A 54,443-nucleotide genomic window follows, 5' to 3' on the forward strand; every position below is an offset into this window, starting at 1 on the left:
CCATTCGCGCTCTTATGAAACATCCGAAAGCAGTATTAACAGTAGTCGGCCTAACATTAGGAGGCACTGTTGCATTTTATACGTACACAACATATTTACAAAAGTTCATGGTAAACACAGTCGGCCTTCCGAAAGAAGTTGTAAGCTGGATTAACTTTGTCGCACTACTTATATTCGTCGTACTTCAGCCAATTGCAGGGCTATTATCCGATAAAATTGGACGCCGCCCACTATTAATGGCATTCGGTATTCTCGGAACATTACTAACAGCACCGATCTTCTTCTTCATGGAAAAAACGACAGAACCAATCGTAGCATTTTTACTCATGATGGTCGGCCTCATTATCGTTACTGGCTACACATCAATTAACGCAATTGTAAAAGCAGAACTCTTCCCAACTGAAATTCGCGCACTAGGCGTAGGTTTACCATATGCTCTAACAGTTGCGATATTCGGCGGAACTGCAGAGTTCATCGCTTTATGGCTAAAGAGCATCGGAATGGAATCACTATTCTACTTCTACGTAGCTGGATGTATCGCAATCAGCTTTATTACGTATTGGCGTATGGATGAGTCATCGAAGACTTCGCAGATTGAGGCGGAGCTTGGTGGTGGGGATACACTAGCCAATAATAAGTCTAGTTAAAATTATGTATTCTAGTATCTTCGTTTATTTGAAAAAGCATAATTCACTAATATGCAATTTAAAAACCTCTACTTATATGTAGAGGTTTTTGTATGACGAAAAAACACGTAGTTCCATTGTTATTTTACAAACCCAGCTTCTATTCGATATAGTGACAGCACATAATTTGAAGTTTAAATAACGATGTCTTGATAACCAACTTCTACAACTTGCTCATTTTCAAATTTCACCCCGACACCGTCCTCTTCCCAGGTACAATTGAATATTAATCCAACTCTTCTAATTCCATCTTCAAAATCTGGTAATATAATTAACCCAACAGGTTCCACCAATTTTCCTAGTTCTTGAATGGTTGTTATAATCGGCGCTATTTTATCAGCAGATTCATCACCTACCATATCTCTATATTCCATATATTCTTCTTTATAATACTCGAATATCGCTTGTTCAGCTTCTTTTGTAAGTTTGTTTATATCAGTAATGAACTTCCTATATGCTTCTTCTTGAACTTTAGGAATTAAATCATCTTCTTCTCCATCAATAGTTAAAGAAACTATTTTTTCCTGCCCAAAAATAGTTATCTTTTGTTGTCCGCTCCAATATAAATCGTGCACAATTTCACCAAATAATTCATGGTTTATTTTTTTCATAATTTTATTCTCCTGAATTTTTTCTCGATAACCAATTACGCCCATATTCCCCGAATAAAAAAAATAAACTCATGTTAAACTTTTCTTATTCTTTAGGAACACAGCTATTACATTTCCATTCTTATCAATAACTACTCTCAAATTGTTAATACGCCTTCAATTAGCTGTAGCACCAATAGATTCTTTGAAGGTTTGTCCGTAATAAATAACATGATTATAAATTTTAAAAATAAATGTTATAGTCACCCGAAATAAAAAGCGTGAGCTATTGGACCCACGCTTAAGAAGCATTTTAGTTTAAATGTTTTTATAAAAGTTAATTTTTTAGTTATTATTTTTATACATTTTTTGTGCTTGTCCCCAAACCTCAATTAAATCTCTAAGTTCATAAGAAGCAAATAAATTATTAAAAGATTGTAACCCCTACTATAAGAAATACTATTATTACTAAAGGAAGAATGATAATCATAAAGGATATTATTATTGTTAATAATGCTTTCCATGCTGAAAATTGGTGTGCTTCTCCTAAACATTTTAAGGAAATAATGATTGTCCAAATTGCAATAACTATATCAATTATGGCAAAAATAATAAACAAAATCGTTAAAGTTATGCTACTATCCATTTTCGGTGTCTCACTCGTAAAGTTTTCTATCCCAAACAAGAAAAATGAAGGCAACCAAACTAATATAAGAGAATAAACGTAAGGGATATAAGAATAGGCAACTGAGTAACGTGTTTTTTCAAAGGTACCTTGTCCACCAAGTTTTTTTGCTACCCAATTAAATAACGCTGGTAGCAAAAAATAATAAATTAAGAAAGCAACGAAGGTACCGAATATAACTATTGAGATTATTGAAAATGGACTACTTATTGAATCCGCCACATTTTTAGAAGATGCTCGATCTAAAGTCTGTACGAATGAGCCTAATAAAATGAGTAAAAACACATTCTTAGGTTTGGATATAAAAATTTCTTTCATTGTATCACGTGGTTTTGTCCAAATGGAGAACCAAGGATTAAGTGCACGCTTAAATTGATTTTCTGGAGTTTCCATATAAAAAAACATTCCCCTTTCTTAAAACATATTAAATACAATTTCCTAATCATTCCAGTTGTGTACATAGAAATATTAAAGCATAAATAGACGGTTATTTAAATATAAATATTCAATCATTTAATTTCATCTGAAACTTAGGAGGAGTGCTTCTTAGCAATTACCTCTATATTGTCTTGTATTTTTAACTATGGGCTGAGTAGTTACTTTCATTTTGAGTACCTCACATTCTTTAATACATTGGATAAACAGTTATAATTTTATCATCCTATTAAAGAAGGGTTATTTTTAACGCTTCCTCAAGCATTGTATTAAAATCATTATATGTGTTCATTACCGTACCAGATGGTTTATCAAGTTCTAAATAAGTACCTTCAGATATGTTTTTACAAAACTATGCTATATTTGAATCTCCAAGGAAAAGATACTCTTTTTGAAATTCATTTTCATACCAAATCTCATTGGTTTCTATAAGCCCGCAAATTGATTCGTCCCTTTCTGTATCTAACAAATAAGAGTCAACTCCATAAAGTACTAGCCCGTTAAAATCTAATCCATTTACAGTTTTAAAAAACTCCTCATATTCACTCGGTAGGCCAACATTAAAACTCTCTTTCATGCGTTCTCTTAATTTCTGAACTTCACTATCCGTTGCGGGTGTATTCAGTTTATCATTAAAACTTTTCTCTATTTTTTCAATTTCTAAAATTAGATTTTTCCACATATAAAAAACTTCTTTCTAAGAGTATTCATTCTCCTTTAGGATAGGTACTATATTTGGGTATAGACCAAGTTATATCTGCACTATCTCCATCTTGTAAGTGTCTAGTTAATGTAAACCATTGCTTCAACTTCTATCAGTTATTTTAGGACTTTCTTTTACATGTTTGCTTCTGAATCCCATACCTCTATAAATTCAAAACCTTTTAAATCACTTTCTAACACTGTATTTCTAAATTCATCTGATACAAAAACGGAAGGAATATGTAATATTTCATTTAAGTAAACTTTAAATATTGTTTGGTTCTTAACCATATTAGGTAAGAAGGCGTATTTTTTGAAATCTATTACTAAGCCAGAACGTAATTTCTTTAGTATAGCTTTCTCATAGTCAATGGCATCTATTGCATTTAGAACGTTAATTATATAGTACACTTCTCCCGTCACATCATGAATTAGGGGAAGAAATTCTACATTATCACCAAGCATAGACTCTAAGAATTTTTTAGCTTCCCCACTAACCATTGGTGTACCAACTTCTCCCCAAAAATGAGGAAAATTACTTTGATTTCCTTCTTCTACACATTTAATACGTATTTCTCCCCATGAATCAGATGCTTTTACTGCCGAGTCAATTTTTCCTTCAAAATACTTTTTAGAATCTTCTTCTAAATTCAATAGTTGAAAGGATTCATAGTCATCAAATGAACTCTTTAATTCCCAAATCTTCATTTTTACTCTCCTTTGTTATTTTTCTATCCTTCCTTTATCTAAATGTAATTCTATATTCATGATGTTGCTTCTCTCTTTTCTTTTCCATAGTCTTTACTGACTATAGGAGAACCGCGATTATATACTTAATATTCAATACAGACTCTTTAAAAGGTTTCCTGTGTTCTACCTCAACCTTCAAATAAAGAATATATGTATGATTAAAACTAATTATATTTTTTTACCTTTAAAGGAATAGATATAAAATACAAATCTATAGCATAAATAGTAATCAAAATACCTTTACCTTCATCAGCAAACTTTGATTGATGAAACTGTTCTGAAACTTTTCTTTTTCCCCATTTTTTAGGAAACCATTGAAATCCTGAAAACATATAATTAATCTACCTTTTCATTAAAATTTTGCTAGTTTATTTCTTAACTCTAGCTCTTCAACTGTTTCAAAACCTTTAAAAAATAAACTATCGATTTAATTATGATTAAAAAATACATTGTATTCTTTAGATGCTTTTTTCAATCAAAAAACTATTTTTCTTTTTTCCATGATATTCGAAATTCCCCACCATGTTCTTCCGTTTTAATTTTAACCTTATATGTATCATCCTTAGGCACTTTAATATTTTTTTCGCCTTCGCCACTATTAAACTCTAGTATTGTATTATCATTTGAATCCACAACATAAGCAATTATAGTTCCTTGTTTAGTTTTATCATCAAAAGAAAAAATCCAATTCTCACCTTTTTTAACTTTCCTATCTTGAGTTGCAGATCCAGTAAATTTTCTATAATCTCCAGATATACTACCTGATACACTATCTGAAGAACCATGAACTTTACCACCAACAATAGTTCCCTCTCTTGTAAAACAACCACTAAGAATTATTAAACACAAAACAAATAAAATTGTATTTTTAAAAATTTTTACCATCATTACCCCTCCTATTCCCAATAAAATTTTCACCATTAAACTTATAAAAATAACTATAATAAAAAATTATATCCAATAAGATATATATATTTTATTATAGTTATAAATTCCGAATTATTATTTCAAATCTTCACACAACTTAATTTCATCCTCATTTATGTAACCAGTAAAAATAACTTCTGATATGTATTCATGGTTAAAAAACATATTATATTCAGTTGAAACATTTCCAATAGGATAATAACAAGCCACATAATCCCAAGTTTCCTTAGTTTTTGAATCTTCCTGTTTTCTACCATATATCATCAAAGGTTGCTCCCATGTTTTAAATTACTCCAGTCTTATATTAATCCCGTTTTTTTGTAAATTTATCATAAAATTTCTCTTGCGCCCACCGTCCGAATTTTAAAAAACATATTAAACCTGCTCCCAAAAGAATGAGAACGATAGTTCCTAACAATTTTTCCCACAAATTGTTAGATGGAGTAATCATTAATCCTATAATAGATACAGATATTACGACATAAACTAAAATATATAATGGTTTATAAGATGGAGTTTTCATATCATTTTTTCTCCTCAGGTTTTTCAAATTTCAAACTACTTCCCACAGTAAAACCCTCTAAAGCAGGAACCGTTATACCAGTTTCTTTTCCAAAGCTACCTTTCAAACCTATTGCGCCTAATCCCAAATCACCTTTAATTTTTAGGTCTTCATCTCCAATAATTGGAAACTTTTTTGGAAAATGTAGCATACTTACTTCTACTTCATACTTAAGTGTAGAAGCTTCCGATGCTGCCTTTAAGGAGTAATCGTCAATACCCGCTATAACTTCTCCTGAAAAAATTTTTTGAGTAACTGTAACCTCTCTATCTTTTAATTGTATGATACCTAAAGGTGTCATTAAAGAAATTGTGGATTTAAATTTATATGAGTTATCTCAAATACCTGCTGCCCCTTTTACGCCAATAACTTTACTAACAAATACATCTTCTTTTAAACTCTTCCAATCATAGGGTATATTCACATCCAATTTCCCAGCTATAGCCTTTGTTGAAAGCTCATCACCATTAGAGAAGCTGCTCTTTTTTTCCATTTAAAAGCCTATACGTATTTTCCCTCCATCTTCTATATGCTTCCGTAAATAATAATACTTATGGAGTTCTATAATCATATAAAACAAACCAAACGAAAACACTGTGCATGCACACATAAATACAATCGCACCCATCTGTTGTGTTGCAATGCTAAGAATTATATTAGCAATTAACTGCCCCGATCCCGCTGCAATAGCTGCTACTTTTACACCACCAGTTCCTTTCGATGATTTTGATTTTTTTCTTGGTTCCTGAAGTTTTTCAATATGATTTTTATAAAAATAATACAAAGCAAAACCATACAAACCAAATGAAAGAATAAAATAGATGGGAGTTTGTAATTGTAACACTTCATAAGCATATTTTTGAGTTATAACCAATAATCCGACTGAACATATGGCGCCATATACTCCTCGAAATAGAGTGTATTGTAACTGTCGTTTCCGAGGATTGATAGCAATCCATATCGCCCACAAATTTAAAAAAATAACTGGAGGAGTTACTATATATACATAGAGTAATCGAAAAGGATTCGCAAACGCAGGCAAAAGAACAAACACGTCTGCCCCCAAAAGGACAAGACCAATTACGTGGACCCTTATTTCATTTACAGGATAAAGAGCCATATAATGTGCAAAAGCTTTCTTATTAAAATCTATACTTTTTTTCATGTTAATTAAACCACCCCGCTACTGTTCCAATCAGTAAAAGTTTCATAACTATTCATTCTCTCCCCCTAAATTTATCCATAATATTATGAGCAACTATATTCCATAGTAAAGAAAGTACGGTAACAAAAAGTACAGCTAAAGAAAAATAAATCCTATCCTTCCATGTATCATATACAATCATGCCTAGTATAATCATTATTAAGGCACCAACACATATAACTATTTTTGAAAATTTTTGCATTCTATTATCTCGCTTCCTTCTCAAACTTAAATGAAACTCCTGTGGAATCTATAACTATACCCACCTATTACAATCTCACCTTTGGAACTTATATCACAATAACCTAATACATGTATATAATTAGGTATCTTAATTTTAGTAATTTCCGCTTCATATGTTTGCAACACTATCAACGTTTCAAATGTCCTTTATAAATTCCTGACTTAACCCCAAAACATTAAAATATGAATATTATAAAAATTAACTATCTACTTCCCATCAAAATTACGGTAATCCTATTAAGCCTGGGGTTACTCCTTCTACCTTCGCCCATTCAAACGAGCACTCAACTAACATTTGATTCTTACACTTAATTTTTAATAAACCTTCTTCTTCTATCTTATTTATTTCAAAATAATCAATTATATTTTCTATCCCTAAACCTTTTATTGTTAAATTATAAATAGTAAAGAAAGATATCTCTACATAAATTACATCCCACTTATTCCATCGTTTTGGCTTATTTTCAACATTTTCCTTTGTCATCAATTGAATAACTAAAGTAGGACCATCTCTTTTAAGACGCACATCTACTAACTCTGATTCTTCAAACTTTGGTATTTTCCCAAAAATACCAATTAACGCTTGTGGATTTAAAAATTTAAATTGATCAATCATTTTTTACTCCCTATTTATTATTTCTCTTCTCAAAATAATAATAATCCTCCATACCATCTACCTGTCCTATTCGTGTATTGTATTCAGGTCTTACATTATGATGCGGTGGATGATCTCCAACTCCACCTTCTCCAAACTTATGACCCTCTGAATGATCTTGATTGACCTTTTACTTCATATGTAAATTCTCGAGTCATAATAGGCTGTTTATTATCATTCAATATCCTTTTACCATTGCTATCTGTTAATGGTACCATCTTTTGACTAATCGGGTGTTGAAATCTAGGTATATTTAATTGTCTTTTAATTTCTTTTAAACTAGCTCCCCTAGATTCATGAGAATTTTCCCCCTCAATCTTCTTAACTTGGGGATAATATTAAAAAGACTTATGCGTAATTTACATAAGTCTTACTTTTGTTACTCATAATTAATTATTCGTCCTCGTCTTCAAACTCATATAAGCTATCAAGTAATTCTGCAAAAGATGAACAAACAGGATAGATGGATTCTTCCATTTCTTCTTCCTCATGGTCCCAAAATACGACTGTTGGTGACTGAGGATTATTTCGGTAATCAAAGCATAGAAGGTTACCAAACGGGTCTCTAGCAAAAGGATATACTTTATCTACCAATCTATCTTTTATACTATTATATGTTTGCAGCATAGAAATTTTTCTCTCAGAGTCTAAGGTTAAAAGGTTATTAAGTGAATCTTCATCCTGATTAGGAATATTGAATGTATCTGGAGTAGGATAGCCACCATCATATTTCTTTACACACTCAATAAAATCATTAGGAAATTTAATACCAAAGTACTCTTCTAATTGTTCAATTTGTTCATCTGTAACTTTTTTCTCACTTACATTAATCCATGTAATGTTGTTCATAATTATAAACCGCCCTATCTTTTCCTCAAATTTTATATCCACCTGTATGACCAGTATCGTGATGTATCTGATAATCTACAAGTTGTATTCGACCAGGTTCCTGATTATGAAAGATTTAAAATTAATTCTGCTAAACTATCACAGATTACTTCGAAGCTTCCGCTTTCATAAGCTTCTAATTTTACTTGTCCATTTTCATTATCTACAACTACCAAGAGACCATTGAATCCCATACCAATAGGAATATTATTCAGTTGATTATCATGTGCGCCTTGGTACCCTTGTAAAGATACATAAAAATCATGCAGTTCAATTCCTGGTATAACAGAATTTAATTCAAAATCATAACCTAAATAATTACCTCCTAAGTCTAAAAACCAATAAGAATTATAATATTCTTTAATTGAATTATATAATTGTATCCCCAAATCTTTTTCTATATTAGAAAAATCATGAATTATATTTTTTTCTAACGGTTTCCAGAATACGTATCCCTCTATATCTGGTTCTCCTTCATAGATAAAAGCCTCTGCTTCTTCTATCCATAAAGATTTTGGCAATGAATTATTACAATCTTGCCACTCTCTAATTATTTTATCAAAACAATTTTTCATTTCATTTTTCATTTTTTTATTTACCGCCTAATGTATGATGTTCAATAAATTTCTGAAGCATTTCTACATATCCTGCATCTTTTCCCCCATGCTCCAATCGATTTTTCTGCGTTATGAATCCCTCCAAAACCAGGATGTAGTGGCAGCGGAACACCAACAGCTTGACCACCACCAATATGGTGATGGACTAATTTAGTTCCACGTAATCCAGTAAAATCATATTGTAGAAATTCCCCTCTAAATCATTAAGGATTTAGAGGGGAATTTCTTTATCACATAAGTAATATCATTTCTTATTAAATTTACTGTGTATCAGTTCAAAGAATTTATTTGTACCAAGTGAAATTGCGCCAATAATAAGAACACCAATAATAAAATAAATCTTTTTAAATAAGTTGTAAGGAGATAAAATAGCAACTACAAGAAGTATTATAATTGCAACGAATGTGACTAATTTCCCAACTTTAAATGCTTGCATATTAGCTTTCCTCCTTCTGGATAAAAACAGCCAATATAGTCATACATCACAGGTTCTTTAACCATAAGTTTTTGTTTCCTTCCATAAATCACAATACTTAAAATTCAATAAACCTCTTTAAAAGGTTTCATGTGTTCTACCCCCATCTTCTATATGCTTCCTTAAATAATAGTACCTATGGAGTTCCATAATGAAATGAAACAACATAAACGAAAGCATGGAGTATACACACATTAATACAATTGCTACCATCTTTTGTGTTGCAAAACCAAGACTGATATTAGCAATGAGTTGACCCAATCCTACAAAAGCCACTACTCCGAAACTAGAGTTTTTTTTCGATGATTTTGATTTTTTGATTGATTCCTGAAGTTTTTTAATATGATTTTTATAATAATAATACAAAGCAAAAATATACAAACCAACCGAAAAAATAAAATAGATAGGAGTTTGTAATCCTAACATTCCATATGCAAACTTTTGGGTTATAACTAATAATCCTACTGAACATACGATGCCAAATACCCCACGAAATAGAGTGTATTGTAATTGCCGCTTCCTAGGATTTATAACAATCCATATTGCCCATACATTTAAAAAAGCAACTGGTGGAACTATTATGTACATATATATCGGTTGAACAGGATTCGCAAAAGCAGGCAAAAGCACAAATATATCTGCTATCCCAATCACAAGAGTAATTATAGTCGATCTTATATCATTTACAGCATAAAGAGCCATATAATATTCAAAAGCTTTTTTATTAAAATCTGTATTTTTTTTCATGTTAATTAAACCACCCCGCTACTGTTGACCAAGCTTTTTTCGAACCCGTTTTCACCCTATCCTTAATACTATTATCTTCACCATCACCATCTAAATCAACATCCCATTTTACACCTTCTGTGAAATATTATTCCCTTCTCGAAAAGAAGATCAACCCATTAATAAAATCTAGGCTTATCAAAAATTTCAAAAAGCCAAAGATTTTGCTGGGATCGAATCTATTGGGACTCACACCATGTGCAAAACCTTCGGCTATTGGTTCTATAAACAAACAAAAGATTTCGCTATGTTGTAAGAAATACTCAATCATAGCACCTCATAAATTACACTTAAAATATATTGGTATCAATAAGGAAGAAAAAGATAATATCTGAGCTACATTTCAAATTTAAAAAATAAAAAGGGCATATCCCTTTCAGAATTGCCCTTTACCTTAAAAGTATATGTCAGCTTATTATTTATTTCTTTTCACAAAATGATGAATCCCTTCAAAGATTACTTCTTTTAGAGCTTCTGCATAATCCGAATAACCTTGTTTCCCTGCAATTATTTCCAATAATCCCCTTACATTCCCATCAAGTATTATAGTAACTCCTGGCGTCAGTTCACCAGTTCCTTCATTCTTAAATGTTTCTTTTATCATAATTAATTTATTTTCTTCAATGACCTAATCCTCTCTAACTAAATAGCTTTTATTCTTATCTTCCCAGTATCTATATTCATAGGGTACTTGTTCATCAAATCGCTGTAAATAACCTCTCCAGTTATTCGGAATATATTCTTCAAAAGATATTGATTCCGGATAATTAGAATAAAAAATTAAACGCTCAAAATCTATTAGGAAACATGGATTATAATCATAATAGGCTTCTTCTCTATTAGTTCTTAGTTCTCTTAAAAATTCTAACCTAATATCTTCTGTAAATCTTTTATATTTTTCTATTCTTTCTAAAAAGTTAGCTATTGTAGTCTCATTTAAAATACTAATGCCTTTTCTTTCCTCTGGATATTCACTAGGAGAATATCCAGCTTGATTATAATCTAAATACCATAAATCCGATTCAGTTATATACCAATTGAGCTTATTTTTATATTTTACACCTACTATAATATTTTCGGCGTATAAAGGCTTAATCATTTAACACGCTCTCCTCTCTTACTTAATAAGTTTAGCATTCCGTCCGTATTCTACCAACCACCGACTAGTGGGGTCAGGTAATTCGTATGCAATACCTTCAAATCCATATTTATCAAAAGTACCCTTGTCAACAATCTTAGGAGCTGTTCTACCTTCGTTAAGTGGATTAGTTTTATAATCCTTCTGAATAAAAACAGCCTATGTAGTTATACAGGTTCTTCAACCATAAGCAGTTGTTTTCTTCCGTAAATTACAACCTTTTTTGTCCCTCCTTTTAAGAGAACAATAGAACCATTTGGTAAAAACTTTTCTTTAGAAAATTGCATAATTCCCCATCCTTGCTTTATCCAAATGTAATTCTATATTCATGATGTTGCTTCTCCCTTTTCTTTTCCGCATTCTTTACTGACTATAGGAGAACCACGATTATATACTTAAAATTCAATACAGACTCTTTAAATGGTTTCATGTGTTCTACCCCCATCTTCTATATGCTTCCTTAAATAATAGTACCTATGGAGTTCCATAATGAAATGAAACAACATAAACGAAAGCATGGAATATACACACATTAATACAATTGCTACCATCTTTTGTGTTGCAAAACCAAGACTGATATTAGCAATGAGTTGACCCAATCCTACAAAAGCCAATACTCCGAAACCAGAGTTTTTTTTCGATGACTTTGATTTTTTGATTGATCCCTGAAGTTTTTTAATATGATTTTTATAATAATAATACAAAGCAAAAATATACAAACCAACCGAAAAAATAAAATAGATAGGAGTTTGTAATCCTAACATTCCATATGCAAACTTTTGGGTTATAACTAATAATCCTACTGAACATACGATGCCAAATACCCCACGAAATAGAGTGTATTGTAATTGCCGCTTCCTAGGATTTATAACAATCTATATCGCCCACAATTTACACTTAAATACATTGGTATCAATAAAGAAGAAAAGGATAATATCCTTGATACATTTCTCCTTTAATTTCTTTAAAATATATATCAACCTATTAAAAAGCAAATATTAGTCTTCTTTTTTAATTAAAATATTAAAAGCAAAAAAACTTTAATACAAATTCAAACCCATAAATAAAATTTAATTATTTTTCTTACATTATTCTTTTAACATACTTAAAAACTCACTAAAATTATCTGCAACTTCACTAGTTACCGGATTCAACTCTTCTGATTCTTCATGATACCATACCACAACAGATGGTATTTCCTTTTCTCTAAAATCTAAACAAAGAAAATCACCTGCGAATAAAACAGCAAATGGAATAATATTTATCCCTGTTAAATCTTCATCATCCGTTAAACGAGTATCGATATCAGATAATACAACCTCTATATCATACCAACCATTTTCATCATCATCTTCTGGGTCCTCCAACAAACATAAGAAACGTTCAATTAAAAGTTCGTTTTTTTCATGTGAAAAAACATTAGTAATTGGAATAGAGCCATTATATTTTTTCAAAAAATCTATAAAATCATTTGGTAATTTTATCTCACAATATTCCTCAAATGATTCAATTAATTCATCATTTGGTGATTGAAGTTCACTACCATTTTTAATCTTCATTTTAATTCCTCCATTTCTTTACCTACCTTTAGATCTATAAGACCAATGTCCTTCACTCCGCCCACCTTTATGAAATATGCTATTATGTATTCCAAATGGTACTAATTCCATTTTACCTGGCATCTAACCATTTAAATTGTTGTTTGTCACTTGCCAACCACATTTCCTCTGGTAACTCATCCGATTTAATAATTAAACCAGCTTTCTTAAAATCAGGATATTGTGTACCTAATTTCATAGGAACATCAGGTATTAAACCTTTCTCAATAGCAACCTGCTTAATAATAGCTTTTTGGGGAGCTGTTAATTTTTCTCCACCACTAATCTACCTCCATTTCCACGGACTATTAGAATTTACTACTGCAGCATTATATTCTAATTCAAAATCGAGATATTTCCCTTCTACAGCATCGTCTAAAATCTTTATATATTCATCCACTTCATATAAATTTTCTATAAAATCAGATACAATAGCAATCTCTTCCTGTAAACGAATTCTTAATCCACTAAATGGATCACACCAAAATTCATGCGAACTATCTCTCCACCCATCATCATATCTAAATACCTTTAGATTCTTTTGCAATGACTATTGCTGATAATTATTTAGGAAAAAAGACTTTAAAACCTGAGATAATGGAGAAATATGAAATAATAGATAGAGCTGACCTCTATAAGAAGTCAGCTCTATCTATTATTTCAATTCTTTATTTTTTCCTTTTTTAAATTCTTTTTGTTTATCTTGCCAAATATGAATTAAATCTACTAATTCAATCGTTTCTATCTCACAAAAATCTCCCTTACCATCTTCAGCCAAATTGTCTAGGACAGTAGTTGTATCTTTCCGAATTTCTAAACCACAAATGTTTCCATTTACTACTACGTAATTTTCTTTCCCATTTAAAACACTATGTATTTCTTCTAAAATCCAATCTCCAAACGCAGAAACTTCAACGCCTAAAAAAGTCTCCATAAGTTTAATTTCTTGAGGAAGCCTCATAACTAGTTTTCCATTGGTAAGTACTTCAAAGCTATATGGATATTTCATTACTATTGTACTCCTTTATACTAAAGATAAAATTTATTCCGCTGGGAAAGCAGAGATAATTTTCCCATTCCCATCTATATACATGCTAATCCTTATACCCTCTGAACCTATTCCAGAATATGTGTTACCAAATTCATACGTTCTATTATTATATGCTTCATTTATATTATCTACAATCTTTTGCGGGCTCCAATCTTTAGGGAAAAATGTAGAAAATCCTCTATTTCCAGTTTTAGGGGTTCCATTCACTTCTACCCTAGCTTTATAAATGCCTTGATCATTTAATATCTCTTCTGTTCCGCTAATTATTTTTCCAGGTGTATTCTCCAATACTTCAGTATGATAACCCATTGCGTCACCACGCCAATTTATTTCACCCTCTAGGATATGTTTGAGTGTATTTGGTCTAAATTTTTCTGTATGTTGTAAATTAGATATAATTTCCCTATTAGAAAGTGAAGATCTATGATTTTCATTAACAAAATTACTCCCACCAGAATTACTTTCACCTCTAGCAAACTGATAGGTCGACAGCTTTTCTTCAGCTTTTTTAAAATCAGGCGTATCAAATCTAAATCGCAAACTATTTCCACCAGCAAAAGCAAAGCGATCTCCCATTTGTAAATTACTTGTAATATGTGAAACAGCTTGCGGAATCTTATTTTTTGCTAGTTTGGTCACTTTACCTGCTTGACCTAATTTACTTGCTTTACTTAATCCTTTATCACCAATAAGTCCTAATCCAACTTGTGTTAAAGCATAACTTCCCCATTTAGCACGACTTTCAGCATCTCCATTTATTACATCATTAATAAATGAATCTGACAATGTATTATACATGGTACTAAGGGTATCAATAGGGTGCAAAGCAGCGTTCCCCATGTTTTCCCACGTTTCCCAATCTCCTAAAGCTTTTATTCCGTCTATTGTATCGCTAACTGCTTGTCCCGTACCCTCTACAATACCGTCCCAAATTTTTTCACCAGTAGATTTTTCAGGTAGCTTACCACACATTTCACCTTCTTCAATTAAATTGGCAGCTTGTCGTGCCCTCTCTTCTGTAATCGCCTGAATAGAAGTTGTCCATTCCATATTCAACCCTTGCGTACTAAATGTACCACTTGCAGGACTAAAGCCTTTTCCACTTTGAACTTCCGCAAGACCTGCAGCAATACTAGCTGCTAATTGAAGTGCTGTACTATAATTATTACTAGCGGTCTGATTGAATTGATACAAATGATCCAGCTTTTCTTGCAGTTTTTTCCTCATCACAGTAAAAAGATTCGCCATAGCGTCCATACCTGGGATTGGCATAGCTTGACTGATGGCTTCCATACTTGCTTTCATTCGGTCAATTTCTCGAATTTGTTCTAATATTTCTTGTTCAATTACATCTGTGGAAGCGACTTGTGATTGAAATTGACTTGGAAAAGCATCGTTCTGGCGAATTAACTCTTCACACAGATAAATGATTCCTTGCGCTAAAGGACGAAAGGTTTGTACAAAAAATGATTTTGCACTGCTATAAGTTTGTCCTTGTAGAACAGTATCAATTGCAAAGGCATCAATTGACTGAATGACTTGTTCCATACCTTGAATAGTAGCGTTACATACAGCATTCATACTTTGAGTTTGGCCTTGTACTTCTCCTAAATACATATTTAAGCTCATGCATTGACCTCCCTCGCTAATTGTTGTTGTTGATAGGAAAGGTCGTTTTCTAAATCATTAAGGTTTCGTCTTTCTTTAAGCAACGTTTCTTTTTGATTTTCTAATTCAAATGTGACTTTTCGTTCAATATGTTGTGCCTCTTGATATGTATTCATAAAAAATTGAGACATTTCTCTATCACCATACCAAGTTCCTAAAATTCGATCAAACAAACGATGGTTTCGACCTCTCCATTCATAAAAATCTGCTTCCGCTTGCTCCTGAATGTGAATCGCGGATTGATTTCGGTCTTGTTCTTCAAATACACTTCTTAACTTTTGATTTACTTGATTGATTTGTTTTTCAATATCTTGACTCATTATATTCCTCCTACTATTTTACCTTTACGTAGGTTGTCACATTAGCGAAAAGTATTGTGAAGTTCGTTATCCATTCTCTCAAACTCTTGGGCTACTGAATGAATATTATCGACCGCTTGTTGAAAGGCAGTGGAAAATTGTTTCGTAAAATCTAACATTTGTTGATTCGCTTCTTGTGCTTTGGAATTAACAGATAGTGTTGTACGCGTCGCCTTTGTTATAGAACGATTTGTTGCACTTTGGATTATATTCGAAGCTGTTCTCATCTGCGTAGCAATTTGTTGTGCCGTTTGAAAATTACTTTGAAATTGTCCCATCACTCAAATCCTTTCTCTAATTTTCAGAACATGCCAAAGAAATCCCAATAAATATATGAAAATTCCCTAACAATATCACTCTTTTTAAACGTGTGTCCAGCTAAGTTGGGCATGCAATCAAATGAGCCATACAATATAAGCTGTATGGCTCATTTGAAATGCTTGTTATATAGAGTATGACAATTTTTATTTCAAACCGAAATTACGTGATAATTCTTCATCATGAGAAGCAACAGCCTCTGCAGTTTTATTAAGCTGCATATTAATTTCTTGTAATAGCTGTGCGAAGTTTTGTACTTTTGGCTTTAATTGATTGAACTGTTGGTCAAAACCTTCGAAAGCACGACCTTCCCATTCTCCTCTTAATTCATTTTGTAAATTTTGTAGTTGACTTAAAATGTCCTCAATTTGATTTGCACCTTGTCCATATTGAGCTGCTTTCGATTTAAGCTCCTCTGGTGACATACGAATTTGTCCAGCCATTTTCATTTCCCCTTTAATACATAATGAGCAAAATATAAATTGGTTAATTTTACTAAATATATTATAATGTATTATTTTGAACTTTAAAACATTTTATCTTTCTATTGAATATTAGAATATTAATATTCAACTTTTTCTTACTTTACAAGATTTTATGCAAAAAAGACCACCAAAAGGCAGTCCCTCAAAACTCAATCCCATCCCGCGCTCCACTACTTTCTCATACAAATAATTCGCAACGATAATATCTACTACAGCCAAACTAACTGATTTGAAAATAGTAATCTCTTCATCATTTTCGCGTCCGTTTTTTCCCTGCTTAGGATTTGTCCAATTTCGGCGTGGAGATTGCTAGTTTTATCGGAATTTGAAGATCACCTGTTTCTAGATCCTATTCAATTAAGCAATCCTACAAATGCCTCTTCTTCCTCATCTATAAAACCTACAAATATAATTCCTTCAATATCCTCATGATTAAATACAAATGTATACTCAGGATTAATATATCCTTCTGGATAAAAACAGCCAATATAGTCACACATCACAAGTTCTTTAATCCCAAGTTTTTGTTTTCTTCCATAGTTATTTATGTGAATTCAGCTCGTTTTTTTGTTTTGGGTGAAAAAAATTTTTTAACTTGATAGCAATGTGGTGCTGCCCCATCGCTATCAAGCTAAGGTTCGGAAAGGTTAGTTTCAGAAAAACTCTTCTTCTTTTTCTAAAAAACTAGTATGGATTATTGGAAATTATGCATATCAAATAAACCCTAACGGGTTTCATTTTTTTACTAGGCCGCTAGATTGGCCGACAGAGTGCAATTATATACGACACCTAATATATCAAAGACTGTTTTCTTTTCGTATCGATGCGATTTTCGTCCGTTTCGCTGTAGGAGGTTAAATAGGCGAAGAAGAATCTTTGATAATTCTTGGGTGTCTTTTTGTATGGATCGAAACAGAAGAGAAAAATAATCTTTAATCATATATATGGCTTTATATTCACTCAGCTCTTGTTTCTTCTTTGTGAGAAGTAATTTCCGCATTTGAAACATAATAGAGGAACAGAGTAGAATGGCAATCAATTGTCCATACAAATGGCATTCCAATCGTTCTCGTTTTATTTTTTTGCAATGATGAATGTGAAAGAATGATTTCCACGTTTTAAATAAAATTTCAATTTGCCAACGTAAAGAATACCAATCATGTACTTGTCCCATTGGGACAATATCTGTAGGGGTGTTTGTCATATATACATTGATACCACTGAGTCGTTTACTACGAGGAGAATACTTCATTCCTTTCTTTTTTTCTCTTACAGTTTGATCTTGTAATCGTTTTTGTTGTTGTTCTTTTGTTAGCCGATGAACAATCACGCGAGTTGGGACTTTATCAGTCATTCCTACAAAAGCGTCGAATATTTCACATGTTTGTCCTGGCTGAAGAGAGTTCATTAAGACCTCCATATCTATCTGTATATACTCTGTCCCTTTTTTGATTCTTCCATCTTGAAAATAATCAGGGGTGGAATTTTTTTGATAAATACGTGTATTTGACTTAATACGAGAGATATAGTAAGCCTTTTTATCTTGTATATATTGAAGGTCTTTCAAATGAAAATAACCTAAATCTCGAATACATAAATCATTCGCTGCCACAGTTGGGGCACACAGAGAACCGTAGGTCCGATCATGTTGTTTTCCCGAACCTGTATGAATATGTAGGAACTGTCCACTTAATAAATCATATTCAAGTTGAATCTTCACCCCCGCTGTATGGCTGCATCCTCCTGCACCTGGATAAACAGATGAAAATACATCGGGAAGTTGAAATGCAGTTGAATCTAAAATACGGATACGTTTGAAAATAGAGGTGTATGGAGAAGAAATCAGCTTAGTTGAAGATAACTTTTGATTGAGAAGTTCGGCTAACAATTGTTGTAGAAATTGCACGGCTGTGGCATTAAATCGTTGATTCAGTCCTTCCGGACTGATAAGTACTTCTGTTGATGCTTCTAAACAGCTACATAACTGAGTTAAAGAGGTTTTAGCGACATTTTGACTCATCCATACACATAAAGCAACTAAATCTTTTGCTTGGTACTTACTGGTTCGTTGCACAAAACCAACATCTCTAGCAAGATTTCGTAAGATATTTGGAGATAAGAAGCTTTGAACTTCTTGAGCAAATAGTTGTAATTCATCAGAGACAGAAATAGACATACAAAAACGCCATCCTTTCCAATGATTCTACAGAAAGCATAGCGTATTTTTATATTTGTGAGATAGTTTTAGAGACAAAAATAATAGAAATGGAAAAAAAGAAAAGATGAACGCAATCTATATACGTCTTAATGCAAAATATATATTGCATTAATATTACTTATAATTTAATATATAGAATATAGGATGGAAAGTATAAAGATTATCTTTACAAACGGGGTGTATTTAATGTCAGTAAGCAAAATAAAAATTGCAAGAACAGAAAAGGGGCTAACTCAACAAGAATTAGCTGTGCTTGTAAATGTTACTCGACAAACCATTGGTCTTATTGAACTTAATAAATATAATCCATCTTTAAAGCTTTGTATTGATATAGCTAAATCACTCGATAAAACTTTAGATGAATTATTTTGGGAGGAAAAATAGAATGGAAAAACTAAAAAATTTGTTTTCACTCAGTACACATTCAGATGAAAGAATTCAGCAAATTGAAATGAAAATTTGGGCCCAATCTGGAATTGTGGTTTTATTGCTAGCCTTCATTGATTTAATAATAAGGGGCGTATACTTACAAAGACCGTTTCTAGAATGGGCTACAGCACTTGGTATCATTATCTGTTATATGGTATTCTTCTTTATTAGATCCATTTTAGCTGGTGTTTACGAACCAGAAATCGATAACAAGGAAAAATTAAAACAAAAATTAAAAGATAAATTATCTTATACCCTTATTTTATCTTTTTCTGGTGTAGCATACACTACATATCATAATCAATTACCTCAAGATATTGTTGGATGGATCTTAGTATGTATAAAATTCATTCTACTTGTTACTATTTTGTTTGGTATTCAATATTTTATTACTATATTAGCATGGAATAAATCCAATAAAATTCAATAAGTATAGACAAAAAAGCTTATCTTTTAGCACATAATGATAAGCTTTTTATTATTTTCTTCATCTCTTTTTCGTTTTAGGGGGTATTTTGTTTTGTTAGCTTGATAGCGATGTGGTGCTGCCCCTATTAGGCAAATTCGACAAAGAAAAAACACCCAAAGGTGCCTTCCTCCCACTTGAACCATCTTAATTTTATTGTGTTGTTATTATATAAGAAAAGAAGACATCGCTTAAGATGTCTTCTTTTACTTGTACACTTGGTGTTAAGAAGGTATTTATTGCTTAAAAACCATAAAAAAATATAACAATCATCGAGTAAACCTATTATAGCATCAATAAATAGAGTTTTTATATGCATTTTTACATATATATAGATTTATTTATGTTTTATCTATATAGTTAAATTGTCTGTTTCTTGTTTTAATTCGTTTGTTTATTTTGAGTGCTCCAGCAATGGAGCCTTTTTTTATGCAATAAAACATTTTCTTAGCATTACTTAGTTGATCTATATTAACTTTACCCTCTTAAATTATATCTATATTTTACCAAAAAATCATATGGATAACCAGTTTTTTCTAATAATCTATTGGATTGATAATTTTATTGTTAGTTGTTAATACTTATTAGAAAATTCATCATGCAATGAAAATTTAGAAATCAAGAATTATAAAAAACTTATAGTATCTTTTGGAAAAGTATATTTAAAATTTGTATATTAATATGTTATAATTTAATTTCTAAAACTACCAAAAAAGGACTGCCAGTAATGGTGGTCCTTTTTTATATCGGTGAGATTGTACTAGGTTGAGCAAAAAAATGGAACCGAAAAAGTTATTTCTAATGAGGATAGCCTTCTTATGATGAAGTTTCATTCAGTGGATCTGCAAGCAAACATAAAAGAAGGAAAAAATTACGATTTTACTTTACGTGGATATAGAGTACCTATACTTTCATGGTTTCCAAATTTAGATGGTGCCGAATCAAAAAATTAGCACTATTCTTTAATAAAAAATCCTACTCATTTTTTAATGAGTAGGATTTTTTATTAAAGAGCTATTTCGTATTAATTTGTGCCATCATTTAATATGCTATTTTAAAATATTTTCTAAATTTGATAACTTATTATCTAAATTTCCAAATTATATACAGCACTATCAATTAAACAACTATTAAATATATCTTCTATCTAAAACATCGTATTATCATTAGCTGCTTCACTTGGAATCTCTTGAATTACATCCCAGTGTTCGACAATTTTTCCATCCTTGATACGAAATATATCCACTATAGCAACTCCCTTATCTTGAGAATTAGTACGAGAATGTACATGAAGAGCAACTGTATCCCCTTCAGCTACTACACGTTTAATCTCTGCAGAGGAATTAGGATTTTTAACAAAATCCTCCTTAAAGAAATCCATGAAGGCTTTTCGTCCATCAGCAACAAAAGGATTATGTTGCTTATAATCTTCGCTAACATATTTAGGGATAATATCGATATTATGTTTGTTAAAAACTTCATTATAGAAATCAACTACCATCTTTTTATTCTTTTCATTTTCTTTTACTTCTTTTGATGCAGAAGCGACATTTTCGCTCTTAATTGAGTTCCCTTTGTTATTATCAGCGGAAGCTTGATATACCAAAGTCGAAACTACTCCTAAAATAAATACAGAAATAATTGTTATGATTAAACTTTTCTCTAATTTCATATATACCTACCTCTTCTACTTAAATAAGTTTTCTTCTATAAAAAGTTTGAAGAAGGAGAAACCTTCCCAAAAATGTAATGTCAGGGGTAATGTTAGGAATTTCATTTATCCTAACCTCCCCCTATACAAGGCATATTAGAAACGATTCATTCTAACTTAATACCTCATTAACAGTTGCACTGTCCACAATTTGAATAAACTTCTTAACCTTATCGTTCTCATCAAACTTATAAAGGTGACAAAAATCTGCTATGAACGATTTCCCTGTAGCTTTATATGTCCCACTATATTTTCCATACACGATAACAGTATTGTTATTAAAAGCATAGATTTCATCTTTAGCGCTATAGTCATCCCATTCTGTGCCAAGACGTTCATGTACGTTTTTCACTACTTCATCTGGACCTATATAAGTACCTGCATATGGAAACCCAGCAGCTTCTGTCCAAGATACATTTTTACTTAAATACGTTTTGAACGCATCCAATTTCCCTTCGCCAGTTAACACATACGTTTCATGTAATAGCTTTTGATATTTATTCATATCATTAACCCCAAGGCATTTCTTTTGTTACAACTTTTGCACTTAATTCTAATACACCTTTATTTGCATAGTCTGGATATGCTGCTTCAAGTTTTGTCACAAAATCTTTTGAAGTTCCACTTTCCTCAGAAGCTTGAACCGCCGTTCTTAGATAATCCATTGTCGCAGTAAGTGCTTGATTATTTAGGGATTTTTCGATTGATCCATGGCTAGGCACAATTATGTCAGCATGTAATGCTTGTAATACTTTCAAGTTCTCAATCCATGCCTCCATAGCCGCTTTTGAGCTAGTATCCGCTAAGAATACATGTATTTCGTTAAATACATCGATACCACCAATTAATACTTTTAGTTCTTTATTAAATAGGCTAGTTCTGTAATGATCTAAGCCTACTAGTTCAAATGTTAACCCCTGAAAATCAATCGCTTTTTCTTTAAATACTTGAGGTAATACCACGTTACTTGGTGCATTTTCTCCAAGGGCGTCTTTCCAAACTTTTAATTTCCCTAAGACAGAATGAACGATATGTTCAACAGTAGACTCTGTTGCATACGCTATAGCTTCTGGGTAAACGGCTTTAATGCTCTCTAATCCAAAGTAGTAGTCTGGATCCCCATGAATAATAAAGATTTTATCTAAAGATAAGTTATTTTTTTTCAGATACTCAACAATTTCTTTCGAATCAGACTGAGTAAATTTTGAGTTTATTAAAAATGCATGTCCTGCTTTCTCAACTAATGTTGCTGTGACCATAAAGCTTTTTTCATCCGAACTAAACACCGTTAATTTCACATCTTGTTGATTTGTATCGATTGTTTTAAACATAGTATGTTATTCTCCTTTTGTTAAAGTTATGAACTAATTATCATATTTTTATCTTGTTCCGATAAAGTGAAACTTTAATCAGTGGGGGTTTTGTTCATCCCCCACTGATTATTAGCCCACACCAATCGGACTTTTACGGACAGTTGATCCCCCACCTAACTTCTTTGCTTCCACTGAATTTTGAGGTGGGGGTCTTACTGCCCGTTAAAGCGGGATAAAATCTCCCACTCCCATTCATCTGAAAGTGTAATAGTACTGGCGAATATTCCGGAGATGAATGTCAGGTAGCTTAAGATAACATGTTTGCTACTATATCCTAAATTTTCTTAATATAAATTTTTAAAACGCGCTTCAATTTTATCCGGCGTCATTACGCCACCACCAATAGGAATAATTTGATTATCCTTTTGTAAAAGTAATGAAGGATAGCTATTAACACCAAGCTGTCGAACTTTATTGAAATCATTTTGGACATCTATTATTGTTTCTTGAGCGTTTAAACGTTCTAATACTTGTTCAGGGTCCAAACCATGCTCGATTGCAATTTTGCGATATGTTTCTGGATCACTCAGACTTTGGCCCTCATAATAAAACGCTTTTTGCATAGCCGAAGTGAATTCTAATAAACGGTCTGGCGCTAATGAGCGTAAAGCTGAAAAACCAATTGCAGCATCTTTCGAATTCATTTTAAAAGTCCCTTCCTCCACCAATTTTTGATAGGAAGGACCAAATTCAGCACCTGTAAGTTGATTAATTCTTTTATTTCCTTCTTCTATATATGAAAAGTTTTTCATTGGTAAATTATCTAAAAATAACCCTCCACATAAAACCGTTAATGGTACTTCAGTGTGGTTTTTGTAAAATCCTTTAATACTTTCTGAAAAACCATAGCACCATCCACAATATGCATCCCATACGTAAATAAGATTATCTTGTTTCGTCTCCATTTAAATCTCCTACCTTTTTTTATTATCCAGCTCAACTAAATTTTTGGTTTATATAAGTACATCTTTTTATACCTTATTCTTTTTTAGATACCTTACTATATTTCCCCAAAACTAATATTTCCAAAGAAAGATCCACCAAGGTTTTTAACAAAAGATAACGTTTCACCTTATTGCCCCGTAACAGAAAATACTAAAGCTTAGAATATGCATCGATTTGAATGTGTTAGTAACTTTCTACACCGGGTGGCAACGTATGGACCACCATCCTTAATTAAATATATAAATCATATTTTTAGCAGATATTAGTTGTAACTAAATTGATTACATCTTTATGTAACTATTTTAGTTACAACTAATATAGAAGTCAATTCTTTTTTTCGAAAACATTAAATTTCTACATTAATCTACAACCAATCCCACTCTTTACAAAAATATATCAACGATTATTCGATTATATCGATCGTAACTCCGAATATATCAACGTTTCGACACAACATATCGATTTACCGACAAATTTCGTGAAAACTATCACCAAAACCACCAACCAATCCCACATCACGTTCACCTACAAAGAAAAAAAGCACCAGGTCCCCCTAGTGCTCTCCCTCTAAAACAAATGACAAGCCACTTCATGCCCTTTCGCAATCTCAACCATCTTCGGTACTTCCTGTGCGCATTTTTCAGTGGCGAATTTGCAGCGCGTTCTAAATTTGCAGCCGGATGGTGAGTTGAGCGGGCTTGGTACTTCTCCCTCTAGGATGATCCGTTCTTTTCCTATGTTTGTTGGATCTGGTTCTGGCATGGATGAGAGTAGTGCTTGTGTGTATGGATGTGCCGGTTTTGTGTATAGGTCTTCGCTGTCGGCAATTTCTACTATGTTTCCTAAGTACATGACTCCGATGCGGTCTGATATGTGCCTTACCATCGATAGGTCATGTGCGATGAATAAGTATGTGACTCCTGTTTCTTCTTGAATGTCTTGCAGCATGTTTACGACTTGCGCTTGGACTGAGACATCTAGTGCTGAGATTGGTTCGTCACATAGGATAAAGTCTGGTTTTACAGATAGTGCGCGCGCGATGCTGATGCGCTGTCTTTGACCTCCGCTAAATTCGTGCGGGTAGCGATATAAATGTTCTTCTTTTAAGCCTACCTTTTTAAGCAGGTCTAATATGATTTCTTTTTGTTCTTCTTTTTCATAAGATCCATGAATGTTCATTGGCTCACTAATAATTTGGAATACATTCATTGCCGGGTTTAATGATGCGTATGGATCTTGGAAAATAATTTGCATTCTTTTTCGATATTCTTTTAGTTCACTTTCTTTTAAACTTGCGATATCTTTTCCGTCGAATAAAACGTTACCTGAAGTGACATCGTGTAAACGAATGATGCTTCTTCCTGTCGTTGATTTTCCGCAACCTGATTCTCCTACTAATCCGAATGTTTCACCTTTTTTAATGGTGAAGCTAAGGTCATCAACTGCTTTTAATTGCTCTGTTTTCCTGCCAAATAGTCCTTTTTTAATAGGAAAATACTTTTTTAAGTTCCGAACTTCAATTAAGTTTTCTTCATGCATGTGAATCACCTACTGTCTTATCGTTTAACCAGCACATGGAACGTCTTTCGTTTCCGATTTCAAAATATGGCGGACGTTCTTTTTCACAAATGTCCATCGCATGCGGGCAACGCTCTGCGAATGGGCAACCTTGTGGCGGGTTTAATAAGTTTGGCGTTACACCTTGAATAGGAGCGAGTCTTTCTTTTACGCCGTTCGCTATTTTTGGCAAAGAGTTTAATAGCCCTTTCGTATATGGATGATTCGGCGATTGGAAAATATCAAGTACAGGTCCTTCTTCCATAATAAGCCCGCCGTACATAACGATAACGCGCGTACAGTTTTGCGCGACGATTCCTAAGTCATGCGTAATAAGAAGTAACGCCATATTCGTTTCGTTCTTTAAGTTTTTCATTAAATCTAGTATTTGTGCTTGTATCGTTACATCAAGTGCAGTCGTCGGCTCGTCCGCAATAAGAAGGTCAGGGTTGCAAGACATCGCCATTGCGATCATAACTCGCTGCTTCATACCACCGCTTAGTTCATGCGGATATTGTTTTACCCTTTCTTCTGGCGACGAAAGGCCGACTTGTTTTAACAAGTTAATCGCGATTTGCTCTGCTTCTTTCTTTTTCACTTTTTGATGACGTATAATTACTTCCATCATTTGTTTCCCAATTTTCACGACCGGATTCAGCGCTGACATTGGGTCTTGAGAGATAAGTGAAATTTGATTTCCTCTAATAGAACGTAATTCTTTTTCAGATTTAGAAAGTATGTTTTCATTATGAAAAAGAATCTCTCCTTCTTTCACTTTTCCTGGGGACATAACGAGAGACATAACAGACTTCGCCATTACACTCTTTCCGCTTCCAGATTCCCCAACGATACCGACTACTTCTCCTTTATTTAAGCGAAATGTAACGCCGCGAACCGCTTCAACTTCGCCACTTTCTATGAAAAAAGAAGTCTTTAAATTTTTCACTTCTAGTAGTTTTTCAGACACGCTTCTCACTCCTTTCACTTAACACTTTAGTTTTCATGTCCGGCTCCTTTTGGTGCGAAAGCTTTCTTCAATGCTTCACCAATTACGTTAAAACTAAGTACCGTTAAAAGGATAAGAAATCCTGGGAAGAGCGTTAAATACCAAGCTTCACCAATATATCCTTGCGCATTGTTTAGCATGCTGCCCCAAGAAGAATCTGGTTCTCTAATACCTAAACCTAGGAAACTAAGTGATGATTCCATTAAAATTGATGTCGCAATCGTTAATGTCGCGGCGATAATAATGGTTGATAAAATGTTAGGAATGATATGTCTTACAATAATCATAAGTGACTTTTGTCCTGATACTTTTGCGTATAAAACGTACTCACGCTCTTTTACAGATAACGTTTCTGCCCTTACAATACGGGCGGTGTCCATCCATGTTAGTAATCCGATAATAAGAACTAGCGTCGTAATTCCTGGTTTTAAATACGCATTTAATAGTAGCATTAAAAAGAATGATGGAATTGACATAAGCACTTCAACAACTCGCATTAAAAAGTTGTCTAACTTTCCGCCAAAATACCCGCTAATTGTTCCAACTGCAGTACCGATTGTAATAGAAACAACCATCGCAAGGAAACCGACCGCAAGCGAAACTCGTCCGCCATATAACGCTCTCGTTAAGTAATCCCTTCCGTAATCATCCGTTCCGAAAGGATGACTCATACTCGGTTCTTGTAAGCGATCTGGAATCGACATTTTGCTAGGATCGTACGGCGATACGAATGCGAAAATTGATGCGACCGTTAAAACCGCAAGTATAATAACTCCCATTGCAACAAACTTATTTTTCGTAAAGCTATGTTTTATCGTTTGAAATCTCCTATTATTCATTCCAAATCACCCCCTCATTCGAATGCGCGGATCTACTACGCCATATAAAATATCAGCAATTAAGTTACCGAGAATTAACATGAATGATGATAGTAATGTAATTGCCATGATAATCGGATAATCAAATCTAAAAATAGCATTTACCCCAAGTGAACCAAGACCCGGCCATGAAAATACTGTTTCCGTAATAAACGCTCCGCCCACTAAACTTGGAATCGATAATCCGAAAATTGTAATGATCGGTATTAATACATTTCGAAGTACGTGATTAAATAAAACCGTTTTCTTTGAAGCGCCGTACGCATATTGAATTTGTACATATTCTTCTTCTAATTGCTGAATCGTACTTGAACGAATATATCTCATATAAACAGATACGTTTTGGAACGCTAGCACCATGCAAGGTAAAATGCCGTGTTGCACAATATCCCAGACAGAATCTTTACCTACGGTGCGCATACCCATACTCGGAAGTAGGTTCAATTTTAAAGAGAATAAGTAGACTAATAGTAGTGCAAACCAGAAAACCGGCATAGAAATACCAACGTATGAAATAAAGTTTACAATGCGGTCAAAGAATGAATTCTTTTTCACACCTGTAAATAGTCCAAGTGGTATTGCGATTACGAATGAGACGAGTAAAGATGATCCCATTAATCCAATTGTTGCAGGTAATCTTTCTGTGATAAGTTCCAAAACAGGACGATGATTTTGAAGTGAGTAACCAAAGTTTCCTGTTAAAATGTTTTTTAACCATAAAAAATACTGCACGTAAATTGGTTGATCTAGTCCTAAACTTTTGCGAATACGCTCCACATCAATTGGACTCATGTTTGGCGTTACAAAGTTTCGAACCGGATCCCCCGGTGCTAGTTTTATTAATAGAAAAGAAATAATAGAAATAACAAATAAAAGCGGAATTGCATTTAAAAGCCTCTTCGCAATTACTTTATACACAAACTTCCCCCCTCAAGCTAAAGAAGCTGATTTCCACCAGCTTCTTTATTGTTTCTTATTTCACTTCATAAATCTTAGATAGATCTTCAAACATTGTGACAGGAATTGCTTTCGCTTCTTTTAATCCATCAAACTTTTTATCTACTGCAATAACTGCTTTCGGATACGCGATTGGTAGATAAGGTACGTCTTCTCTAGCTGTCTCTTGAATTTTATGGTATAGCTCTGCGCGTTTTGTTTTATCTGTCTCAACTGCAGCTTCTTCCCATAACTTATCGAAATCAGCGTTTTTATATCGTGCATAATTGTATTCAGCATTACTTAAGAATAAGCTCTTATATGAATCTGGCTCAGGTCCCATTATGTAACCACCAAATGTAATGTCATATTCTTTATTCTCTTTATCTAAGCCTTTTTCACTTGCTGCACTAGCATCTAATGCATTTAGTTCAACTTCTAAGCCAACTTCTTTTAATTTTTGTTGTGTATAAAGCGCTAAGCTTTCCATAATTTTATTATTCGTTACATACATGACGCGTACTTTTTCTTTATCTTTCACGCCAGCTTTTGCTAATAAATCTTTCGCTTCTTTTTTATCATACTTATACTCTTTAATATCTTTCGCATAATACATAGCGTCTGGCGTTAAGATTGAATTTGCTGGTTCTGCAAATTCACCTGAAACGAATGCTGAGTTAATCATTTCTTTCTTATCTAACGCATGTGCAATTGCTTGGCGCACTTCTTTTTTCTTCATAAGCTCCGTATTCATGTTATAAGATAAGTAGAATAATCTACCTTCAGGGAATGTCACCATTGAGAAGTTCCCAGTGCTATCTAATTTCTTAAAGTCTTGTGGCTCAATCATCTTCATGTTGATTTGACCATTTTGCAGTGAAACATTTGCTGTATTACGGTCTTTTACAACTCGGTATACGATAGAGTCTAATTTAGCTTTCCCACCTACATAATCATCAAATCGATCTAATGCAACGTACTCATCTGATTTATACTCTTTAAACTTAAACGGCCCTGATCCTACAGGCTGTAAGTTTTTCTTACTCTTCGCTAAATCTGCTTCCCCTTCAAATACATGTTTCGGAATTGGGAAGAAATCATTCATCACACCTTCGAAAGATGCGCTTACTTGTGGTAAAACGAATTGAGTTGTTAACTCATCTACCTTTTTCACCTCAAGCGGCTTTCCTTTAAAAATAAAGTTTTCACGACTTGAGCTATTTTGCTTTTCATCCAAAATAGATTGGAATGTAAATGCTATATCGTCTGATGTAATTTTCTTACCATCATGCCATTTCAAATTATCTTTTAACTTCAGTGTCCAAGTTAATTGATCTTCTGAAGGCGTAAAGCTCTCAGCAAGAACAAACTTTTTCTTACCGTTTTCCATATGATATAGCGGCGCATATAAAGCTTGCTGCACAGTTAATGACACACGATCATTCGCATAAAGCGGATTCATCGTATCTGGATTATCGCTAACACCAATCGTTAACGCCCCTCCGTCTTTCGGAGTCCCTGATTTACTAGTTCCTGCTTGCTTCGAATCTTTTTCCCCTGAACAAGCAGCTAATGCAATAAATAATAGTAGGACAAATGGTAATACAAACAACTTCTTCTTCATATTTCGACCCCTCTCGACTATTTACACCTATAAGAAAACTCGGAATTAATACCGAGTTTTCTTATAGGTTTTAAATTACCACTACCTGTATGTATTGTCAAACTTTTTCGCAAAGGTAGAAAGTTTGTAATCTATTAATGCATTCTTGCGATAAACTATATTTATGCGGAGGAGAAAATAAAAAGACCACGAATAAGTAGCCTCATAAAATGAGGTAAAAAACTATCAACTTACAGAAAATCCCTCTAAAACGATTGTTTTATATGATCGAAAATGTAGAATAGGATTAAAGACAAAAAACACATTTAGGAGGTTATCATGACATTTGATGAATTGAAAAAAAGACCACCAAAAGGCAGTCTCAAAACTCAATCTTATTCCCTACCCCTTGCTCCAACGCTCTCTCATACAAATACTTCGCAACGATAATATCTACTACTGCCAAACCAACTGATTTGAAAATAGTAATCTCTTCATCATTTTCGCGCCCAGCTTTTTCTCCGCTTATAATTTGACCAAGTTCAGCGTGAATGGCGTTTGCTTTGAATAGACCTTCTTTTATCGGAACTTGAAGGTCTCCTGTTTCGTCTAGTGCTGCTTCTTTTGATTCGACTACTACTTTGTTTGCTTTAGCTATGGCATGTGAGGGTAGTTCTTGCATGCTCGGTCTGAATGAGCCGACGGCGTTTACGTGGACGCCTTTTTGCAAGATTTCTGAGAAGACTGGTGTGGTTGCGTTCGTAGTTGTGACGATGATGTCTGCTTCACGTACTGCTTCATTTGGATCCTTGTAAACGTAAGCAGGTTTACCAAATTTCTCTTGTATATATTGCGCAAATGCATACGCTTTTTCTTCTGTGCGATTGTATAAGATGACTTTTTCGATATCTCTAACCGCAAATATTGCTTCGGCAATTCCTTTCGCTTGTTCACCCGTGCCGATAATGCATAAAGTTTTTGCGTTATGACGAGCTAAATATTTTGTCGCTACTCCTGATAAGGCGCCCGTTCGGATCATCGTTAAGTACGATCCTTCTAGAAGTGCGAGCGGTTCTCCCGTTTGAAAGTCTGATAGCATCACAATCCCATTGATCGTTTTCTTTCCTATCTGTTTATTTTGCGGGACTACCGTTACTATTTTTACTCCAAGTGCCTCAAGTCCTTCCGCTACTGAAGGCATAATTAATGCCGTATTTTGCTCGTTCGCAAATGGTAATGAGCCTCTTATTGGTGTAATCGTTCTTTCTGCGGAAAATTCTTTTAAAGCAAGCGCCGCGTATTCAATAACTTCATTCATATTTACTAAGTTTCTTTGTTCGTTCGCGCTTATGACAAGCATATCTTTCCACCCCCTCCTCTTATCCTAACAAAAATCCTCGATTCAAATCATCTCTCGGATCTACAACGAACTGATGAAATCCTGTAATAAAGGCATTCCCCGTTACTTTTGGAACGACAGCTTCATATGTATCTACTGCGGTTACGGATAATACTTCTCCCTGGAATTTCCCATCAGTAATGCATTCATGGATGAATACTTCTCCTTTTTGCAAGGTAGCTTTTTCAAAAAGAGTTGCGATTCTCGCTGAAGTTCCTGTACCGCAAGGAGAACGGTCTACTTGCCCATCAGCAAAAATCGTTACATTTCGTAGCGTAGTACCTTTGTCTTTCGGTTCATCTGAAAAGATAACGCCGTATATTCCTTTCAATCCTTCTTCAAGTGGATGTTTCACTTCCATTTTGCTCTCTATATAATGTTTAATTTTACCGCCCCACATTTGAATAGCAGATAAATCTTTGAAATCAACTTTCAAACCAAATTCTTTACAATCTACTACAGCGTAAAATGCTCCTCCAAACGCGATATCTACTTGAAATTCATAGTTATCTATTTTAATAGGAACGTCCTTTTTGTATACAAAGGACGGGACATTTTCAAATGATACAGATTCTACTTCACTCCCGTTATATGTTGCATACGCAATAACTTCTCCGGCTGGGCTATCAATAATGAACTTTTGTTTTTCACCCTTTACTTCAAACATGCCTGTTTCAATTCCAACTGTAATAACAGCGATAATACCGTGACCACACATCGTACTCCAGCCTTCATTGTGCATAAACAATACGCCAAAATCAGCGTGAGCACTTGCAGGCGGGGTAATAATACAACCATACATCCCGTGATGCCCCCTCGGTTCATACATCAGAACTTCACGAAGGTAATCCAAATGTTCCATGCAGTAGACGCGTCTTTCCAGCTGCGTTTCCCCTTTTATTTCTGGCACACCACCCGTAATAATTCGAAGCGGCTCCCCAGCTACGTGTGCATCAATCGTTGTATATATTTTACTAACCTTCATTTCTATCTCTCCCCTATACGTTGATACTATTTCCAACGCAAGTATCATGCCAAATCGTATAGCATTACTTTTTTCAAATCCCCTCAGTAATGTGTATTCTTTTTTCAACAAATTCATATACAACTGTCTACTTTTTTATACACGGCTTGGATGTTACGTTATAAAACACCTCGATAACTTTGCAATTCCTCTCGTACACACATGTAGGATTCCTTTTACCATTATTATTTTCAATGTAAAGTTACTTCGCTCCCCAACATATACTGTTCAAAAGCAAAAAGGAAGTGATCCCATGTATTACGGAACAAAGGGCTGGTACGTAGCTGAACTAAAAAAATTAGGTGTGCGCTATCATGAAGGAAGAAAACTAGAAAGTTACCGCGGACACATATTACGCAATTTATTAATCGCACAACAAGAAAAATTAAAAGAACAGTAACATTCTAATGTAACGATATCGGCGATTCGCCATGGAATATCGACTTACCGACAAATTCCGCTAATTCATCTATCTACACCACCAACCAATCACACATCAAACTACAATAGAAAAAGGTCACCCAAACGGGTGACCTTCCTTTCTTATTCACAAACAAGAATTTGTCTAGTAAATGATCCTTTTCTTGTAATACAGCGATCTGTAATTTCAAATCCTGCTTCATGGATCATGTCATCCATTGTTTCCATCGTGACAACGACTACTTTTTTCGCGATGCGGCGTGCACTTGAAAGAATGGAGAGCTGGTCTTCTGGTGTGGCATGCGTAAATAGGTCGTACGGCATATCGATAATGGCAACGTCGTAGTTCTCAGTAATTTCCTCGATTGGTCCTTTTGTTACTGTTCCTTCAAATCCGAAATGTGCGATGTTTTTTCTCGTTCCAAGAACTACAAGTGGATTTATATCTCTACCAACGATGTTAATCCCCATAGAAAGTGCTTCTACTACTACTGTTCCAATACCGCAGCACGGGTCAATTGCTCGTACTCCTTCTGGATTTGGTACAGCGATATTTGCAACCGATCTCGCAACACGTGTGCTAAGTGATGTCGAATAACTATGCGGTTTTTTTATGTGATGATACCAAACTGGTTCGCTTTCTACATAGTGCCCGAAGTACCAGCGTCCTCCAAGAGGAACGATCCCGAATACACGCTCTGGATTACGAACATCCGCTTCTCCTTCAATATGCATGCCAAGGTCTCGTTCAATAAGGCGTCTTTCTCCATATTCAATTTTATTTTCTCCAACGAGGTCATTGATTTTAACGAAGATAACTTTAAACGACGCCCCCGCCAAATCAATTTGTTCCACTTGTTTTAAAATGCTTTCTAAGTCGTCCCCTTCATACATAACCTCAACGCGCTCTTTCATAAACGCACTTCTACTCGGGTCAATCTTGACATCACTTTTTAAAATATTAACGTGGGACTCCATTCCAAAGAACGAGCGCATTTCCAAGTAACATAAAGCACGCTCCTCCTCACGAAATGCATACGTATATATACAGGCAGGTGTTTTACTATGATTATTCAATCTATTATCATCCTCTATCGTTTAAAATTGTTATGATTACAATTACTCAAATACTTTTCTTTTGTATATAAAATTAAATGATATCATATGCCGGAAATAAAGAGAAACGTTAATAAATAAAAGAGACTGCCAATGGCAATCTCTTATTATTTATTAACGGAAAGAAGACACGTTGTTACCCATTTCTTCATAGTAATCTAAAATGCCTTGATAAATCGCTTCCGCTGCACGTTGTCTCCATTCTTCAGTAGCTAGTTTTTCACCTTCACCTTTAGCATCGATGAAACCTAGTTCAGCTAAAATAGCAGGCATTGTATTGTATTTCACTACATAGAAGTTTTCTGTCTTTACACCTCTATCATTTGATTGAAGTGCTTGTACTAAACGTTTTTGTACTTTTTCTGCTAGTACACGGCTTTCTTCTGAGTTTGGATTTGTTGCCGATCTGTAGTAGAACGTTTCTGTTCCTTCTACTTGTTCATTAAACCCGTTTGCATGAATACTTACGAAAATATCACCTTTATTTTCTTGTGCAAATTCTACACGTTTTTTCAAAGATTCACCAGGAGTATTTCCCGGACGCGTATCATCATTACGTGTTAATAAAACAGTAAATGGTGTCTTTTGTTCAAATAGTTTTTGTACACGTAAAGATGTATCTAATACAATAGCACTTTCATCCATTTTCACACCAGAATGCCCTGGATCAACTCCACCATGACCTGGATCAATGATAATCGCTTTTCCTTCTAAGAAATTCCCTTGCTTCACTGGATTTAATTGATTTTTATTAACCCATTGGAAACCAGCGCCCATGCGGATACGAATCCAGCTGCCGTTCTCTTCAATAACAGTTACTTGCTGTGCGTTATGTGTTCCCATTACTTTTGACGAAGAAGAAGCTTCTGCATAAGTAGTGAATCCTTCATTAATAACTTCTGTTTTCTCTACTAAAGGTGTCCATTTATCACCGTTACTTGTTGCAATTTTGATCCATCCATCTCGTTCTTCTTTAATTTCTACCGTTTGTGGATTATGCTGATTCGCACTAATCCCAGAACTTAATGATGGTGCGTGATATGTAATGAATTTTCTATCTATGTACATTTTCTTTGTTTCTACTGGACGATCACTATTCTTACTAAATTTATCTGTTTGCGCAGTAAGCTGAGCTGCTTGTTCACGCGTAATAGAATCATTCGGTTTCCAGCCATTCTCTGTACCTAAAGAAAGTTTTAATTCTACTAAAATATTAACTTCTTCTTTACCCCAATGATTCTCTAAATCAGCGAATTTTGTAGGAACTGGTCCTGTTACTTTGCTTTTCAGATTATATGCTCTTACAAGCATAGCTGCCATTTCAGCACGAGTTACTTTTCCTTCAGGATCAAATACTCCTGGTTCTCGTCCCTTAATAATATTCTCTTTTTCCATGGCTGCAATAAATGAAGCTGCCCAACTATTTTTTGCATCATCATAAGACGGCTTTGCATTTGGATCTACTTTAGCACCAATTGCTGTTGCGATAATCTTTGCTGCCTGGGCACGTGTTAAATTTCCGTATGGCATAAAGTTACCATCTGGCATACCGTTAATTACATTTCTCTCTACTAAATAATAAATTGCGTCTTTCGACCACGCACTATCTGAAACATCAGGAAATTTCTTCGTTTCTGCTAAACTACTAATTGGATGTGCTAGTAAATTTGCTGCTAATAAACCTGCGGCTATTGCTTTGTACTTCATGAAAAATAAATCTCCTCTCAAAACTTCATATTCATACATTTTTTTAATCAAGCTAACTAAAAAATATTAACTATTAATTAATTCCTTTCATAGTGTATAACATTATATATCTATAGTAAATACGTTTCCGGCCTTATAACAAAAATCGCATATATATAACTTATAATGAATGTATATAAAAAAACTTTAATCAGCCCTCACCAATCGGGCTTTTACGGGCAGCCCGGTCCCCATCTAACTTTTTTGCTTTCGCTGAATTTTGAGGTAGGGGTCTTACTACTCGGCAAATAGCGGGATAAAAAAGCGATTAGAACATGTCTCCTAATCGCTTCGCCAAATAAAAAGCTGATTAAAAATAATATCTTTAATCAGCTCTCTATTATCTATGAAATTATTCTTCAATTAAATTAGACATTACATATGCATACACTAATGCTTCTGTATGCGCAATAGAACTTTCATGTGTACGTTCAAATGCATGAGAAGAATCAATACCCGCTCCAATTAAAGCATGTTTCACATCAAATCCCGCGCGAATCGCAGCTGATGCATCAGATCCGTAGTATGGATAAATATCTACTTTATATTCAATATGATTCGTTTTCGCAAGCTCTACTAAATTTTTACGCAGTGCGTAATGATACGGGCCGCTAGAGTCTTTTGCACAAATAGATACTGTATATTCATCAGATGCTTGTCCATCACCTAACGCTCCCATATCAACTGCTAAGTATTCAACAGTTTCTTCAGGAATGTTAGAATTACCACCGTATCCAATCTCTTCATTATTAGAAATTAAGAAATGCGTCGTATATGGTAATGTTACGTTTTCATCTTGTAATCTTTTAATTAATTTTAATAAAATCGCAACACTTACTTTGTCATCTAAATGACGGGATTTTATGTATCCACTCTCTGTAATTTGAACACGCGGATCAAATGAAACGAAGTCTCCTACTTCAATTCCTAATTCGCGTACTTCATCAGCTGAAAATACGCGCTCATCAATACGAACTTCAATATTTTTCTCATCGCGTTTTGCTTCACCTGCATCTTTATATACATGTACAGATGTTTGATGCATTAAAATCGTTCCTGTATATGTCTTGCCACTTGCTGTTTCAATTTCGCAATATTCCCCTTCTACAGAGTTCCAGCGAAATCCACCAATCATAGAAAGACTCAGGCGACCATCAGGCTTAATTTCTTTCACCATCGCACCTAACGTATCAACGTGTGCCGTTAATAAGCGGTGCTGCGCATCATTCTTCCCTTTTACCGTTAAAATAAGAGCTCCCTTATTATTACGTTTCGTTTCTACGTTCCACTCACTGACATAGTTTTCAATGAAATTAATAATTTTTGCTGTATTTCCAGATGGACTCGGAATAGAGACAAGCTCCTTAATCAGTTCCATCGTTTCTTTCGTATGATGTGCCATTGTCGTTTCCTCCTCATTTTCTCTACTATTCAGTATACAAAATTCGCCAGAAAACCTCTACTTATATAGCTCAATTTTCTAAATTGCAGTAAAATTCTTTTTAGTATACAAAAGGAGTCCTGAAATATGAATATATCAAAAAAATATATACACATTGCACTCATTTGGTTTTTAGCATCATTATTTTGTTTACAAATCTCTTATGCCATTCATACTACTACTTCTATTACAATCGGCTGGATATTAACAGCTATCTTCTTCATTATTAGCTTCATTGCAACAAAAAAGCATAGCGTTACTCATTAACGCTATGCTTTTCCTATAAAACTATTCTTCTGAAACGTCTAATAAATAAATCCCTCTTTCAAATCCACCGCGCTCTATCTCTTTTTGCTTACGAAGGCGTTCCACATCTTCAATCGATGCACCTTCTGCACGTGCTAATGAAATGATAACCTCTAGCGCATCTGCAAGAGAATCTAGTGCATGTTCGCGTTCTTTCATAGAAGCAAATTCACGAATTTCTTCCGTTCCAATTTTCGCTAAAGCTTGTATGTAGGCTTGACCTGTTAATTTTTGTGCTGTATATGTTTTTCCAGACATTAAAATCTTCTCTGGAACACGATCTCTTACTAACTTGTTATATGCTGACATCATTCATCCTCCTATATTTAATAACATCCGAGCTCTGCTTTATAGAAAAACCATTTTTTCTTCACGCATGCACTTAACATATCAATTCCTGATCCATGTGCTCTTACATGTGGAAAGAAATAGTGCTCTAAGTCTTCGTCCTTACCATATAGAGTTTGATACTCATCTGGAATCGCTTCTTTTTTCACATCTTTTTCTTTCGTCACCCCGTCAGAAAATGCAACACTTGGATGTCCCTCAAAAAATAACGCAGTCCGAACTGCCAAAGATGGTGTACTATGCAAAGCAGAATATGTAAGCAAAATAATAGTGATAACACCGATCATTTTCTTCATGTATTACTCCTAAAAAAAAGTGCTAACACAATTATACTAAAATGTGTTAGCACTTTCTCCCCTTTATCCCGAATTAACGAGCTAATAATCAGTGAGGAATGGACAAACTTTATTCCCCTTTAAATGCTGGTAAACGTTTCTCTAAAAACGCAGCAATACCTTCTTTATGATCCGCTGTTTGTCTCATTGCATATTGACCACGCTTTTCTAATTGCAATGTTTGCTCTAAATTAGAACGATTTACTTCACATAAAATTTGCTTCGTTTGAATCATTGCTTTAATCGGCTTTTGTGACCATTCATTAATCTTCTGCTTCACAGCCGTTTGGAAATCTTCGCCGATTACTTCATCAATTAAGCCGATATCAAGCGCTTCTGTCGCTGATAATTTCTTACCTTCCCAAATAATTTGCTTCGTCATATTTTCACCGACGCGCTTTTGAAGGAAGAAATGACCGCCTCCATCTGGAATTAAAGCGATTCCAATAAAGTTCATTGCAATAACAGATGATATATCCGCCATTACATAATCAGCTGTTAACGCAATACTTAATCCAAGACCTGCAGTTGGTCCATGAATTGCACTAATAACAAGCTTTGGCATCGTATATAATGTCACGACAACTTCAGAAATGGTATTCATAATACCATCAAACTTACTTTCATCATTACTTGAAAGCATCGATTTAATATCCCCACCCGCAGAAAAACCACGGCCGTTCCCGCATAACACAACGATATGCGCAGAACTTTCCGCTACTTCTTTTAACTTTTGTAATAACTCTTTTAAGGTCGGCTCATCCAACGCATTTAACACCTCTGGGCGATTGACCATAACCGTTGCAACGTGGCCTTCATATTTCACAACGACAGATTCTGTTTTACTTGTTATTTCCATTATATATACCCCTCTTTTCTCCATAAAGATTATACTTATATAATTATAGAGAACCATTGAAAAATCCTTCTTTTTTCTCAATTTTCTGTCTAATAATCTCGCAATTTGTACATATACCGTATAAAACATACAATTCCGTTGAAAAATATAGAAATTAAAGTCGGTTTATCCATGCTTTTCATCTATTTACCATTACAATGAAATGGTGTATTCTTAAGTTTGATAAAAAAACAAATATTGAAATTCATTCGCCTTACTATGTAAAAAAGGCTTTATACCCATCTTTTAGGTGTTGTAATAAAGGAATGAAGAACTGGAGGAACATATGGTTAATAAGTTGAAACAAACGGATAACTACTTCCCACATTTCCTATTGCTATTCATTGTGTTTCAACCAATTTTAGATTTATTAACATCTTTTTCAATCTATATACTACACATGAGCGCAACAGTTGGAGTTGTAGTCCGTTTCGCCTTTATGCTTCTTGCATTAGGATACCTACTTCTTCATCACAAACAACAAGATGCGAAAAAGTACATCCTCTATTTATGTTTACTCGGAATCGCACTCGCAATCGGTCTTGTAAATAATATGATGGTTAAATCTCCAATTTCATTTGGAGAAGAAGTTAAATTTATCTTAAAGAGCGTATATCCAATTGTGCTACTGTTTGGATATATTATCGCCTTTAAAGAGCTAAAAAATAAAGAGTATGTATTTCATAAAATCATTACATATTTCTTATATGCAACTTTAATTTTAAGCATCACAATGATTGTCGCAATGCAAACTGGAACGGATTTCCCAAGCTATCCTCACTCAAAAATCGGTTCAAGAGGTTGGTTCTTCGCTGGAAATGATTTAAGTTCTCTTTTCGCCATTATGTTCCCAATCATTGTCTTATATTCGATTCATAAAACAACTTCTTTCTCGAAAATATATTACTGGATTCCAACAATACTTGCGATGTATGCAAGTATTATGGTCGGAACGAAAGTCGGATATGGCGCAATTGTTATTACATTAGGCGTAGCACTTTTCTTCTCATTCATTGAGTACATGATAAATCGTAAAAAAGAAGGAAAAGGATTCACACATATTGTAAATACCGTTGTTGCCGCTGTTATACTAGGAGGTTTAATTGTTCTTACACCGCATACTCCTATCGCAAAAAATATGGGCATTCACATGCAAATATACGAATACAAAAAATCAGTACAAGAAGAGAAAGATCGAAAAGAAGGAAAAGTAATTAAAGAAGATCCAGAAGATGCAAAAAAACATGCAAAAGGTGAACTTACAGATTCTGAAGTAAAAAGTTTAATTTACAGCGATCGCGACAAATTCTTAAAAACATACAAACAGTACTATAAAGACGCACCGCTTTCACAAAAACTATTCGGAATGGGTTACGCTGGTAACTACACAGATAAAATTAAATTAATTGAAATGGACTTCCATGACCTATTTTTCGCATTTGGCATTGTCGGTTTCCTTATTTACTTAATACCACTTCTATACTTTGGTATTACATTATTCACCCGCATGATCACAAACTTTAAGAAAATCATGACCGTAAAGTATATGCTATTAGCGAGCACACTCATTCTATCACTTGGCATTGGCTTTATGTCTGGCCACGTATTAACAGCGCCAGCCGTTAGCATTTTCTTCGTTGTTATTCTCGCTTATATCATTGTTGATTTTGAAATTGAATAAAAAGAAGGTGCTACGAAATATTAGTAGCACCTTCTTTTTTATTTAATTAATGTTTTACGTACTCTAAGCTTTCTTTTGCAATATACGCTTCTGTTACAGTAGGATTATCTGAAATAACTTTAACCCACGCTTTTCCATTTATTATTTCTTCACCAGTAACTGTGACAACTACATTTGTATTTAAACGATACAGTCGCTCATTTGATATACTAGGATTCTTTTTCACTTCCACGTTATTCATCACACGTGCAAGTTTGTACTTGTTGTATTCTTTTTTACCTAAATAAGAATCAAAACGGTTCATATGCCCCGCTACTTTTTTACCCCAGTTCGCATCAGATGCATATTTCGCATTTAAACCAGCAGCTTTATCACCTGTATATGTTGCTGTATAACGCCAATGTCCTGGATTTAAATATCCTTCATTCATGTATAATTTTGCTGCATGTTCAATACAATCTTCTTTTGAATTAAATGCTTCCCCGTTACCATATGGGCTATCGTCTGTTGCTTTTAAACCAAATAAATTATTTTTGTCTTTTGCAAGAGCGCTTGTTCCATAATAACTTTCATGAATTGCTAATGAATATAAGAATAATGCATTTACATTATACTTGCTTTCTACTTCTTTAAATTTCTTTCCTAAACCAATTAATGGAGAGTCTGGCTTAATCGATTTCACATAACTATCTAGTTGTTCAGCTGTATAATCTGTTTTCGAACGTAATGATAAATAATTGAAATATTGATAGAAAGTTTCGTCTCCGAATGTCTTTCCATCTACACTATACATTAGCTGTCCTTGCTTCATGAAAGAAGGTGCCACACCATATCTAAATTCTGTATATCCAGGTGAACTTGTATTATATGTATAATATTTATGGTATAAATATCCATCTGATTTCACATAATAAGACGACTGTTTCATTTCATTGGTAGGAATTAAAGTGATTTCATTCTTCTTCACATAACCTGTCAAACCAGAAAGTTGAACTTTCACACGATCTTCGCCAACTTCTAACACTTTCAATTCTGTTCCATACTGAATATACGTATATACTGTTGCTAAATTCTCATCATAAATATTAATGATGTTTTGCCCAGTTATTCTTTTCGCACTTGCAAAACCATCTTTAATCCATAAAAATTCGTTCTCGTATTTTACCGCATTCATACCTTTATTTTGAGCAGCCGTAACCGCTTCTTTATACGTATTATAGCGCTCTACTTCTTGCTCTGTTCCGTTTTCTCTTACATTTGTCACAACATATTTCTTAGTTTCTACAGGATTGCTATTTCCGTTTTTTTCAATCGTCTGAAGCATGCGATCCAACATAGCTGAAGCCATCCCTCTTGTAGCTGATAAATGTGGTCTAAATGTATTATCTTCTGGATACCCTTTAATAATTTGAGTAGCCACCATAACTTGCACATGCTCTTTATAGTTAATACTATCTTTGTCAGTAAAGGTAAGCGGACTTACAGCTACTTTAATATTTTTATAGTCTAACGCTCGCTTTACCATGATCGACATTTCTTCACGTGTAATCACATCATTTGGTGAGAATGTCTCGTTCGTACGACCATTAATAATTTTCGCTCCATATGCTCTACTTACACCATCATATAAACCGTAAGTCTTCGGCACATCCTCGAAATTCGAATCAGCTTTCGGTAAATTTAAAGCCCTTGCTATGAATGTAGCAAACTCTGCTCTTGTTACTAATTTATCAGGCGCATATACATTGTCTCCATACCCCATTAAAACTCCTTTAGTAATAAGTGAGCGCATATTCGTCTCAAACATATGTCCTGTAATATCATCATTTGCCGCATAACTTGAAATAGGATTTAAAAGTAATGATCCCGTTAATGCCACTGCTGTTATACCTTTTGAAAAAGTCTTCAAGGTTATCCTCCTCGTAATCTACGAATTTATTATCACAAATTTGATTATATAATAATCACAATCATTTTAGCATAATAAATAGGAATTAAAATAAAACGTTTTTTAATTTGAATTTTCATTACATTCAAAACAAAATAAAAGACACTTTACTTTTTTAATAAAGTGCCTTTTTCCATATGATCAATGAGTTTCTTTGTTGCCTGTTTGCCTTGCAACCGAAGCTCATCTATTGTCAATTGTAACTCTTGCTGCACAGTTCCTTGTTGCATTAATTGCTTTTTCGCAATTTCATATAAATATTCAGCACTCCATTCGCCATCCACACTTCCTATAACTGGCTGATTCACTTGACTTAAAAACGAATCAATTTTCGGATCGTATGAAATCCCGACCATTGGAGTTTTGGCTACAGCAGAAAAAACTAGTGCATGAAGACGCATACCAATTAGTAATGAACATTGTGATAAAATGAATATTTTCTCGTCGATATCCATTTTATATGGAAGCATATACGTCTCTTCTCCCATTAAGTCTACTACTTCACGCGAAGCTTTTTGATCAAATGGCTCATGCATTGGAACAAATAGAATTTGGTATCCTTCTTGCTTTAATTTTTTTAATGCCGCAGCTAATTTTTTTATATAATCTTCTTTTGCATTCCAATAACGCACACTAACCGCAATTACTTTTCCATGTATCGAATGCTTTTGCAACCAATCCGATTGTTTTGTCCGTTTCCATGTTAAAACAGGGTCTGGAACAATTTCAATATCGTTTTTTATGCCAAGTTCTTTTAAATATAAAAACGAATCCTCATCTCGAACTGATACATAGGAAGCTTTTGACAAGTTCCATTTTACTAATAGACGATTATATCCTTTTGTAATTGGACCTATTCCTTGTGAATAAATATAATACGGCTTTTTTAATAATCGAGCGAGTCCCATAATACCCGTATAATATAGAATACTCTTCGTACTTGTCTGATCTTGAAGAAGGCTCCCGCCACCGCTAATAACTCCATCACTGTTTTTGATTGCATGATAAACAGCTTTTATATCCCAGCGATCTACCGATTCTACACCATACATTTCCTTTGTATATTTAGAATCATTTGATAGTACTACTAGTTCTATATCCGGGTTCTCTTTACTTAACGATTCAATAATTGATTGTAGAATCGCCTCGTCTCCAACATTATAAAAACCATAATATCCTGATAAGACTAAACGCACCCTAAATCTCCTCCAAAACTAGGTAACCGTTTATTTCATCTAACATAAACTAGTACCCATTCCTTACCTAAACACTTGATACCCTACATAGTTTCCTCTTTATCAGTTCATATGAATTATAATAAAAAATTAAATTTCTATATTTATCTTTTCAAAAATGGTATTTTGTTTATTGATATCCATTTTAATTTCAAAGCACATACACCATACAAAATGGTTGTAATACTTAATGCTATACCACTGAATAATAACGTCATAATTCTTGAAGATGTAATATTTATCACATTACATAGTTCATACAATCCTAGTCCCAAAATACATGCTATTGCTAGCACACCAAAAAAGCTTTTTAAATGAATAGAATAGGCAATATAGCTTCGAATATACAAATGATTTACAATACAAACCAATACGTAAGTAATGAATGTACTATACGCCGCTCCATCTATGCCAAACTTCTGCACGAACATTATGTTTAACACGACTTTCACACAACTCGCACCAATAACAATCCATGCAGCTTGTGCAGAACGGTTAATGCCCTGTAAAACACCTATTGATAATACCATAACCGCAGTAAAATACGAACTGCCAATCATAACTGTTAACATACTACTGCCTTTTACATCTGTGAACAATCCGACATTTAACGGTACTGTTAATGCCATCAACCATATTGTTAACGGTGCTGTCAAAACATGCGCTAGTCGATTTGTATTTTGAATTGTTATTTTCGCCAAATTTATATCTCTTTTGGCCAATGCGGAAGTTAAGAGTGGTATTAACGGAAATACAATTGCGCTTGCAAAAATAACAATTATTTGCGTGAATGCAAAACCGCGACTGTATATTCCAAATTGTTCTTGAATTTCTGTTGATGATCCTTGTAATACATGCGGTATTGTAAGCGAGTCTACTAAATTTAAAAGTGGCATTGATAAAGCTCCAATAGCGATTGGGATCGATACCCGCAATATCTTTTTGCCGTTTTCTCTTAAATCTCGGAGCGAATAGGAATTGCTTTTATTGTAGTATGGACTTCTATTATATTTTATACGCAAATATATAAGCGAACTAATGACTCCAAGAAAAGAGCCAACCATCGCACCACTAGTAATAACAGTATTACTCTTATCCCATGATACTAGTATGTAAGCAATTATTAACATAAAAAACACACGTACAAATTGCTCAATGACCTGTGATACCCCTGTTGGTTTCATATCACCGAAACCTTGAAAATACCCTCTATACACCGCCATGTATGGCGCAATGAGTAATGCTAATGAAGTAATAAGCAACGGCATTCTAGTTTCTTGTCCACCAAGCATATTTGCAATTTCAATAGAAAATAATACAATGACTAAACAGCCGAAAACGCCAAATGCTATCCCAATAATTGACGCTGATTTAAATAATTTCGCAATTTCCTTTTGCTTATTTTTTTCGTTCAACTCTGCAATTAGTTTCGAAATTGCAAGTGGAACTCCGGCTACCGATAATGTAAGAGCAATCATATATACAGGAAAAACAAGGCGGAAAATACCGAGCACTTCATCTCCTGCAATATTTTGTAATGGAATTTGAAAAAAACTACCCAGCAATTTCGACAAAAAAGTTGTAATGGTTAAAATTGCTGCTCCTTTTACAAATGTTTTATTCATATTTTTTCTCTTTTCTTTTATACATATACTCTCAAACATATTGTTTTAAACGATAGGAATTCACTTTATCCCATTGGTTATCATAACAAATTTATTATAGGTTGAATACTTGGTTTTTTTTTCAAAATAGAAAAGAGAACCCATTTAAGCCTGTCTCTTCACAATATTTTTTCTAATTCCTTCCATTATGTATGTACACACTATAACCGTTTCTGTTACGCAAAAAGAGCCCTTCCTCCCTATCACTGCGATACATATTACTAAAAACATTATAAAAATATCCCACAACTCTACATTATAATTTATGTAAGATTGTGAGATATTCTAATTACCATCTAAACACTTAAGATTTTCAATTGCTCTTTCTGTTCATCGCTTGCCATTACTGCGATTGTTTTTTCAATACTCGGATGTACTTGCTCAAGCTTTACACTTGCTCCTACTTTATTTGATTGCTCAACAAAATTTAATAAGGCCATAGCTCCTGATACATCCATATAACGCACATCTTTCATACGTAAAATAACCGGTGACTTCACATCTTGTAAAGTAGAGAAAATACGATCTACTGATAGGAAAGAGAGCGGTCCTTGAATTGTGTACGTTTCTTCTTTTTCTTTTACGATAGAAGTTTTACGTTCTTTACATTTCACCATATATATGATGAACGAAAGAATAATACCGAATGCAACAGCAATCATTAAATCGAACTTCACCGTTACAATCATCGTTACGAGCATAACAACGACATCACCTTTAGGAGCGACATGCATCTTTTTCATGCTTCCCCAATCGAACATTCCAATACCAGTTAAAATTAAAATACCTGATAATACAGCAAGTGGAATATATTGTACGACCGAACCAAGACCCATAATAAAAATAAATAAGATAACACTATGCATACATGCCGAAAGTGCCGTTTTACCGCCACTTCTTATATTCACGATAGACCTTACAGTCGCACCTGCACCTGCTAATCCGCCAAACAATCCGCTCATCATATTACCGATACCTTGTCCGACCAGTTCTTTATTACTTTTATGACGTGTACCTGTCACATTATCCATTACGACCGATGTTAACAACGAGTCAATCGATCCTAATAAAGCAATACTAAGCGCTGGCAAAATAAGTGCTGCTATTCCTGTTCCACTTAAAGATGGAATATGAAGCGTAGGCATCGCTTCTGGAATGGTTCCAATCTTTTCAATTACTTTATTTAGTGAAAGATTTCCGATAATCGGTAACTTTACTGTAAGTCCTTCGAGTAAGGAAGAAAATAAAGGAAGCAAAGCTGTCACACCGACTAGTGCTACTAAACTAGACGGAATCGCCTTAATCCATTTACCAGAAACAATCATTACAATAATCGTTAACACAACAAGTAAAAAACTATTTTGTACGTGCTTTATTTCGCCTAAAATAATGATTAATGCAATACCATTCATAAATCCCGAAACGACAGGATACGGAATATATCGAACGTAAGAACCGAGCTTACATACACCGAATAAAATTTGAAATAACCCTGCCATCATAAAGGCAATAAAACTTGCCTCTAACCCGTGCGTCGCAATAACTCCTGTTGCAATAACGGTAATTGGTCCAGTTGGCCCTGTTACTTGCCCAGGTGTCCCGCCAAATAACGCTGCGAATAAACCTGCAAAAATCGCACCATACAATCCAACAAGCGCTCCCTCAGACGTTCCTGTCGCGGCAATACCAAATGCAATCGCAAGTGGTAACGCAACAATCGCAACAGTAAATCCTGCTAAACATTCCTTTGCTATTTTTTGAAACATAAAAAAAACCACCTTTGTATAAAGTCCATGTTCCATTGTACACCTAAAAAGATACATTCGTTAGCTCACTTTTTACATTCTCGTGACGTAAACGTATTCAATGAAAAGTTTCCCCCTTATCTTTGGAAACAATTGCAACTATGCTATAATGAACAAATTAAATCTTTTACTATATACTTGGAGGCACTATGCTAACTTTTGAAGAAAAATTATCGATTATTGAATCTTTCCCAGAACTAGAAAGAAAGAACGTATCATTAAAACGTGTAAACTTCCACTTTGAAGAAAGTCGTTTAGATAAAAAGAACGTTGTATTTCATTTACACCCAAATGGAAATGGATTTGTATATGCAAGCGGTATTAAAGGTTATAAAACAGATGATAAAGGCATGGTTAACATCCGTGAGTTTTCAGCAGAGGAGTTACGTTCAGTAATTGAGAAATCAATTGACCTTCTATCACAAGAAGAAGTAGTAGCACCTGTAGAACCTGCGAAAGAAGAAGAATGGCAGAACGAAGATGGTCATATTCTTACTCTTATTTCAGAGGATGACATGTGGAACGTGTACGCTGGTGTAAACTTAGACGGTACATTCAACTCTTATCCAGAAGCTGCGGAATACCTTGATGAAGAAGGCTTTTCACGCAAATAAAAATAGAAACCTATTTCATTCAACGACTTTTATAGTAATCAAAGAAGACACTTAAGGTGTCTTTTTTTGTAATATAAACTCCTTTCTCACACTATCTCTATTAATTTTCATAAAATGATTCAGAGGAGGTTTATATGAATACAACTGCTAAATTAATAAATTGGAAAGAACATGGCGATATGATTATTCTAGAATGTGAATTAAATGGAAAACGCTTCGAGATATCAACATATAAACAACGAATATATAATGCACACCTTTTATCAGCTGACGTTTATATTCGTTTAGACTCATCTGATAATATAATTGGAATAAATATTTATAAAAAGTAAGAAAAGCCCCCTATTCCATAGGCGGGCTTTATCTTTATTACACAACATCAGAGTATACTCTCTTTTTTCATACAGTTTATGTAATTATACATATTCATCAAAAAATACACTGAATGAATATTACATGTAGTAAAATATAACTTGTGGGCACGTTCTATAAAGCAGATTCTTTTAAAAGGCGTAACATATCAATTATTATAGGGGATGTGGCGTCACTTCGATATTGATCTCAAATCTCTTGTCTTTTGTGAACTAACAATCTAGTGTATATAGACGATTCTGCTTTATAGTGTGTGTTTACACTCATAACAAAGGGGTAATGGTAATACGGATAGATTCCGATTCGTATGAAATGAAATGGTTCAAGTCGGAGAAAGGCACCTTAGGGTGTCTTTTCTTTTTGTATTACATCCACTTTGTGTTTCCACCTTATTTCAAATGCGCTAATTAACCTTCACCAAGAAAAAATGAGAATTAACAAAGATATTGTTTCTTCTGTTTAATACAGAAAAATGCAGGATACCCCATAGATATGGGGCATCCTGCATTTTCTATTTTTTCGCACCTTTCAACGACTCCCTCAGTACAAACTTCTGCAACTTCCCGCTCGCATTACGAGGGAGTTCATCTACAAATAAATAATGACGCGGACGTTTATAATCTGCTAGTTCATCACTTTCTTTGCAATACGTTTCTAAATCAGCTTCTGTTATTGTTTCATCTTTCTTCACAATAACTGCCACAACACGCTCTCCCCATAATTCATCTGGCTCACCAAGTACCGCCACATCTAATATACCTGGATGACTATGAAGGAAATCTTCAATTTCACGAGGATAAATATTTACGCCACCGCTAATTACCATATCGTCAACGCGATCAGCAACGAATAAATAACCGTCTTTATCAAAATAGCCTAGATCACCAGAATGATACCATCCTTTATACATCGATTTTTTATTCGCTTCTTCACGATTATGATAGCCAGCCATCATAGTTGGGCCGCGTAAAATAATTTCTCCCACTTCATAAGGAGGTAATACATCATCTGGTTCTGCCGGTGCATCCTCGTTCGGTTTCACAATACGAACTTCATGGCTAAAACATGGCGTGCCTGCTGAACCAGCTTTCGTAATTTGATCCTCCTCTACGAGAAATGCAACAACTGGCCCCATTTCTGTCATTCCGTATATTTGAACAAGATCAATATAAAGACGTTCTTTACATTCCTTCACTAACGCCGGTGCCATTGCTGCTCCGCCATATATACCGATTTTCATTGACGTTAAATCATACTGAGCTAAATCTTTTTGCAACAACATATTCCACATCGTCGGCGCTGCAAAGAACGTCGTAATCTTTTCTTCTTGAATCGTATGTAATACTGTTTCTGTATCAAAATGATGCAAAATAACATTCTTTCCGCCAACTTGAATGCGTGGTATGATTCCGGCATTTAATTCACCACAGTGATATAAAGGTGCAACAACAAGCCCAACGCTATCTCTATTATATTTTAGGAAATACGTACAAATCATACTATGCTCAGCCATTTCACGATGGCGATGTAACACGCCTTTCGGATGACCTGTCGTACCGCTCGTATACAGCATAGAACAATAATCCATTTCATCAATTTCGATATTTACTTTCTCAGAAGATGCTTCATTCACTTTTTCATGGTAGGAACTTGCATAGGAAGGTTTATCGTTTTCTATAGACCAAAAAGATGTATTTGGAAAATCTCTTTCAATTATAGCAACAGTTGACTCAACTGCTTTTTCAAAGACAACGACTTTCGAGGATGCGTCCTGAAGAATATAAGATACTTCTTTTGCTTTTAAGCGGAAATTAATCGGGTTAAAGATCGCTCCAATTTTCGCACAGGCTAAGTAAACGTTTACAAATTCATGGCAATTATATAAGTAAACAGATACCGTATCTCCCTTTCTTACCCCTTCTTCTAATAGAGCGTGCGCTGTTTTATTTATTTGTTCATCCCACTGTTTATACGTCCAGCGAATATTTTTTTCAGGTTCCACTAACGCCTCTTTATTTGGATACTTACCAACTGATAAATCAAAAATTCTCCCTATCGTCATATACATGCCAACAATTTCCCCCTTTTCTCTTTCATAAATCTATCATTTCGTCCATAAGTAGACATTGTCCTCTAATGATTTGACTAATTTTTCTGATTATTATCGACATAGTTTTACATACGGTACCGCTAGGCGGTAAATGAAATTATATCGGCGATTTTCCAGATATATCGACCGTAACTTGAAATATATCAACCACAACTCAATTTATATCAGCGATTTTTCAAATATATCGACTTACCGACAAAAACTGATAAGATATAATCGGACCGCCTGCAGGATAAAAAAGAGGTTGTTCCGACTCGGAACAACCTCTTTCTTCTTATGCAAATAGCTCTTCTAAAATTTTCAGTTTATCTTCTGTATATTTCACAAAGCCATCATTATATGATTTTGGATCTTTCGGATTCGCAAAGTGCGTAATTGCTCCCGTCTTCGGGTGAACAAATTTACTTGATGCACCACAACCAAGTCCGATAATTGATTGTACTTCTTCCATAATGACAATGTTGTAAATACTTTCTTGCGTCGGCATTGCATAACCAACGTTCTCTAAGTTACCTAAAATATTCTTTTGACGATATAGGTAATATGGTACGTAATTATGCTTTTGCGTCCACTCTTCTGCTTCATGCATCATCGCTGTAATTTCTTCGCGACCTGCTACTTTATATTTACGTTTGTTTTGCGTCATTTCAGAAGCACGTTTAAATGATAACGTATGAACTGTTAATGATTCTGGCATTAACTTTTCTGTTTCATCTAACGTATGCTTGAAGATATCTAACCCTTCACCAGGAAGACCAATAATTAAGTCCATATTAATATTGTTCATTCCCATTTCACGAGCTAAATGGTATTTCTCAATTGTTTCTTCTACAGTATGATGACGTCCAATTGCTTTTAGTGTCTCTTGATGGTATGACTGCGGATTAATACTAATACGGTCAATATTCCATTTATTTAACACTTCTAGCTTTGCTGGCGTAATTGTATCTGGGCGACCTGCCTCAACTGTTACTTCACGCACATTTTTCACATCTGGGAACGCTTCATACATTTCTTCATACAGCATATCCATCTCTTCTGCTGTAATACTTGTAGGTGTACCGCCGCCGTAATAAATCGTCGTAACTTTTACACCTTTTTCTTTTAAAAACTTACCAATTTCACGAACTTCATAATGTAAACCACCTAAGAACGAATCAACAGATCCTTGGCGTCCATTAATTGCATAAGCCGGGAATGTACAATATGCACATTTCGTTGGGCAGAACGGAATACCGATATAAATACTTACTTCTTCTTTCAAACGGTATAAATCCGGAACAACTGCTAATTGGCAATCAACAATGCGCTGAAGAAGTTCAATTTTCTCTTCATGAATTAAATAACTTTCACGAAGTTCTTGATGCGCTTCTTCTTTTGACATACCATTTTGAAGCATTTTGTGAAGAAGTTTCGTCGGACGTACTCCCGTTAAAATCCCCCAGCTTTGTTCAATACCAGTTAACTGCTGAAGAACAGAAAGATATACATAAGAAACAACGTGTTTCACTTGCTTCATACGCTCTTTTTCATCTGTAAAAGCAGATAAATCTTTTGCGAATGTTTCTTCATACACATTTCCAGTCGCAACATCTGTTAAACGAGCAGATGCTTTCACATTCTCTTCAATGTGTATATCAACGATAAGATTTGCTTCCTCTTGTTCAAATCCAATCGTACTCTCTTCAAAAAATAAGCCGCCAATATTTTGTAGCGGACGTAAAAAACGATCATCTTGTAACGTTTTAATTGAAATTAACAACATTATCACCTTTTCATTTGCAAACTCTCTTTAGTTTACTTGAAGGGCGTTTGCAGGTCAATACAGAAGGTTTTACCTGTTTCTCTTACATTTTTTCAAATAATTCTTTTTATGAATATTGCTCATGTATATAGACATCATGATTTTCTCTTGTTAAAATTTATTAGTGTTAAAATCGATACATAGTGAAAATACAATATAAAAAGGAGGACTGTTAACACTAGATTCCACAATCTAATGTGTTAAAAACAAATATGAAAAAGAAATTTTATAGTGTTTTAACTCTCTCTCTTGCATTACAAACTGTTCTTGCACCTACTTATTCATTTGCAGAGAGTGCTGAAAAATCCGCCGAAGTATATACGGAGGATCAAGTTTTTAAAAGTATTAAAGAACATGTTAATGAGCATAGTACTCATGAAGAAAATATCGAGGTTACTGGCCAATTCCTACTATACACTTCAAAAAAACATTCATTATATACCGCGAATGATTTAAAAAACAAATCGAATATCGAGATTACAGAACAAGTCGTAACGGCGACAAAGAAAAAAGGAAATGCTTACTACATAACGACGTCAACTGGCGCTGGATGGATAGATAACAATGATAATAGCTTAGAAGTTCAAGAGATTCATAAACTATCTAACCAAAAATTAATCGTAAAAGAAGAAGCTTCCATACATGCACTTCCGTTCCAATCGTTTAAAGAAGAAGGGAAACTAGAGCCACAAGTCATTACTCCTACTGAACAAGCTGGAAATTGGTTTAAAGTCCAAATAAACGAAACAGCAAAATGGATTTATGCACCTTCTGCTACATTTGAAGGTACAAAAGCTTCATTATTAAAAAACAGTCGTACTGCTAAAAATAGTTTATTGAGATCGCCAGAAGCTCTACAAACAAACACTATTTATGGCGTTACATTTAAAGAAATGATTGTCCCAAAAGGAAATGACGATATTCGCCCTGGCTACCCGATGGTACCTAAATATATTACGATTCACGAAACGGCTAATACAGCGAAAGGTGCTAATGCTCTGAATCATGCAAAATTCTTAGATAATCAAGCACGCGGAACAGCTGATCGCGCTGCATCTTGGCATTTCACAGTAGATGATAAAGAAATTTATCAACATCTTCCAGTAAATGAAGTTGGATGGCATGCTGGAAATAAAACTGGAAACTATGAATCTATCGGAATTGAAATTGCCGTTAATCAAGATGGAAACTATGAAAAAGCGGTAGAAAATGCGCGTAAATTGGCAGCTTATTTAATGAACGACTTAAATATTTCTCTAGATAAGGTCCAAAAACACCAATTTTGGTCAGGAAAAAACTGCCCTGCGTTTATGATTCAACGCGGACAATGGGATGCTTTCTTAAAAGGAACTGAAACATACTATAAGGAAAACCAAAAAAATCCCGTAACTGATGACATTACAGGTGGATGGTATGAACAAGACATTCGTCAATTAGCAGCTAGAGGCATTATGCAAGGAGAAGGGAACGGCAAGTACTTCCCAGAACGTCTTGTAACGCGTGCTGAATTTGCTACATTAATTACTCGTGCTTTACAATTACCAAGTGGAAATGCTAATTTCACAGACTTAGAACAAGTACACCCATCTTTAAGAGACGGTATTAATCGTGCAGCAAGCGCAGGCATAATCCGCGGACGTGGTGATAATACATTTGATCCAAATACTACAATTACACGCGAAGAAGCTGTTATTATGATCGATCGTTCTCTAAAACACGCTGGTATTTTTGCAAAACAAGTTGAACTACCATTCGTAGACCAAAACTTAATTTACGCTAAAGAAGAAGTACAAAGAGTGTATGGATATGGAATTGTAAAAGGTAATGAATTTAATCAATTCGTACCAAAAGGACCATCACAACGTGCACACGCAGCTGCATTTATAAACAGAATGCTTAGCGTAATTGAAGCTTAACATATTTATCATTCCATATAGATATTTTCATTTTATCTGTATTCACTTAAAAGGCATCAGAGATTATATATCTCTGATGCCTTTTATACATCCGTTAACTATTTTTAGCCATGAATCTTAAACGTATTCCTAGTAACAGAAGCATAAAACCGATGAATGGAACGTAATTCGTATTGTGTCCTGTAGCTGGAAGTTGTTGATTATTAGAAGAACCTTGTCCTTTTTCTGGTAAATTAGGTTTTTCTACTCCCTCACCTGGCTTTTCTGTTCCTTCACCCGGCTTTCCTGTTCCTTCACCTGGTTTTCCTGTTCCTTCA

General features: G+C 34.3%; 59 protein-coding genes and 11 pseudogenes (1 of these 70 running past the window's edge). 11 read left to right on the top strand and 59 right to left on the bottom strand.

Annotation, left to right across the window (positions count from 1 at the left end; genetic code table 11):
* Positions 1 to 647: the final stretch of an MFS transporter gene (locus BLT20_RS03145; RefSeq protein ID WP_000035830.1), read on the top strand. 676 nt of this gene lie to the left of the window's left edge; 647 of the gene's 1,323 nt are visible here — the last part of the coding sequence; its start codon lies off the left edge, out of view; it ends in the stop codon at positions 645 to 647.
* Between the two features lie 173 nt (positions 648 to 820).
* Here the strand turns inward: BLT20_RS03145 and BLT20_RS03150 are convergent, their stop codons facing one another.
* The 19 genes and pseudogenes from BLT20_RS03150 to BLT20_RS03250 form a co-directional block, all read right to left on the bottom strand.
* Positions 821 to 1,297 (bottom strand): DUF6985 domain-containing protein, encoded by a 477-nt coding sequence (locus tag BLT20_RS03150; protein ID WP_000723511.1) that lies wholly within the window; start codon positions 1,295 to 1,297, stop codon positions 821 to 823.
* A 406-nt stretch (positions 1,298 to 1,703) separates the two neighbouring features.
* The gene (locus tag BLT20_RS03155) at positions 1,704 to 2,354 is read right to left on the bottom strand and encodes a Yip1 family protein (protein ID WP_000449727.1); all 651 of its coding nucleotides are present in this window, start codon (positions 2,352 to 2,354) and stop codon (positions 1,704 to 1,706) included.
* Between the two features lie 271 nt (positions 2,355 to 2,625).
* A pseudogene (locus BLT20_RS03160) lies at positions 2,626 to 3,078 on the bottom strand (YrhA family protein).
* Between the two features lie 155 nt (positions 3,079 to 3,233).
* Positions 3,234 to 3,806: an imm11 family protein gene (locus tag BLT20_RS03170; protein WP_000707088.1), complete on the bottom strand. Its 573-nt coding sequence runs from the start codon at positions 3,804 to 3,806 to the stop codon at positions 3,234 to 3,236.
* Positions 3,807 to 4,012: 206 nt separating this feature from the next.
* On the bottom strand, positions 4,013 to 4,180 hold the full coding sequence (locus tag BLT20_RS30450; RefSeq protein WP_000490950.1) for a hypothetical protein: 168 nt from the start codon (positions 4,178 to 4,180) through the stop codon (positions 4,013 to 4,015).
* A 151-nt stretch (positions 4,181 to 4,331) separates the two neighbouring features.
* Positions 4,332 to 4,733, bottom strand: coding sequence for a hypothetical protein (locus BLT20_RS03175; RefSeq protein ID WP_000238711.1), 402 nt, complete (start codon positions 4,731 to 4,733; stop codon positions 4,332 to 4,334).
* Positions 4,734 to 4,850: 117 nt separating this feature from the next.
* Positions 4,851 to 5,063 (bottom strand): annotated as a pseudogene (locus BLT20_RS03180) (DUF4176 domain-containing protein); the annotation flags it as partial.
* Positions 5,064 to 5,079: 16 nt separating this feature from the next.
* Positions 5,080 to 5,298 (bottom strand): hypothetical protein, encoded by a 219-nt coding sequence (locus BLT20_RS03185; RefSeq protein WP_000856860.1) that lies wholly within the window; start codon positions 5,296 to 5,298, stop codon positions 5,080 to 5,082.
* A 1-nt stretch (position 5,299) separates the two neighbouring features.
* On the bottom strand, positions 5,300 to 5,638 hold the full coding sequence (locus BLT20_RS03190) for a hypothetical protein (RefSeq protein ID WP_073339300.1): 339 nt from the start codon (positions 5,636 to 5,638) through the stop codon (positions 5,300 to 5,302).
* Between the two features lie 36 nt (positions 5,639 to 5,674).
* On the bottom strand, positions 5,675 to 5,830 hold the full coding sequence (locus tag BLT20_RS30455; protein WP_000412691.1) for a hypothetical protein: 156 nt from the start codon (positions 5,828 to 5,830) through the stop codon (positions 5,675 to 5,677).
* The gene (locus BLT20_RS03195) at positions 5,831 to 6,502 is read right to left on the bottom strand and encodes a hypothetical protein (RefSeq protein WP_000748157.1); all 672 of its coding nucleotides are present in this window, start codon (positions 6,500 to 6,502) and stop codon (positions 5,831 to 5,833) included.
* Positions 6,503 to 7,007: 505 nt separating this feature from the next.
* Positions 7,008 to 7,400: an immunity 50 family protein gene (locus BLT20_RS03205; RefSeq protein WP_000566913.1), complete on the bottom strand. Its 393-nt coding sequence runs from the start codon at positions 7,398 to 7,400 to the stop codon at positions 7,008 to 7,010.
* A 10-nt stretch (positions 7,401 to 7,410) separates the two neighbouring features.
* Positions 7,411 to 7,500 (bottom strand): annotated as a pseudogene (locus BLT20_RS30895) (type IV secretion protein Rhs); the annotation flags it as partial.
* A 332-nt stretch (positions 7,501 to 7,832) separates the two neighbouring features.
* Positions 7,833 to 8,288, bottom strand: coding sequence for an SMI1/KNR4 family protein (locus tag BLT20_RS03215; RefSeq protein ID WP_001060032.1), 456 nt, complete (start codon positions 8,286 to 8,288; stop codon positions 7,833 to 7,835).
* Between the two features lie 25 nt (positions 8,289 to 8,313).
* A pseudogene (locus BLT20_RS31290) lies at positions 8,314 to 8,397 on the bottom strand (HNH endonuclease); the annotation flags it as partial.
* Positions 8,393 to 8,914, bottom strand: coding sequence for a SecY-interacting protein Syd (locus BLT20_RS03225; RefSeq protein WP_000787240.1), 522 nt, complete (start codon positions 8,912 to 8,914; stop codon positions 8,393 to 8,395). The pseudogene BLT20_RS31290 and the gene BLT20_RS03225, both read right to left, overlap by 5 nt.
* 274 nt (positions 8,915 to 9,188) lie before the next feature.
* A complete protein-coding gene (locus tag BLT20_RS03235) occupies positions 9,189 to 9,380 on the bottom strand; it encodes a hypothetical protein (RefSeq protein WP_001147554.1) in 192 nt (63 codons plus the stop codon).
* Positions 9,381 to 9,391: 11 nt separating this feature from the next.
* Positions 9,392 to 9,484 (bottom strand): annotated as a pseudogene (locus tag BLT20_RS30050) (DUF4176 domain-containing protein); the annotation flags it as partial.
* Between the two features lie 13 nt (positions 9,485 to 9,497).
* Positions 9,498 to 10,166, bottom strand: coding sequence for a hypothetical protein (locus BLT20_RS03250; RefSeq protein WP_000742392.1), 669 nt, complete (start codon positions 10,164 to 10,166; stop codon positions 9,498 to 9,500).
* Positions 10,167 to 10,293: 127 nt separating this feature from the next.
* Here BLT20_RS03250 and BLT20_RS30900 point away from each other — a divergent pair.
* Positions 10,294 to 10,540 (top strand): annotated as a pseudogene (locus BLT20_RS30900) (tyrosine-type recombinase/integrase); the annotation flags it as partial.
* Between the two features lie 80 nt (positions 10,541 to 10,620).
* On the opposite strand, the gene BLT20_RS03260 reads toward BLT20_RS30900, so the two are convergent.
* The 4 genes and pseudogenes from BLT20_RS03260 to BLT20_RS30055 all read right to left on the bottom strand — a co-directional run.
* Complete coding sequence (locus BLT20_RS03260; RefSeq protein ID WP_033684284.1) at positions 10,621 to 10,830, bottom strand: hypothetical protein; 210 nt, start codon at positions 10,828 to 10,830, stop codon at positions 10,621 to 10,623.
* Positions 10,831 to 10,833: 3 nt separating this feature from the next.
* Positions 10,834 to 11,304: a hypothetical protein gene (locus BLT20_RS03265; RefSeq protein ID WP_000595047.1), complete on the bottom strand. Its 471-nt coding sequence runs from the start codon at positions 11,302 to 11,304 to the stop codon at positions 10,834 to 10,836.
* Between the two features lie 178 nt (positions 11,305 to 11,482).
* Positions 11,483 to 11,630 (bottom strand): annotated as a pseudogene (locus BLT20_RS03270) (DUF4176 domain-containing protein); the annotation flags it as partial.
* Between the two features lie 129 nt (positions 11,631 to 11,759).
* Positions 11,760 to 12,236 (bottom strand): annotated as a pseudogene (locus BLT20_RS30055) (hypothetical protein); the annotation flags it as partial.
* Between BLT20_RS30055 and BLT20_RS30905 the strand changes: the two are divergent.
* Positions 12,228 to 12,302 (top strand): annotated as a pseudogene (locus BLT20_RS30905) (integrase); the annotation flags it as partial. The pseudogenes BLT20_RS30055 and BLT20_RS30905 overlap by 9 nt on opposite strands.
* A gap of 129 nt (positions 12,303 to 12,431) precedes the next feature.
* On the opposite strand, the gene BLT20_RS03285 reads toward BLT20_RS30905, so the two are convergent.
* From BLT20_RS03285 to BLT20_RS03330, 12 genes and pseudogenes are all read right to left on the bottom strand, one after another.
* Positions 12,432 to 12,902, bottom strand: a complete 471-nt coding sequence (locus BLT20_RS03285) for an SMI1/KNR4 family protein (RefSeq protein ID WP_000694780.1) — start codon at positions 12,900 to 12,902, stop codon at positions 12,432 to 12,434.
* An 18-nt stretch (positions 12,903 to 12,920) separates the two neighbouring features.
* Positions 12,921 to 13,025, bottom strand: a complete 105-nt coding sequence (locus tag BLT20_RS30910) for an HNH endonuclease (RefSeq protein WP_098343272.1) — start codon at positions 13,023 to 13,025, stop codon at positions 12,921 to 12,923.
* Positions 13,015 to 13,140, bottom strand: a complete 126-nt coding sequence (locus BLT20_RS30915) for a hypothetical protein (RefSeq protein ID WP_002025382.1) — start codon at positions 13,138 to 13,140, stop codon at positions 13,015 to 13,017. The genes BLT20_RS30910 and BLT20_RS30915 overlap by 11 nt, the downstream gene beginning before the upstream one ends.
* Positions 13,141 to 13,257: 117 nt before the next feature.
* Positions 13,258 to 13,488, bottom strand: a pseudogene (locus BLT20_RS30470) (hypothetical protein); the annotation flags it as partial.
* 108 nt (positions 13,489 to 13,596) lie between these two features.
* Positions 13,597 to 13,950: a type II toxin-antitoxin system toxin gene (locus BLT20_RS03295; RefSeq protein ID WP_000877046.1), complete on the bottom strand. Its 354-nt coding sequence runs from the start codon at positions 13,948 to 13,950 to the stop codon at positions 13,597 to 13,599.
* Between the two features lie 33 nt (positions 13,951 to 13,983).
* Positions 13,984 to 15,621 (bottom strand): ribonuclease, encoded by a 1,638-nt coding sequence (locus BLT20_RS03300; RefSeq protein WP_000056046.1) that lies wholly within the window; start codon positions 15,619 to 15,621, stop codon positions 13,984 to 13,986.
* On the bottom strand, positions 15,618 to 15,980 hold the full coding sequence (locus tag BLT20_RS03305; protein ID WP_000076121.1) for a DUF3958 family protein: 363 nt from the start codon (positions 15,978 to 15,980) through the stop codon (positions 15,618 to 15,620). The genes BLT20_RS03300 and BLT20_RS03305 overlap by 4 nt, the downstream gene beginning before the upstream one ends.
* Before the next feature lie 41 nt (positions 15,981 to 16,021).
* Positions 16,022 to 16,297 carry a TIGR04197 family type VII secretion effector gene (locus BLT20_RS03310; protein WP_000529655.1) on the bottom strand — a complete coding sequence of 92 codons (276 nt, stop codon included), beginning with the start codon at positions 16,295 to 16,297 and terminating at the stop codon, positions 16,022 to 16,024.
* Positions 16,298 to 16,483: 186 nt separating this feature from the next.
* Entirely contained in the window at positions 16,484 to 16,780 is a 297-nt protein-coding gene (locus BLT20_RS03315) for a WXG100 family type VII secretion target (RefSeq protein WP_000918587.1), read from the bottom strand.
* Positions 16,781 to 16,906: 126 nt separating this feature from the next.
* Positions 16,907 to 17,059 (bottom strand): ornithine cyclodeaminase, encoded by a 153-nt coding sequence (locus BLT20_RS03320; RefSeq protein ID WP_230641402.1) that lies wholly within the window; start codon positions 17,057 to 17,059, stop codon positions 16,907 to 16,909.
* Between the two features lie 116 nt (positions 17,060 to 17,175).
* Positions 17,176 to 17,361 (bottom strand): annotated as a pseudogene (locus tag BLT20_RS03325) (DUF4176 domain-containing protein); the annotation flags it as partial.
* Positions 17,362 to 17,567: 206 nt separating this feature from the next.
* Positions 17,568 to 18,998 (bottom strand): IS4 family transposase, encoded by a 1,431-nt coding sequence (locus BLT20_RS03330; RefSeq protein ID WP_000028480.1) that lies wholly within the window; start codon positions 18,996 to 18,998, stop codon positions 17,568 to 17,570.
* Between the two features lie 228 nt (positions 18,999 to 19,226).
* On the opposite strand from BLT20_RS03330, the gene BLT20_RS30920 reads away from it, so the two are divergent.
* Together BLT20_RS30920 and BLT20_RS03335 are read left to right on the top strand one after the other, a co-directional pair.
* On the top strand, positions 19,227 to 19,424 hold the full coding sequence (locus tag BLT20_RS30920; protein ID WP_000116561.1) for a helix-turn-helix transcriptional regulator: 198 nt from the start codon (positions 19,227 to 19,229) through the stop codon (positions 19,422 to 19,424).
* 1 nt (position 19,425) lies between these two features.
* Positions 19,426 to 19,899 (top strand): DUF6773 family protein, encoded by a 474-nt coding sequence (locus tag BLT20_RS03335; protein WP_000413175.1) that lies wholly within the window; start codon positions 19,426 to 19,428, stop codon positions 19,897 to 19,899.
* Between the two features lie 1,183 nt (positions 19,900 to 21,082).
* Here BLT20_RS03335 and BLT20_RS03345 read toward each other — a convergent pair.
* The 11 genes from BLT20_RS03345 to BLT20_RS03395 all read right to left on the bottom strand — a co-directional run bounded on the left by BLT20_RS03345 (position 21,083) and on the right by BLT20_RS03395 (position 32,328).
* The gene (locus BLT20_RS03345) at positions 21,083 to 21,607 is read right to left on the bottom strand and encodes a nuclear transport factor 2 family protein (protein ID WP_000764205.1); all 525 of its coding nucleotides are present in this window, start codon (positions 21,605 to 21,607) and stop codon (positions 21,083 to 21,085) included.
* 151 nt (positions 21,608 to 21,758) lie between these two features.
* Positions 21,759 to 22,151 (bottom strand): nuclear transport factor 2 family protein, encoded by a 393-nt coding sequence (locus BLT20_RS03350; protein WP_001046378.1) that lies wholly within the window; start codon positions 22,149 to 22,151, stop codon positions 21,759 to 21,761.
* Between the two features lie 4 nt (positions 22,152 to 22,155).
* Positions 22,156 to 22,977 (bottom strand): MBL fold metallo-hydrolase, encoded by an 822-nt coding sequence (locus BLT20_RS03355; protein ID WP_000477282.1) that lies wholly within the window; start codon positions 22,975 to 22,977, stop codon positions 22,156 to 22,158.
* 326 nt (positions 22,978 to 23,303) lie between these two features.
* A complete protein-coding gene (locus BLT20_RS03360; RefSeq protein ID WP_000448622.1) occupies positions 23,304 to 23,924 on the bottom strand; it encodes a DsbA family protein in 621 nt (206 codons plus the stop codon).
* A 607-nt stretch (positions 23,925 to 24,531) separates the two neighbouring features.
* Positions 24,532 to 25,503: an ABC transporter ATP-binding protein gene (locus BLT20_RS03365; protein ID WP_000544129.1), complete on the bottom strand. Its 972-nt coding sequence runs from the start codon at positions 25,501 to 25,503 to the stop codon at positions 24,532 to 24,534.
* Positions 25,496 to 26,488, bottom strand: coding sequence for an ABC transporter ATP-binding protein (locus BLT20_RS03370; protein WP_001291146.1), 993 nt, complete (start codon positions 26,486 to 26,488; stop codon positions 25,496 to 25,498). The genes BLT20_RS03365 and BLT20_RS03370 overlap by 8 nt, the downstream gene beginning before the upstream one ends.
* Before the next feature lie 26 nt (positions 26,489 to 26,514).
* On the bottom strand, positions 26,515 to 27,366 hold the full coding sequence (locus BLT20_RS03375) for an ABC transporter permease (protein ID WP_001065285.1): 852 nt from the start codon (positions 27,364 to 27,366) through the stop codon (positions 26,515 to 26,517).
* Positions 27,367 to 27,372: 6 nt separating this feature from the next.
* Positions 27,373 to 28,323 carry an ABC transporter permease gene (locus BLT20_RS03380; RefSeq protein ID WP_000278778.1) on the bottom strand — a complete coding sequence of 317 codons (951 nt, stop codon included), beginning with the start codon at positions 28,321 to 28,323 and terminating at the stop codon, positions 27,373 to 27,375.
* A gap of 55 nt (positions 28,324 to 28,378) precedes the next feature.
* On the bottom strand, positions 28,379 to 29,965 hold the full coding sequence (locus BLT20_RS03385) for an ABC transporter substrate-binding protein (protein ID WP_000727699.1): 1,587 nt from the start codon (positions 29,963 to 29,965) through the stop codon (positions 28,379 to 28,381).
* 361 nt (positions 29,966 to 30,326) lie between these two features.
* Positions 30,327 to 31,304, bottom strand: a complete 978-nt coding sequence (locus BLT20_RS03390) for an ornithine cyclodeaminase family protein (RefSeq protein ID WP_000960320.1) — start codon at positions 31,302 to 31,304, stop codon at positions 30,327 to 30,329.
* Positions 31,305 to 31,323: 19 nt separating this feature from the next.
* A complete protein-coding gene (locus BLT20_RS03395; RefSeq protein WP_000868690.1) occupies positions 31,324 to 32,328 on the bottom strand; it encodes a proline racemase family protein in 1,005 nt (334 codons plus the stop codon).
* A gap of 208 nt (positions 32,329 to 32,536) precedes the next feature.
* On the opposite strand from BLT20_RS03395, the gene BLT20_RS30065 reads away from it, so the two are divergent.
* Positions 32,537 to 32,767, top strand: coding sequence for a YflJ family protein (locus BLT20_RS30065; RefSeq protein WP_100655457.1), 231 nt, complete (start codon positions 32,537 to 32,539; stop codon positions 32,765 to 32,767).
* Between the two features lie 143 nt (positions 32,768 to 32,910).
* On the opposite strand, the gene BLT20_RS03405 is transcribed toward BLT20_RS30065, so the two are convergent.
* The 3 genes from BLT20_RS03405 to BLT20_RS03415 form a co-directional block, all read right to left on the bottom strand.
* On the bottom strand, positions 32,911 to 33,864 hold the full coding sequence (locus BLT20_RS03405; RefSeq protein WP_001059320.1) for a TRM11 family SAM-dependent methyltransferase: 954 nt from the start codon (positions 33,862 to 33,864) through the stop codon (positions 32,911 to 32,913).
* 153 nt (positions 33,865 to 34,017) lie between these two features.
* A complete protein-coding gene (locus BLT20_RS03410) occupies positions 34,018 to 35,610 on the bottom strand; it encodes an N-acetylmuramoyl-L-alanine amidase (RefSeq protein WP_000875327.1) in 1,593 nt (530 codons plus the stop codon).
* Between the two features lie 391 nt (positions 35,611 to 36,001).
* The gene (locus tag BLT20_RS03415; protein ID WP_000930080.1) at positions 36,002 to 37,051 is read right to left on the bottom strand and encodes a M42 family metallopeptidase; all 1,050 of its coding nucleotides are present in this window, start codon (positions 37,049 to 37,051) and stop codon (positions 36,002 to 36,004) included.
* A gap of 126 nt (positions 37,052 to 37,177) precedes the next feature.
* Here BLT20_RS03415 and BLT20_RS03420 point away from each other — a divergent pair, with 126 nt between their 5' ends.
* Positions 37,178 to 37,357, top strand: coding sequence for a hypothetical protein (locus tag BLT20_RS03420; protein ID WP_001027083.1), 180 nt, complete (start codon positions 37,178 to 37,180; stop codon positions 37,355 to 37,357).
* 21 nt (positions 37,358 to 37,378) lie between these two features.
* Here the strand turns inward: BLT20_RS03420 and BLT20_RS03425 are convergent, their stop codons facing one another.
* The 3 genes from BLT20_RS03425 to BLT20_RS03435 form a co-directional block, all read right to left on the bottom strand.
* On the bottom strand, positions 37,379 to 37,705 hold the full coding sequence (locus BLT20_RS03425) for a nucleoside triphosphate pyrophosphohydrolase (protein WP_001277350.1): 327 nt from the start codon (positions 37,703 to 37,705) through the stop codon (positions 37,379 to 37,381).
* A 17-nt stretch (positions 37,706 to 37,722) separates the two neighbouring features.
* The gene (locus BLT20_RS03430; protein WP_000738198.1) at positions 37,723 to 38,040 is read right to left on the bottom strand and encodes a hypothetical protein; all 318 of its coding nucleotides are present in this window, start codon (positions 38,038 to 38,040) and stop codon (positions 37,723 to 37,725) included.
* Positions 38,041 to 38,149: 109 nt separating this feature from the next.
* Positions 38,150 to 38,962: an enoyl-CoA hydratase gene (locus tag BLT20_RS03435; RefSeq protein ID WP_001999174.1), complete on the bottom strand. Its 813-nt coding sequence runs from the start codon at positions 38,960 to 38,962 to the stop codon at positions 38,150 to 38,152.
* Positions 38,963 to 39,263: 301 nt separating this feature from the next.
* Here BLT20_RS03435 and BLT20_RS03440 point away from each other — a divergent pair, with 301 nt between their 5' ends.
* Entirely contained in the window at positions 39,264 to 40,658 is a 1,395-nt protein-coding gene (locus BLT20_RS03440; protein ID WP_000247523.1) for an O-antigen ligase family protein, read from the top strand.
* A 46-nt stretch (positions 40,659 to 40,704) separates the two neighbouring features.
* Here the strand turns inward: BLT20_RS03440 and BLT20_RS03445 are convergent, their stop codons facing one another.
* The 4 genes from BLT20_RS03445 to BLT20_RS03460 all read right to left on the bottom strand — a co-directional run bounded on the left by BLT20_RS03445 (position 40,705) and on the right by BLT20_RS03460 (position 47,271).
* Positions 40,705 to 42,567 carry an S-layer homology domain-containing protein gene (locus BLT20_RS03445; protein WP_073339918.1) on the bottom strand — a complete coding sequence of 621 codons (1,863 nt, stop codon included), beginning with the start codon at positions 42,565 to 42,567 and terminating at the stop codon, positions 40,705 to 40,707.
* A 146-nt stretch (positions 42,568 to 42,713) separates the two neighbouring features.
* Positions 42,714 to 43,802 carry a polysaccharide pyruvyl transferase CsaB gene (gene csaB, locus BLT20_RS03450; protein WP_001241591.1) on the bottom strand — a complete coding sequence of 363 codons (1,089 nt, stop codon included), beginning with the start codon at positions 43,800 to 43,802 and terminating at the stop codon, positions 42,714 to 42,716.
* A gap of 143 nt (positions 43,803 to 43,945) precedes the next feature.
* Positions 43,946 to 45,466 carry a putative polysaccharide biosynthesis protein gene (locus BLT20_RS03455; RefSeq protein WP_001044001.1) on the bottom strand — a complete coding sequence of 507 codons (1,521 nt, stop codon included), beginning with the start codon at positions 45,464 to 45,466 and terminating at the stop codon, positions 43,946 to 43,948.
* Between the two features lie 335 nt (positions 45,467 to 45,801).
* Positions 45,802 to 47,271 (bottom strand): SulP family inorganic anion transporter, encoded by a 1,470-nt coding sequence (locus BLT20_RS03460; RefSeq protein WP_000486653.1) that lies wholly within the window; start codon positions 47,269 to 47,271, stop codon positions 45,802 to 45,804.
* A 188-nt stretch (positions 47,272 to 47,459) separates the two neighbouring features.
* On the opposite strand from BLT20_RS03460, the gene BLT20_RS03465 reads away from it, so the two are divergent.
* Both BLT20_RS03465 and BLT20_RS03470 read left to right on the top strand, forming a co-directional pair.
* Positions 47,460 to 47,924: a hypothetical protein gene (locus tag BLT20_RS03465; RefSeq protein ID WP_000954998.1), complete on the top strand. Its 465-nt coding sequence runs from the start codon at positions 47,460 to 47,462 to the stop codon at positions 47,922 to 47,924.
* A gap of 134 nt (positions 47,925 to 48,058) precedes the next feature.
* Positions 48,059 to 48,256, top strand: coding sequence for a hypothetical protein (locus tag BLT20_RS03470; protein ID WP_001098258.1), 198 nt, complete (start codon positions 48,059 to 48,061; stop codon positions 48,254 to 48,256).
* A gap of 551 nt (positions 48,257 to 48,807) precedes the next feature.
* Here BLT20_RS03470 and BLT20_RS03475 read toward each other — a convergent pair.
* A complete protein-coding gene (locus tag BLT20_RS03475) occupies positions 48,808 to 50,364 on the bottom strand; it encodes a fatty acid--CoA ligase (protein ID WP_000281991.1) in 1,557 nt (518 codons plus the stop codon).
* Between the two features lie 316 nt (positions 50,365 to 50,680).
* The gene (locus BLT20_RS03485) at positions 50,681 to 52,171 is read right to left on the bottom strand and encodes a coproporphyrinogen III oxidase (protein ID WP_002025370.1); all 1,491 of its coding nucleotides are present in this window, start codon (positions 52,169 to 52,171) and stop codon (positions 50,681 to 50,683) included.
* 251 nt (positions 52,172 to 52,422) lie between these two features.
* On the opposite strand from BLT20_RS03485, the gene BLT20_RS30070 reads away from it, so the two are divergent.
* The gene (locus BLT20_RS30070) at positions 52,423 to 54,126 is read left to right on the top strand and encodes an S-layer homology domain-containing protein (protein WP_033684630.1); all 1,704 of its coding nucleotides are present in this window, start codon (positions 52,423 to 52,425) and stop codon (positions 54,124 to 54,126) included.
* Positions 54,127 to 54,220: 94 nt separating this feature from the next.
* Here BLT20_RS30070 and BLT20_RS03495 read toward each other — a convergent pair.
* Positions 54,221 to 54,443, bottom strand: a 223-nt coding sequence (locus BLT20_RS03495) for an LPXTG cell wall anchor domain-containing protein (RefSeq protein ID WP_141769978.1), incomplete at its 5' end; no start/stop codon positions are given.

Origin of the sequence: Bacillus sp. cl96, from assembly GCF_900100505.1 — a bacterium.
In the GTDB taxonomy this organism is placed as follows: Bacteria; Bacillota; Bacilli; order Bacillales; family Bacillaceae_G; genus Bacillus_A; species Bacillus_A cereus.

What these genes read in the sequence shown, in the direction of transcription:
- BLT20_RS03150 (WP_000723511.1), bottom strand. Translation starts at nt 1,297, where the DNA reads ATGAAAAAAATAAACCATGAATTATTTGGTGAAATTGTGCACGATTTA.
- BLT20_RS03155 (WP_000449727.1), bottom strand. Translation starts at nt 2,354, where the DNA reads ATGGAAACTCCAGAAAATCAATTTAAGCGTGCACTTAATCCTTGGTTC.
- BLT20_RS03170 (WP_000707088.1), bottom strand. Translation starts at nt 3,806, where the DNA reads ATGAAGATTTGGGAATTAAAGAGTTCATTTGATGACTATGAATCCTTT.
- BLT20_RS30450 (WP_000490950.1), bottom strand. Translation starts at nt 4,180, where the DNA reads ATGTTTTCAGGATTTCAATGGTTTCCTAAAAAATGGGGAAAAAGAAAA.
- BLT20_RS03175 (WP_000238711.1), bottom strand. Translation starts at nt 4,733, where the DNA reads ATGGTAAAAATTTTTAAAAATACAATTTTATTTGTTTTGTGTTTAATA.
- BLT20_RS03185 (WP_000856860.1), bottom strand. Translation starts at nt 5,298, where the DNA reads ATGAAAACTCCATCTTATAAACCATTATATATTTTAGTTTATGTCGTA.
- BLT20_RS03190 (WP_073339300.1), bottom strand. Translation starts at nt 5,638, where the DNA reads ATGACACCTTTAGGTATCATACAATTAAAAGATAGAGAGGTTACAGTT.
- BLT20_RS30455 (WP_000412691.1), bottom strand. Translation starts at nt 5,830, where the DNA reads ATGGAAAAAAAGAGCAGCTTCTCTAATGGTGATGAGCTTTCAACAAAG.
- BLT20_RS03195 (WP_000748157.1), bottom strand. Translation starts at nt 6,502, where the DNA reads ATGAAAAAAAGTATAGATTTTAATAAGAAAGCTTTTGCACATTATATG.
- BLT20_RS03205 (WP_000566913.1), bottom strand. Translation starts at nt 7,400, where the DNA reads ATGATTGATCAATTTAAATTTTTAAATCCACAAGCGTTAATTGGTATT.
- BLT20_RS03215 (WP_001060032.1), bottom strand. Translation starts at nt 8,288, where the DNA reads ATGAACAACATTACATGGATTAATGTAAGTGAGAAAAAAGTTACAGAT.
- BLT20_RS03225 (WP_000787240.1), bottom strand. Translation starts at nt 8,914, where the DNA reads ATGAAAAATGAAATGAAAAATTGTTTTGATAAAATAATTAGAGAGTGG.
- BLT20_RS03235 (WP_001147554.1), bottom strand. Translation starts at nt 9,380, where the DNA reads ATGCAAGCATTTAAAGTTGGGAAATTAGTCACATTCGTTGCAATTATA.
- BLT20_RS03250 (WP_000742392.1), bottom strand. Translation starts at nt 10,166, where the DNA reads ATGAAAAAAAATACAGATTTTAATAAAAAAGCTTTTGAATATTATATG.
- BLT20_RS03265 (WP_000595047.1), bottom strand. Translation starts at nt 11,304, where the DNA reads ATGATTAAGCCTTTATACGCCGAAAATATTATAGTAGGTGTAAAATAT.
- BLT20_RS03285 (WP_000694780.1), bottom strand. Translation starts at nt 12,902, where the DNA reads ATGAAGATTAAAAATGGTAGTGAACTTCAATCACCAAATGATGAATTA.
- BLT20_RS30910 (WP_098343272.1), bottom strand. Translation starts at nt 13,025, where the DNA reads ATGCCAGGTAAAATGGAATTAGTACCATTTGGAATACATAATAGCATA.
- BLT20_RS30915 (WP_002025382.1), bottom strand. Translation starts at nt 13,140, where the DNA reads ATGAAATTAGGTACACAATATCCTGATTTTAAGAAAGCTGGTTTAATT.
- BLT20_RS03295 (WP_000877046.1), bottom strand. Translation starts at nt 13,950, where the DNA reads ATGAAATATCCATATAGCTTTGAAGTACTTACCAATGGAAAACTAGTT.
- BLT20_RS03300 (WP_000056046.1), bottom strand. Translation starts at nt 15,621, where the DNA reads ATGAGCTTAAATATGTATTTAGGAGAAGTACAAGGCCAAACTCAAAGT.
- BLT20_RS03305 (WP_000076121.1), bottom strand. Translation starts at nt 15,980, where the DNA reads ATGAGTCAAGATATTGAAAAACAAATCAATCAAGTAAATCAAAAGTTA.
- BLT20_RS03310 (WP_000529655.1), bottom strand. Translation starts at nt 16,297, where the DNA reads ATGGGACAATTTCAAAGTAATTTTCAAACGGCACAACAAATTGCTACG.
- BLT20_RS03315 (WP_000918587.1), bottom strand. Translation starts at nt 16,780, where the DNA reads ATGGCTGGACAAATTCGTATGTCACCAGAGGAGCTTAAATCGAAAGCA.
- BLT20_RS03330 (WP_000028480.1), bottom strand. Translation starts at nt 18,998, where the DNA reads ATGTCTATTTCTGTCTCTGATGAATTACAACTATTTGCTCAAGAAGTT.
- BLT20_RS30920 (WP_000116561.1), top strand. Translation starts at nt 19,227, where the DNA reads ATGTCAGTAAGCAAAATAAAAATTGCAAGAACAGAAAAGGGGCTAACT.
- BLT20_RS03335 (WP_000413175.1), top strand. Translation starts at nt 19,426, where the DNA reads ATGGAAAAACTAAAAAATTTGTTTTCACTCAGTACACATTCAGATGAA.
- BLT20_RS03345 (WP_000764205.1), bottom strand. Translation starts at nt 21,607, where the DNA reads ATGAAATTAGAGAAAAGTTTAATCATAACAATTATTTCTGTATTTATT.
- BLT20_RS03350 (WP_001046378.1), bottom strand. Translation starts at nt 22,151, where the DNA reads ATGAATAAATATCAAAAGCTATTACATGAAACGTATGTGTTAACTGGC.
- BLT20_RS03355 (WP_000477282.1), bottom strand. Translation starts at nt 22,977, where the DNA reads ATGTTTAAAACAATCGATACAAATCAACAAGATGTGAAATTAACGGTG.
- BLT20_RS03360 (WP_000448622.1), bottom strand. Translation starts at nt 23,924, where the DNA reads ATGGAGACGAAACAAGATAATCTTATTTACGTATGGGATGCATATTGT.
- BLT20_RS03365 (WP_000544129.1), bottom strand. Translation starts at nt 25,503, where the DNA reads ATGCATGAAGAAAACTTAATTGAAGTTCGGAACTTAAAAAAGTATTTT.
- BLT20_RS03375 (WP_001065285.1), bottom strand. Translation starts at nt 27,366, where the DNA reads ATGAATAATAGGAGATTTCAAACGATAAAACATAGCTTTACGAAAAAT.
- BLT20_RS03385 (WP_000727699.1), bottom strand. Translation starts at nt 29,965, where the DNA reads ATGAAGAAGAAGTTGTTTGTATTACCATTTGTCCTACTATTATTTATT.
- BLT20_RS03390 (WP_000960320.1), bottom strand. Translation starts at nt 31,304, where the DNA reads ATGCTTGTCATAAGCGCGAACGAACAAAGAAACTTAGTAAATATGAAT.
- BLT20_RS03395 (WP_000868690.1), bottom strand. Translation starts at nt 32,328, where the DNA reads ATGAAGGTTAGTAAAATATATACAACGATTGATGCACACGTAGCTGGG.
- BLT20_RS03410 (WP_000875327.1), bottom strand. Translation starts at nt 35,610, where the DNA reads ATGAAGTACAAAGCAATAGCCGCAGGTTTATTAGCAGCAAATTTACTA.
- BLT20_RS03415 (WP_000930080.1), bottom strand. Translation starts at nt 37,051, where the DNA reads ATGGCACATCATACGAAAGAAACGATGGAACTGATTAAGGAGCTTGTC.
- BLT20_RS03420 (WP_001027083.1), top strand. Translation starts at nt 37,178, where the DNA reads ATGAATATATCAAAAAAATATATACACATTGCACTCATTTGGTTTTTA.
- BLT20_RS03425 (WP_001277350.1), bottom strand. Translation starts at nt 37,705, where the DNA reads ATGTCAGCATATAACAAGTTAGTAAGAGATCGTGTTCCAGAGAAGATT.
- BLT20_RS03430 (WP_000738198.1), bottom strand. Translation starts at nt 38,040, where the DNA reads ATGAAGAAAATGATCGGTGTTATCACTATTATTTTGCTTACATATTCT.
- BLT20_RS03435 (WP_001999174.1), bottom strand. Translation starts at nt 38,962, where the DNA reads ATGGAGAAAAGAGGGGTATATATAATGGAAATAACAAGTAAAACAGAA.
- BLT20_RS03440 (WP_000247523.1), top strand. Translation starts at nt 39,264, where the DNA reads ATGGTTAATAAGTTGAAACAAACGGATAACTACTTCCCACATTTCCTA.
- BLT20_RS03455 (WP_001044001.1), bottom strand. Translation starts at nt 45,466, where the DNA reads ATGAATAAAACATTTGTAAAAGGAGCAGCAATTTTAACCATTACAACT.
- BLT20_RS03460 (WP_000486653.1), bottom strand. Translation starts at nt 47,271, where the DNA reads ATGTTTCAAAAAATAGCAAAGGAATGTTTAGCAGGATTTACTGTTGCG.
- BLT20_RS03465 (WP_000954998.1), top strand. Translation starts at nt 47,460, where the DNA reads ATGCTAACTTTTGAAGAAAAATTATCGATTATTGAATCTTTCCCAGAA.
- BLT20_RS03470 (WP_001098258.1), top strand. Translation starts at nt 48,059, where the DNA reads ATGAATACAACTGCTAAATTAATAAATTGGAAAGAACATGGCGATATG.
- BLT20_RS03475 (WP_000281991.1), bottom strand. Translation starts at nt 50,364, where the DNA reads ATGTATATGACGATAGGGAGAATTTTTGATTTATCAGTTGGTAAGTAT.
- BLT20_RS03485 (WP_002025370.1), bottom strand. Translation starts at nt 52,171, where the DNA reads ATGTTGTTAATTTCAATTAAAACGTTACAAGATGATCGTTTTTTACGT.
- BLT20_RS30070 (WP_033684630.1), top strand. Translation starts at nt 52,423, where the DNA reads ATGAAAAAGAAATTTTATAGTGTTTTAACTCTCTCTCTTGCATTACAA.